Origin of the sequence: Aeromonas sp. 102P (assembly GCF_051920345.1) — a bacterium.
GTDB lineage: Bacteria > Pseudomonadota > Gammaproteobacteria > Enterobacterales > Aeromonadaceae > Aeromonas > Aeromonas veronii.
This window is the reverse complement of sequence record NZ_JBQBCZ010000001.1, coordinates 1,725,104-1,782,774: the sequence shown is the minus strand read 5'-3', so window position 1 is coordinate 1,782,774 and position 57,671 is coordinate 1,725,104. Positions and strand designations below refer to the sequence as shown.

The window sequence follows — 57,671 nt, the reverse complement described above, 5'->3', positions numbered from 1 at the left end:
AGTGACACGCGGGAGACGACATAGCCAGCCATGCTGGCTATTTATTGCTCGACAATTAGCACGATCGTACTTTATGCTGCCAGCGCCAACGAGGAGAGAGTGATGAGCAAGGGGCGCCTGACCCGGGAAAACATTTTGCAGACTGCCTTTGAGCAGGCGAGCCAGCAAGGGCTGGAGAGCCTGACCATCGGCTCGCTGGCCAGCGCCTGCGAGATGTCGAAAAGCGGCCTGTTTGCCCACTTTCAATCCCGAGACAATCTGCAGATCGCCGTGCTGGAGTACGCCGCCGAGGTGTTTCGGCTACGGGTGATCCAGCCGGTACGCCAGCAGGAGCACCAGAGCCAGCACGACAAGCTGATCGCCCTGCTGCGCGCCTGGCAGGCGTGGAACCACTGCTTTGCCGGACGCTGCATGTTCCTCGATGCCTGGACCTCGGTGCAGGATAGCCATGAGCAAGAGAGCCCCGTGCAACAAGCCGCCCGGCAACTGGTGCGCTTCTGGCTCGACTATCTGGCCCGTCAGGTAGTGCAGGGTCAGGCCGCAGGCGAGTGGCGACGGGAGATGGATCCCTGGCGCGCCGTTTACCGCCTCTATGGCCTCTATCTGGCGGATCAGGTGTTCAACGATCTCGAACTGTGTCAGGATCCGGCCCGCCACTTCTGGCCCGAAGTGGACGCTCTGCTGAGCAGCTGGCGCTGATGTTTTGGCATCCGTTCAACACGAATTTTTAAAAACCGACAAAAAAGCACGACCGTTCGCACATAAAAACCACAGGATGACCATGAGCAGCAAGATCTACTTCAACACCCGCCGCTTCAGCCCGAGCAAATGGCTGCTGGGGATCGGCACCCGGTTGCACCACAGACTCGCCCCCAGTCATGCCAAGCGCACCGCCAGCAAGTTGCTGCTCACCCCCCAGCGCAACCAGCGGGATGGCAGCGAACCTGCCGGTCTGGTGAAGCAGGCCGTCCATACAAGCGAAGGGGTATTGATGAGCTATCGGCTCGGTCAGGGACCACTGTGGCTGCTGATGCACGGCTGGTCCGGCAGCGCCAGCCAGTTCTATCCGCTGATGAGCCATATCGCCGCGCAGGGGTTCACCGCCATTGCCTACGATCATCCGGCCCACGGCCAGAGCGCGGGCAACACTGGCCACCTACCCCGTTTCGTGCGCGCCTTCGACGAGCTGGCGACCAAGCTGGCCAACGAAGCAGGCCCGCTGCACGGGGTCATCGCCCACAGCATGGGAGGCGCCGTCACCCTCTCCAGCCGTCAGGCGGGTATCGATACCCTGCCGCTGCTGTTGATTTCGCCGGTGCTCGACTATGTGCCCCAGCTCTACGGCATGGTGGCGCGCTCCGGCTACTCCATCCGGTTGTTCGATGCGGTGGTCAAGGAGATTGAGCAGGAGTACCAGCACCCCTTGAGCACGGTTGATCCGCTGGGCCGACTCGCCAGTCGCAGCGGCGCGGCGATGATAGTACACGACGAGGAGGACAGATTTGCCCCGCACGGCGATTCCTTGCGGGCCAGTCAGGATGGTCATACCCGGCTGGTGAGCACCCGGGGTCTGGGCCACGGTCGCATCCTCGCCAGCGCCCCGGTATTCGCCGCCTTCGATCAGCTGGCGCGGCCGGAAAATCCTCACCGCGCCCTTTGACATGGGGCCATGAAAAAAACGGGCAAGCGCCCGTTTTTATATTTGATACAGCGCCTTATAGTTAACTTGTCAGTGGGAACATTCTTGTCAGAACACGATAAGGCGCCAGCATATGGCCAGACCCAATACAGCGTTGTTGCTCACCGGTGGTGGTGCTCGCGCCGCCTATCAGGTCGGCGCCCTCAAGGCGATTGCGGAGCTCTACCCGCGCAATCTCGGCATCCCTTTTCCCATCCTCTGTGGCACCTCGGCGGGGGCCATCAATGTCACCGCGCTCGCCTGCTACGCCTCCTGCTTCCATCTGGGGGTGCGCAAGCTGGAGTGGGTCTGGCGCCGCTTCGAGACTCACCACATCTTCGATTTTCACCCGGGGCGCCTGCTGTGGCGGTTGATGTATGAAGGGTCGGCAGGGCTGATCAATCCCCACACCAACCACGCCTTTCACCTCTTTGACAACGCGCCGCTGCACCGCCTGCTGGATCAGCTCATCGACTATCACCGCATCGATGACAACATCCTCTACGGCAGTCTGGAGGCGCTGGCCATCACGGCGTCGGATTACGATGACGGCCTATCCACCACCTTCTTTCAGGGTCGGGCCGACCACCATCCTTGGGAGCGGGCCAGACGGCGCGGGGTGCGCACCGTGCTTACATCTGAGCACCTGCTCGCCTCCTCGGCGCTCCCCTTCGTCTTTCCAGCCACCCGGATCGGCGAGAAGTTCTACGGCGACGGATCCATCCACCAGCTGAGCCCGCTCAGCCCCGCCATCCATCTGGGGGCGGAGCGGATCCTGCTGATCACGCTAGATCCGCCTGAGCACTCGGCGCCGACCCATCATCACGGCCATCTCACCAGTTCCAATATCGCCAGCCATCTGCTCGATACGGTCTTTACCGATACCCTCAACTCCGATCTGGAGCGGCTATGGCGCATCAACCAGACTCTGGATCTTATCCCTGAGCGGGAGCGCAATCGCCTCAAGCTGAAGCGGGTGGAGACCTGCGTGCTAAAACCGAGTCAGGATCTCGACACAATCGCACTGGCCTACCTGCGCAAACTGCCGCTAAAGTTGCGCCGGCTATTGCGGGTGCTGGGTGTGAAGGGGGATGAGACCAGCAGTCTGGCCAGCTTTTTGATGTTCTATCCGGGTTATTGTCAGCAGCTGATCAAGCTGGGCTATCAGGACACCCTGAGGGAGCGGGAACGGGTCGTCGCCTTCCTCGATATCGAAGGGCTGCCAAAAGAGCGGGAGTAAAGGGCGCGGCCGATGAGTGCGAGGGGACTCAGCGCCCCTCCAGCAAACGCTGCTCCGCCTGCTCCATCGCCACCACGGTACCAAACAGGATCAGCCGATCGCCAGCCGCCAGCACCAGCTCGGGTCTGGGCTCCAGACTCTGATCCCCGCGCTGCACCTCCTTGATCCGCACCTCATCAAGCGGCAGCTCGCGCACTTCACGGCCTACCGCCCACGCCTGATCGTGCAGCAACAGGGGATGGAGGCGTTCAAGCAGCTGATCTGCCTCCAGATTGCTGGCACTCTGATCCCCCCAGTAGAAGCCGTGCAGGAAGCGATACTGGCTGCTGCGCTCCAGCTCCATCCGACGGATCACCCGGCCAATTGGGATATCGCAATTGAGCAGCAGGTGGGAGACCAGCATCAGGGCCCCCTCCTGGGATTCGGGGATCACCTCAAACGCCCCCGCCTGCTTGTACTGCTCCAGAAAGCTGTCATCGCGGGTACGCACCAGCACCTTGAGATCCCCCGCCAATTCGCGGATCAGTGCCAGCATCGCCTCCACCCGCTTGCGATCATCGAAGGTGATGATCACCAGCCGTGCCCGCAACAACCCGGCGGCCAGCAGAATATCGCGGCGGCTGGCATCGCCGAAGGCCACCTGCTCCCCCGCCAGCTTGGCCTCGCTCACCCGCTCCGGGTCAAGATCGAGGGCCAGAAAGGGGATCTCCTCGATCTTGAGAAAGCGGGCACAGGTCTGCCCGGCCCGGCCAAAGCCGGCGATGATGACATGCTGGTTTTTGCTCAGGCCCGACTGAGCGACTTCGGAGCGGGTCAGCAGCGCCGGGTCGGTCAGGCTACGGGCCAGCGAATGGGCCTGGGTCACCAGCCAGGGGGTCATGGCGATGGAGATGATGCCGATGCCGATAAGCAGGGAGACCAGTTGCTGATCCAGCAAGCCGTGGTGGAGCGCCAGCGCCAGCAGCACGAAGCCGAACTCCCCCACCTGACTCAGCATGATGCCGGCGGCCATGCTGTCACGCTTGCGCTCCCCCATCAGCCGCCCGGCCAGCAGTACCAGCAGGGATTTGCACAGCACCAGCAGCACCACGCAGATCAGCACCTGCCACCAAGCCCGCGCCACCAGCTCCCACTCCATGGCCATGCCGATGGTGATAAAGAAGAGACCCATCAGCACGTCGCGAAAGGGCTTGATGTCCACCTCAAGCTGATGACGGTAGTGGGACTCCCCCAGCATCATCCCCGCCAGAAACGCCCCCAGCGCCATCGACAGCCCCAGCGAATGGGTCATGTAGGCGGCCAGCAGCGCCACCAGCAGGGCGCTCAGCACAAAAAGCTCGTCGGAGCGGGCCCGCGCCACCTCGTGAAACAGCAGCGGCAGCAACCACTTACCGACCGCCAGCAGAGTGAAGAGGGCAAACAGCCCCTTGAGGGTGGCCCAGGCGATCTCGGCGGCCAGGGCGCTCCCTTGCACTTCCGGCTGGGCGAGGATCGGGATCATCACCAGCAGGGGCACCACCGCCAGATCCTGAAACAGCAGCACGCTCACCCCCAGCTGGGCGCGGCGGGTGTGGAGCTGCTTCTGCTCGCCGAGCTGCTTGATCACCACAGCCGTGGAGGAGAGTGCCAACGTTCCCGCCACCACCAGCGACTGGGCCAGACCCAGCCCCCACCACCAGCCGATGGCGAAGAAGAGCAGTGACGTGAGCAGCACCTGCAACATCCCCACCCCCAGCACCAACCGACGCATCGCCAGTAATTTCGGCAGGGAGAACTCCAGCCCCAGCGAGAACATCAGAAAGACGATCCCCAGCTCGGCAATGGTCTGCATGATCGACTGGCCGGTGATCACCGCCAGCCCGTGGGGGCCGAGCAAGACGCCGGCAATCAGGTAGGCGAGGATGACCGGCAAGCCGAGGCGCCGGAAAGTTGCCACCAGCAGGACGGCGGCGAACAGCAGGATCAACAGATCGGTGTACAAATTTTCCTCTCCTTTTATCGACTTAAGCTTAGTCAGCCGATCTGGCGGGCAGGAAAGATATATTGGGCATGCCAATTGCAGGGAGGAGACAGTAGTCAGGTGTTACAGGTGGAAGACCATGGAAAATACGTCGTCACTTAATGGCTTTAGCCATGGCATCGAGCAGTGGGTTCGCCAGATGGAGCGGCTCACGCCGTTGCCCAGCGTTGAACGCAACCAGTTGCTCGAGCAGTTGTTGGGGCAGAGCGATCTCGGCGGTCTGCTGACAACTTTTGCCGATCGTGCGGCAAGAATTGTCAGGATCCACGGTCTCTACCTCGATTGTGGCCAGCCCCATGTGCTGATCCAGCACCCGCCGCTGGCCACCCTCAACCTGCACAACTATCCGTTCGAGCTGCGCGGCCAGCACGGCCAGCTGCTCGGCCAACTTCACTACGAGCTGGAACATCCGCTGAGCGGCAGTCAGCAACGGGCACTGATGCAATACCATCAGCTGCTCTGCCTGCTGCTCCCCCTCTATCTGCGGCTGGAAAAACTGGATCAGCTGGTCCGGCTCGATCACCTGACCGGCCTTGGCAACCGCTCCTACTTTGACGAGGCCATCGGCCGCGCCATCGAGCAGCACAGCCGAGAGCCCCACGGTCTGGTGCTGGTGCTGCTGGATCTCGATCGCTTCAAGCAGATCAATGACACCTGGGGCCATCCGGTGGGGGATCTGGTGCTGAGCCGCTTCGCCCAGCTGCTCAAGGGGTGTATCCGCAGCACGGATCAAGCCTTCCGGCTCGGGGGAGATGAATTTGCCCTGCTGCTGCAACCGGCCGAACCCGAGGCGTGGCGCCCGGTCTGGCTGCGACTGCAGCATATGTTGATGACCAACAAGGAGCTCAGCACCTTCTCGGTCGGATGCAGCCTTGGCGCCGCCAGCTGGCAATCCGGGGTCGATGTGCCGAGCCTCTACGAGGCGGCCGACAGTCACCTCTACGCCCGCAAAAAAGCCGGCAAGGCCAGCCCTAACGAATAATCCCGAACTCTTCTTTGCTCCGGCACATGCGCGCCATGTGACCGGAGCTTCTTTTTTTGGGGCTAATCCCCCCTCACACCGAGATCACCTCAGGCAAGATCCTGCTCGGGCAAAACCGGAGCTGCACCGCCCCCCTGCCAGTGACAGACCAGCCCGGCCCCCTGCGCCATAAAACCGTCGCAGACAAAGAGCCCCACCACCGCCGCTACCTGCTCGCCATAGTAGAGGATGGGGATGCGCCCCCGCTGCCACGAAGGCACGCCATACTCCTGCAGCAGCTTCTTCATCCGCCGACTGCCGCTTCGCCCCACCGGTTTGAGGGGGATCCCGGGCGCCACCTGAAAACGCACCGAGAGAGGCTCATCCGCTCGGGGGGAACGCAGCCGATCCTCGCCGTGCTCCGCAATGCGCACCACCAGCTCACCCAACCCGTCCGGCAGGGTCAGCGGCTCACCCACGGTCAACGGCAATACCTGATGGCAAGGTTGCAGATCAGGGCTCACCAGATAGAGCCGCTCCTGAAAACGGCGGCAGCTCTGGCGCCCCCAGTTGAGCTGGGGATTGGCATCGCCGCGCGCCAGCGCTACCTCCTGCCAGAGCCGGGCAAGCTGCTCACGGGATGGCATCTCCCCCCCTGACGGCGGATCCAGTAGCGCAGCAGGTTGTTGCGCCGGGTGGGTGAAAGGGCGTGCAGCGGGCCGATATGGAGCGCCTCCCCCTCGCCCGCCAGCTGCCAGTCACTCTCTGCCAGTTCATCCAGCAGCGCCTCCTGCTCGGCGCACAGAGCCATGCTGCGCGCCGCGGTCTGGGCCATGGCGGGCCAGCGCGCCTTGAGCTGGGGGATAAGCGTCTGGCGCAAAAAGTTGCGGTCATAACTCACGTCCTGATTGCTCTCATCCTCCACCCAGCCAAAGGGGAGGCTCGCCGCCGCCTCGGCCAGCTCGGCACGACTCATATCGAGCAGCGGCCGCAGCAGCAGACCGCCAGCAAAGGGCTGGCTTGGCAGGATCCCCGCCAGTCCACGCAGACCGGCGCCGCGCTTGAGGGCCAGCAGCAGGGTCTCCAGCTGATCGTCCTGATGGTGGGCGGTGAGCAGCCACTCCCCCTCCCGCATCCTAGCTGTCAGTCGCTGGTAACGGGCGGTGCGGGCCTGCGCCTCCAGACTCTCGCCATTGCCGCGGATCAGGGTCACCCGCTCGACCAGCAGCTCCACCGCCAATTGCTGACACACAGCTTCACAATGAGCGACCCACTCATCGGCATGGGGACTGAGGCCGTGGTGCACGTGCAGGGCGCGAAGCGGCAGGCTGTGCTGGCGGGCATACTGCGCCGCCAGCACCAGCAGCAGGGTGGAGTCGAGGCCGCCACTGAAGGCCACCAGCAGACCGGTGGAACCTTCCGGCGCTGGCATAGTCAGACAAAAGCGAGAATAAAGATGAGAAATCATAGGCTTCCCCAAAACGGACCGGCCGATCTTAGCAGAGTCGGGCTTATCAAGCTGCAACCCTGCTGCTAGAGTGAGGCTCGCCCGCCCTCTCCACCAGGCTGACCGCAAGGCGGTCGCACAACCGGTTGGAGCAAGGAAGATGGGCAGGGAAGCAAACAACCCGAATTGGAATCAAACAAGATGAACAATAAGAAAAGCTTACTGGCTGGCCTGATTGGACTGGCCCTGCTGGCTGGCTGCAGTCAGGCACCGCAAGACGCCCCCAAACACTCCGGGCTGGCGCTGGCCAATATGGACACCCAGGTCAAACCCGGCGATGACTTCTTCCGCTACGTCAATGGCAAGTGGCTCGCCACCGCCAAGATCCCCGACGATCGTCCCGCCGATGGCGCCTTCTACATGCTGCGGGACAAATCCCTCGCCGATGTACGGGTGCTGGTCGAGGAGCTGGCCAAGCAGGAGGCAGCCACCGACACGCCGACCCAGCAGATCCGCGATCTCTACGCCAGCTATCTGGATCAGGCAGGCCGTGACGCCAAGGGGCTCACCCCGCTGGCACCGGCGCTGGCCGATATCGACCGGATCGGTGATCAGGCTGCGCTGGCCCGCGCCTTTGCCCAGTCGGGCCGCATGGGCGGCGGCGCACCGTTCGGCATCTGGATCGACGCCGATGCCAAGTCCCCCGACCGCTATGCGGTCTACCTCTATCAAGGTGGACTGGGGCTGCCGGATCGGGACTACTACCTCAAGCAGGATCCCGACAGCCAGGCCCTGCGCCAGAAGTACCAGCAGCACATCGCCGCCATGCTGAGCCGCCTCGGAGAGTCTGACCCGAGCGGCAAGGCCAAGCGGATTCTGGCCCTCGAAACCCGGCTCGCCACCATCCAGTGGGACAACGTCGCGCTGCGGGATCGGGAGAAGAACTACAACAAGCGCCCCGTCAGCGAACTGGCACGGCTCGCCCCCCATCTCGACTGGCAGGCTTATCTCAATGCCGCGGGCATCGCTGGCCAGCCGGAGCTCATCATCGGTCAGCCGACCTATCTGAGCGCGCTGGATCAGGTGATGGCCCAGACCCCCATCGCCGACTGGCAGGCCTACCTCAAGTGGCAACTGCTGACCGACTACGCCCCCTATCTCGACAGCGAGACCGACCGCGCCAACTTTGCCTTCTACGGCACCACATTGAGCGGCACGCCCAAGCAGCGCGCCAGCTGGGAGCGGGCACTCGGGGTGCTGAACGATCATCTGGGTGAAGCAGTCGGCCAGCTCTATGTGGCCCGCTACTTCCCGCCAGCAGCAAAGGAGCGGATGGAGCAGCTGGTTGAGAACCTGCGCACCGCCTACGGTCAGAGCATCAAGGAGCTCGACTGGATGTCGCCCGAGACCAAGGCGCAGGCACTCGAGAAGCTGGCCAAGTTCCGCCCCAAGATCGGCTACCCCGACAAGTGGAAGGATTACAGCGCCATCACCATCAAACCGGATGATCTGGTGGGCAACCTGCAACGCTCGCAAGCCTTTGAATACGCAGACAGTCTGGCGCGCCTCGGCAAGCCGGTGGACCGGGACGAGTGGCACATGTCGCCGCAGACGGTGAACGCCTACTACAACCCGAGCAACAACGAGATCGTCTTCCCGGCGGCCATTTTGCAGCCCCCCTTCTTCGACATGACGGCGGATGATGCGGTCAACTACGGCGCCATCGGCGGGGTCATTGGCCACGAGATGGGCCACGGTTTTGATGATCAGGGGGCCAAATCCGACGGTGACGGCATGATGCGCGACTGGTGGACACCGCAAGATCTCAAGGAGTTCCGCTTCCGCACCAGCCGTCTGGTGGCCCAGTACAACCGCTTCGAGCCCATCAACGGCCAGTTCGTCAACGGCCAGTTCACTCTGGGTGAGAACATCGGCGATCTGGCGGTCTCACCATCGCCCACAAAGCCTACGAGCTGTCACTGGATGGCAAGGAGGCGCCGGTGCTGGATGGCTTCACCGGCGAACAGCGCTTCTTCCTCGGTTGGGCACAGGTGTGGAAGGGGATGTATCGCCCCGAGCTGATGCAGATGCTGCTGCGCTCCGACCCCCACTCGCCCCCCGAGTACCGGGTCAACGGCGTGGTGCCGAACATTCCCGCCTTCTACGAGGCATTCAACATCCAGCCGGGTGACAAGCTCTATCTGCCGCCCCAGAAGCGGGTGAAGATCTGGTAACAGCATCACGGCGGGCTCCCCGGGAGCCCGCACTCAAGAGACAGCAAGAGGTTGCAAGATGAACAGAGCATTGATGATGGCAGGGCTGCTGACCCTGCCGCTGGCGGCACAAGCCGAAGAGGGATTTAGCAAGCAACTGACCCTCCCCTCCGGGCAGGTGATCCGGGTGGCGCAGGGGGTGGGTGAGCCCGCCTCCATCGGCAGCTATGACGTGCGGCTCTATTCGGGCCAGAACGCCAAATTTCCACTGGATGAGTTTCAGGATGGCAAGGTGATGGCCCGCAACGGCTTTATCAGGGAGCTGAAACTGGTCGACTTGAATGGCGACAAGCAGCCCGAGCTGGTGGTCATCATCGAGAGCGCCGGTAGCGGCAGCTATCAGGATGCCGATGCCTACACCGTCAGCCCGCAAGGGGAGCTGGAGATCTTTAATCAGGTCAAGGAGCTGGAGCCCAAAGAGGATGTGGTCAAGGCGCTCAAAAGCCCGCAAGACTAAGCCCTCTCCCGACATCTGTGTCTAGTCCTGAAATAGGTTTACACATTTTCAACTAGCATTTCTCTACTCAGAACCCCCTATGTGCCGCATCGGGGGTTCTGTATTTCAACGCATGATGCGGCCGCTCCTCGTTGTAAATATCCACCGCTTCACGCACCATTTCCCGCGCTTGCGTCAAATCCTGCGGGCTTTGCAACAATAACTCTCCTTTCAAAATCCCGTTCACCCGCTCCGCCAACGCATTCTGGTAACAGTCATACCCATCCGTCATCGAGCATTTCACCCCGTACCGTTCATGTAGTGACTGATACAGCCCAGAGCAATACTGCACGCCGCGGTCTGAGTGATGGATAAGTTCACCGCTGCCACGCCGTTGCTTCAGCGCTTTCTTGAACGCCATCGCAACCGACTCCGCGTGCATTCCTTCGTGCACGTGATGGCCCACTATCTTGCGTGAGTAGGCATCCGTCACCAGGCTCAGGTACAGCGGCCCGCTCCTGGCGGGCAGATAGGTGATGTCAGCGACCCAGACCTGCTCCGGGGCCACCGGTGTGACCTGCTCTGACCCCGCCTTGAGCAAGTTGGGATGACGGTAGAAACGGTGAAAACTGTGGGTGGTCTTGTGATACGCCCGTCTGGGTGGCACCAGCAGGCGGTGCTCGGCCAATATCTGAAACAGCCTGTCACGCCCGACCTTGAGCCCGCCATCATCCTGACCCTGGAGCAGATAATGCAGCTTGCGAGTGCCGACCCGCGGTTGTCGCAGTCGAACCTGACGCACAAAGCGCACCACCTGTAGCCCTTGTGCATGGCGCTCGTCGGCAACCCGATTGCGCTTGTAGTAAGCCTGCCGGCTTATCCCCAGAAACAGGCAAGCCCTGACAATGGTCAGCCTCTCGACTTGCCGCTGCGAGAGGACTTGCCGGGTCGCTTTTTTACGATGGAGACGCCGTAGTCATTCTTCAGTACATCGACGACGGCCTCAAAGAACTGAGCCTTCTGACTCATCAGCGCCAGCTGCTGCTCGAGTTCCTTGATGCGCTGTTCGGGCGTCTGGTTGTCGGGGTCAGGCATGGTGATGCTCCTGCCGGCACGTACAGAAGCCCCCTGGCTCCAATCTTGCCGACCATGTTTACGCAACCATACCAGAACGGTGGAGCGGCCCTGAATGCCATAACGCACCTGAGCCTGTTTATAGGTGAGCTCGCCTTTTTCAATCTGCTCGACCAGCGCCAGTTTAAAAGTCAGCGAGTAATCGCGCTGTGTCCGTTTCACACCTTGTCCCATCGGGCTCTCCATTTATTGGGGGGAAAGGTGTAAACCATATTCAGGACGGGACACTGACATATAAAAAGCCCTGATGATCAGGGCTTTGTTGTTTCTGCTGTTGGCGCAAACAGCTCAGAGGCGGGTCGCCCGGATGGAGACCTGCGGCAGCGCCATCTCATGCTGGGCCGCCACCAGTTGCAGCTCGTAGGCCCCCGCCAGCCAGGTGCGAGCCAGCACGGCATCCACGCTGGCGTTGGTAAGTTCGAACGCAGCTACCGGGGTACAACCGGCCAGCAGATTGGCCAGCATGGTGGCGCTCAGCAGATCCCCCACCCCGATGGGGTGGCGAGCAAAAGGGTAGAGCGGGCGGGAGAGATGAAAGGTTCCCTCCTCGCACACCAGCAACATCTCGAAGCGGTCCATGGCAAAGCCGGCCTTGCCCAGATGCTTGACCATCACCAGCTTGACCCCTTGCGCGCGCAGTTGCTGGCACGCCTCGATGGCCTCCGGCACATTGCGGATATCGCGGCCGGTGAGCTGTTCCAGCTCCAGCAGATTGGGGGCCAACATATCGGCGCAGGCCAGTGCCCGGTTTTTCAGAAAATCGGCGACGCCGGGTGCCACTATGCACCCCTTGTCGGGATGACCCATCACGGGGTCACAAAAATAGAGGGCGGCCGGATTGAGCGCCTTGAGCCGGGCCACCGCCGCCAGGATCTCCTCCCCCTGTTCGGCCGAGCCGAGGTAGCCGCTCAAGATCGCATCGCACTCGGCCAGCACGCCGATCTCCGCCAGGCCGTTTACCAGCTGACGGATATGGCCGCCGGGCATCACCATCCCCTGCCAGCCTTCGCGGTATTGGGTGTGGTTGGAGAACTGCACCGTGTTCATCGGCCACACCTCGATCCCGAGGCGACGCATGGGAAAAACGGCGGCGCTGTTGCCGGCACAGCCAAAGACTACGTGGGATTGAATGGAGAGCACTCGCTTCATGGTTGGCGACTCACGCAATAAGAACAGGAATTCCGGAGGGAAAAACGGGCCTTGCGGCCCGTTGTTGTCACTTTCGACTGTTGTCACTGTCGATTAACGCAGCACCTTGACGGTGTAGCTGCCATCGGCCTGACGATAGAGGCCGTGGATATCGGTCTCGAAGCCCGGGTAGTGGGCACCGATCTCGCACAGCATCTCGAGGAACTCGAGCACCGGCAGAGAATCCTGGGTCACCATCTCGCCCGGCAGTACCAACGGAACTCCCGGCGGGTACGGCAGGATCATGTTGGCGCTGATGCGGTCAACCATGTCACGCAACGGCACCTCTTCCAGATTGCCCGCCAGCTCTTGCTGCCATGCAGCATGCGGGGTCATCTTCATCTCCGGCAGCACGTCGAACGCCTTGAACATCAGCTCCGGCAGACGGTATTTGCAGGTCAGATCGTGGATGCTCTGGGCCAGCTCCTGAATGCGCATCCCTTCGTAGAAGCTCGGATCTTCACGATAGAGGCTCGGCAGGATGTTCTTGATGGTCAGGTTCAGGTCATAACCACGCTTGAACTCGGTCAGGGCGCGCAGCAGTTGCATCGCCTTGGACTGATCGATACCGATGGAGAAGAGGAACAGCATGTTGTAAGGGCCGGTCTTCTCGACCACGATGCCGCGCTCGTCCAGGAACTTGGAGACCAGAGAGGCAGGGATGCCCTTCTCCAGCAGCTGGCCGTCACGGCCCATACCCGGAGTCAGCAGGGTAACCTTGATCGGATCCAGGTACATGTGGTTGTCATCGATGTCCTTGAAGCCGTGCCAGTCATCTTTCGGATCCAGCTTCCAGCACTCGACGGTGTCGATGTTGTCCGGCTGCCATACGTCGAAGAACCAGCCTTCGCTCTGATCACGCAGACGCTTGATCTCTTTGCGGAAGGAGATGGCGCGATCGATGGAGTCCTTGATCAGACGCTTGCCGGTGTTGCCACGCATCATGGCAGCAGAGATCTCGGTCGATGCCACGATGCCGTATTGCGGCGAGGTGGAGGTGTGCATCATGAAGGCTTCGTTGAAGGTCTCTTCCTCCACGTCACCCTTGATGTGGATCATCGAGGCCTGGGAGAAGGCTGCCAGCAGCTTGTGGGTGGACTGGGTTTCGTAGAACACCTTGCCCGGCATCGCTTCGCCGCTCATGCCGCACTTGCCTTCATAGATCGGGCTGAAGTTGGTGTAAGGCACCCAGGCACTGTCGAAGTGGATGTAAGGGGTATCCAGACTCTCCTTGATGAAGCCGGTGTTGTAGAGCAGGCCATCATAGGTGGAGTTGGTGACGACGGCGTAACGGGGAGCCTGGGCACCCGGTGTCGCGGCAACCTTGGCAGCGATGGTGTCGCGGCTGAATTCGCTCTGCGGGATACCGCCCAGAATGCCGTAGGCGTTGCGGGTCGGACGGAAGTAGATCGGCGTCACGTCGTTCATCATCATCAGGTGAGTGAGCGACTTGTGGCAGTTGCGGTCAACCAGCACAGTGCTGCCCGCCGGTGCGGAGAACATGCCGACGATCTTGTTGGCGGTGGAGGTGCCGTTGGTAACGATGTAGGAGCGATCGGCGTTGAAAGTACGGGCGATGTACTCTTCGGCTTCCTTGTGCGGACCGGAGTGATCCAGCAGGGACCCCAGCTCCGGCATGGAGATGGAGACATCAGCCTTGAACGCGTTCGGGCCGTAGAAGTCGTAGAAGATGCTGCCGGCCGGGCTCATCTGGAAGGCGGTACCGCCCATGTGACCCGGAGTACAGAAGGTGTATTTACCCTCTTCCACGTACTTGAACAGTGCCTTGGTGAACGGCGGCAGGATCGCGTCCTGATACTCCTGAGTGGCCTGACCCATCTTGAGGGCGATGTCATCGGCCATGCCGAGACGGTACTCGAAGAAGTGGACGTTCAGACGCAGGTCGGTCAGGTGAATGTCCAGGGTGGACTGGTCGTTAGCGAAGGCGAAGATCGGCAGCTTCTCGTTGCGATCGTGGATCTCCTTGCACAGACCCAGGGAGTATTTGTCCCAGTCGAAGATGGCGCCGCAAACGCGGGGGTTCTTCTCAATCAGTTTCAGCAGGTCGGCGACGTCGACCGGATAAACAACCTCGAAACCCTTGCGCTCGAGGGAGGCTTGCAGCTGGCGAATGGGCTCTTCTTTAAAGAAAACGCCCAGGTGGTTGAGGATGGCAATGATATTCATCTTGATGCTCCACACGTAAAGGGGCGCTCTCCATCAGGGATGGTGAGTGAAGAGCGCTCGGAAGATAAAAGGGGGAATTAGTTGCTGGGTTGCTCGTTGAGCAGGGCGTCGTGCTGACGCAGACCCTGTTTTTTGGCGTAGAACATCAGGATGATGAGCGACACCACGAAGGTAGCGGTGAGGTTGGAACCCTTGGCACCCATCAGGGCCACCAGACAGAAGACACAGGCCACACCGGAGAAGATCATCGCGCCGATGCTGCGGGAGGTCATGCCCTCGAAGCGGATCAGGTTAATGCTGGAGTAGAAGTAGGGCAGCATGGTCAGCAGCACTGCATCTGTGGTCAGCACGTTGAAGAGATCGGCAGCGTGGGCGGACTGGGAGGTGAAGGCGGTCAGGCCAACCATCAGGGCAGTCATCTTGAGGGAGCCCAGGATCAGACCCTTCTTGGCCACACCGTTCTTGTCCACTTCGCCATAGATTTTCGGGAAGTTGCCGTCGTTGGCGGCACGCTTGCCCGCCTCGCCCACCAGCATCATCCAGGAACCGAGCGAGGTGAAGCAGGCCAGAGCGGTGAAGGCAGAGACGAACGGTGCAGACCAGCTACCGAAGATGGCGGAAGAGGCCATGGCAAACGGGGCGCCGGAGGCAGCCACTTCACCGGCCGGGAACATGCCGCTGATCACCTGGGTAGAGAGGATGTAGATAATACCGGCGATACCGGTACCCAGCATGGTAGCGAGCGGTACGGTACGCTTGGGGTTCTTCACCATGCCGGAAGAGACGGCGGCAGATTCAACACCGACGAAGGACCAGAGGCAGATCAGCACGGCGCTGATGACCGCATGCAGGTCGCTGCCGCTGGTGGTGTTCCAGTTCTGGCTGTAGACGGTGGCATCAAAATGACCCCAACCCATCACCGCAGTACCGACAACCGGCAGCAGGATCAGCACCAGACCCAGGGTACAGAGTCGGCTAACCCAGCTACCGCCAAGCAGGTTGACGAAGGTGAAGATCCAGACGGCAGCGATGGTGGCAGCGGCGGCCGGAATTGGGCTATTGAGAATGGGGAAGAAGACCGAGAGGTAGGAGACACCGGTAATGGCGATGGCCAAGTTACCGATCCAGTTGGCGTGGTAATAAAGCACACCGGTCTGGAAACCGAACACCGGAGAGATCTCGCCAGCGTAAGCAATGGGGCCACCCTCTTGCGGGTTCTTGGTAGCAAGGCGGGCGAAGACAAAGGCGAGGCCCATGGCGCCTACCAGACAGATTGCCCAGCTAAAGACAGAGATGGAGCCGATGGTGGCCAGTGCCGAAGGCAGCAGCGCGATGCCACTCCCCATCATGTTGCCGGCCACCACACCTGTACAGGCGATAAGGCCAATCTTCTTGCTCGTATCTAGGGACATAAGATCTCCGGTTCTATAAAAGGTCGGGTCGTCACATACACATTTGGCGGAACGCCCCGCCAAAGAATGGGCACAGACTAGGCCTCTCATCCCCGGAAAACATAAAGACCAGCTAACGGATAAAAATATGAGCCAACTTTTTTCGCCGCCTCGTCGATTTCGATAAAAACCATTTAAAAACAGTTAATTGACATCCGCCCACACAGCCATCTTGATAAAACCTTGATATCCTTTCGCCCCGTTTTTGCCCCTTGATAACCCCCTTATCTCGCCGTCTTGATATTTTTGGCCAGATAAACCCGGGATAAAGCAGCTCCCATTGCGCCCCCTGCCCTTGCGGCCATTTGGAAGCCCTGCGGATCATCACCCTGAGTGGCCGCTCACCTCCTGTTCGCCCCTCCGCTCGGCTCATCACAATCCAAACTCAGAGGTAAAGCGCAACGGCGATAACCGGTAAGCAATGAAAATGGGTCGAGACAGACAGCTTATCCCGCCACCAACAATGAGCAGATGTCACAAGCTGCGTGCGCGGCGTAAAGCCGAGCAAACTCGAGTGCAGCGAATGCCGCGTGCAAGGCAAAGGCAAGTGGGGATAGTGGGGAGCTGCGGGGGATAAATCATGACGCACCAGAGCGACTATCCCCGGTGGCAAACAAGCAGGATTGAAACAAGCAGAAACAGCACAGGCCGCCCGAAGGCAGCCTGTGGATGGGGTCGGCAACCGCACCGACCGGGGGAAAGCCAAACTGCGGTGTTAAAAGAGCTTCACCTTGCTCTGACCCAGCGCATTGAACAGAGCCGGGGTGAGGCTCTCCATATTGCTGTAAAAACCGAGCTGCTGGCAGAGCAGATAGGTCTGCTCGGTCGCCTCCATCAGGAAGGCCTGACTGTAGGCATCACCCGCCGCCTCGGGACGACCGTCCAGCTCCGCCAGCTTGCCCTGCAGTATGTAGTAGAGCACCGAGCGGCCGCGACTCGCCGCCTTCTCCAGCAAATAGTTGGCCTGCTGTTGCTGGCCGTTGAGGATCGCCTGCAGGGTCAACGCCTCCCACACCCGGGCTGGCAGGGCGCCGCTGTTTTGCACCACGCTGGCGAGATGGGTGCCAATCCCCTGCAGTCGCTCGCTCTCGGATTTGCCCGCCAGGGTGGCCAGCGCCTCGCCAGCCAGATAGCGCTCCGCCAACAGCAGCGGCTGATCCGGATGGGCAATCAGCGCCTGCTCCAGTAGATCGATGCCCCGCTTGAGGGCGACCGGATCCCGGCTGTTGATGTAGTACTGCGCCTCCATCATCGCCATCAGGGAGGCATCATCGGTCGGCCAGCCCATTCCCGGCTCGGCATCGGGCTGGTCGAGGGCACGCAGCAGATCCTGGCTGCTCGCCTGCAACACGCCGTGCACACTGTGGCGACTGAGCTGGTACTGATGGCTGAACAGCACCCGGTTGGTGTTGATATTGCGATACTCCAGATCGAGATAGGTGCCACGGGGCTGGCGGGTGACCCGCACGCTCAGCTCCTTGCCGGGCATGATGCCCCCCATCAGAGTGGTGGCGCCGTACTGCACCCGCAGCGGCGTCGCCACCGCCACCTCCCCCATCAGGGCGCGGGTAATGCCATCGGCGAGGCGCACGTTCTCGTTGTTGTCATCCATGCCGGAGTGGAAGCGGAACACCAGCAGATTGGGATCCAGCATGGCATGCACTTGGGGGCTGGTGTGCTGGTAGCTGAGCATGCTGACAATGGCGATCAGCACGATGGCAACGAAGATATCGAAACTCACCATCTTCCAGCGGCTGCGGGCATCCTTGGCATGGGTGGAGATGGCGCGGGTCAGGGGCCCGGCGGGAAAAGGGGCGACATTGGGCTGTGCATCATCATCCTGAAGAGCCGCAGGCGGGCTCAGATCGGAGAGAGTCGGGTTGTCGGAGAGAGCGGTATTGACCGCGGGCGCGGGCTGCTCGTCCGCCATCACCACGGAAACCACCTGCAGCGGTCGCACCGGTGCCACCAGCTTGTAGCCGCGCTTGGGCACGGTGACGATATAGTCGGTCGCATCGGTGCGACCATCTTTGAGGATCTTGCGCAGTTCGAAGATGGACTGGGTCACAACCTGATCGGTCACCTCGGCGCCATCCCACACCTCGTTGATCAGGGCATCGCGGCCAAACACGGTGCCGGCATTGTGGGCCAGAAACCGCAACAGATTGACCAGTCTGGGTTCGAGGTAGACCTCGCGGTCGGGGCGACACAACATGTTGTCGTCAACGCTCAGGGTCCAGTCGTGGATCTCAAAAACCGATTCGCTCATGATTCACTCGCTGCAGATGGTGACAATGCACGATGAGAGAGACGCAAAACCCGGGCTGACTGAACGGAACAAGGCGCTATCACCACAGGTGACAGATAAAAAGAGAACCGAAGCAATCACATCTCTGAGAGTCAGTCTGGCCAAGCCATCCTGTTTACGTCTGAAGGGCATCCTTGCGGGCATTCCGACCACCGGGATCGGAAGAGATCACTTTAAGCAAAACGGGAGCTGGATCCCACTTTTTTTGGCTATAAATCGCCGTTGAGTTGATCCGACACCGCACTTTTCGGCAAATAGCGTGCCAACTAGTATTCATATGAACATCCCATATGCCGGAATCAAAAAGCCCTGAACATCAGGGCTTTCTCATTTCTTCGACCATCGGGGAGACGTTACTTCGCTACCGGAAGCACATTCTGCTGACGACTGCGGCGCAGATGACGCCGCCACAACGAGAAGCAGCCGTAGCCAAGACTCAGCACCACCGCATAGAGCACCTGAGTGGCGAGCGCCACCAGCACCAGAGCGCAGAGCAGCACGCTTATCCCTGCCAGCCCCTTGCCCACCCCGCCGAGCAGACGCCAGCCCGCCGCCATGCAGAGCAGGTAGACCAGCACGAAATTGCCGTTGGCGTAGCGGATCAGCTCATCGAGCGGCAGTCGCAGCCAGATGATTAGGGTGATGCAGATCAGACAGATGGCGAGCACCAGACCGAGCGCCCGCAGCGGCGCGCCGCGCGCGGTGAGCACAGCCAGCGAGGGGGGCAACTTGCCTTCCCGCGCCATGCTCCAGATCAGCCGGGCAAAGCCCTGAATGTAGATATTGATGCTGGCAAAGCAGGAGAGATAACCGAGCACCGCCACCAGCCACTTGGCGGTGGGGCCGAACAGCAGCGCCAGCAGGGAGGGGATAGCGGTGGCGTTTTTCGCCTCATCGCCGTAGAGGCCATATTTGAGCACCACCAGCGAGTGTACCCAGTAGATGAGCCCCGCCAGCAGTACCCCGCCGAGCAGGGCAATGGGGTAGTCCCGCTCCGGTCGCTTGAACTCCTCCCCCATGTGGGCGAAGGCTTCCAGCCCGACAAAACACCAGAACATCACCGCCAGCGCGGTAGCCATAGGGGGCCACTCGTCCGCGCTCGGTAGCGGCCGGGCCGCATCGCGCCAGCTCACCTCCCCCTTGAACCAGATAAGCAGGGTCAGCCCCAAAATGGCGAGCGCAATCAGCAGTTGCAGATTGCCGGAGGAGCGCGCCCCGCGCAGCCCCAGCAGGAATACCCCGAGCAGGGTGAGCAGCTGGATGGCCCAGAGGGTCCACTCCCCCATCTCGAACAGGGCATGCCAGAAGCCGGCGGCAATCATCAGGGCGGCAGGCAGCCCCACCGGCAGCACAGCCAGAAACAGGAAGGCGGAGAAGCGCTCGGCGCCGTTGCCAAAGGCGAGGCCGATCAGATGCGGCGCACCGCCCGCATGGGGATAGCGGCGGCCGAGGCGAGCGAAGGTAAAGGCGATGGGCAGCACCAGCGCAATCAGCAGCAACCAGGCCCAGAGCGAGGCCCCGCCCGCCAGCGAGGCGGCGGTCGCCGGTACCACGAAGATCCCGGTGCCGAGCAGCGAAGTGGCGAGCAGCCCCATCCCCTGCCAGAGCCCGAGATCCTTTTTCAACCCAGACATATCCTTTTGTCCCGACTAGAAAAACATCCCGCCATGTTAGGCCTCCACCGCCCCTTTGTTAAGCACGATGGTTAAGCGCGGTGGCGAGAATATGCAGCCTTTTATTCAGGCTCGGGCCCAGCTTGCAGGGATTCGGCCAGAAAATCCCCCAGCAGGGTGATCTTGAGCACCTGCCGCCGCGCCGCCGGATAGATGAAATAGAGGGTTTTGGCCGGGCTCTGATAGCGACCAAGCAGCGGCAGCAAACGCCCCGAAGCGATATGCTCACGCACCTGTTCGGCCGGCTGCAAGGTGATGCCAGCCCCCGAGAGCGCAGCCGTCAACAAGGCTGGCCAGTGATTGATGCGCAGGCGCGAGGCGACCCGTACCTCCTCGCTCTGACCATCCTCACCAACAAACTGCCAGCGCTCGTGTTCGCCCCAGTTGCCGTGCAGACACTGGTGGCGAGCGAGATCGGCCGGATGACGGGGTACGCCGTGGCGATTGAGGTAGTCGGGGGCCGCGCAGAGGCGGTAGTGCTGGGTCAGCAGCGGACGGGCGATCAGCGCCTCATCCTGCGGGCGCAGGGTGCGGATGGCGGCATCGAACCCCTCCTCCACCAGATCGACCCAGCGGGGGGTGAGCTGCAGATCCAGATCCAGCTTGGGGTAGCGGTCGAGAAAAGCGGGCAGCAGCGGCACCAGCCGGTGGTGGCCAAAGCTGAGGGGGGCGGCGATGCGCAGCCGTCCGGCCGGCTCGGCCAGCAGATTCTGGGTGAGCGACTCGGTCAGCGCCATCTCCTCCTGTACCCGCTGGCAGCGAGCCAAAAACAGCTGGCCCAGCTCGGTGAGAGTCTGCTGGCGGGTGGTCTTGTGAAACAGCTTGCCCCCCAGCCACAGCTCCAGTCCCAGCACATGCTTGCCCACCATCTGGGCGCTGATCCCCTCTTCGCTCGCCACCGCGCTGTAGGAGCCAAGATCCACCACCCGGGTGAAGATACGCATGCTGGTCAATCGGTCCACAACAGCTCCTTTGTTCGTTCCTGAGTAACACGACCCGCTACCGAGCCCTGATTCACAACCAAAAGTTTAGTAAGAAATGGATTTTAGCCAATTTATTCAACTTTTGGTTACCAATACAGTGATGCCATCCCTCCCCCACAGGATAAATTCTCATGAAAAGCACCTATCTGGCCGCCCTGCTGGTCGGTCTGCTGGCTACCGGTGTCAGTCAGGCTGCCGAGAGCAGCTTTATCAGCAACCACGACCATGCCCCAGCCTCAGCAACTCAAGCCCGGCCCGATATCTTTCGGGTCAGCCTGCTCGGCACCGGCACTCCGGTGCCCCAGATCAGCCGGGGCGGCTACAGCACTCTGATCGAGGCGGGCAACCAGAAGCTGGTGTTCGATTTTGGCCGCAACTCCGCCACTCGCCTGTGGCAGCTGCATATCCCCATCGGCCGGGTCAACGCCTTCTTCCTCACCCACTTTCACTCCGACCACACCAACGGGCTGGCGGATCTCTGGCTGACCGGCTGGCTGCAACAGGCCTATGGCCAGCGCCACGCGCCGATGGAACTCTACGGCCCCAAAGGCACCACAGCTCTCGCCCGTGGCTTGCAGCAGGCCTACGCCACCGACATCGCCACCCGGGTCAAGGATGAGGGAACGCCGCTGGATGGGGTGGAGATCAACAGCCACGAGGTCACCGCCGGGGTGGTCTACGACCAGGACGGGGTCAAGGTGACTGCCTTTGACAACGACCACGGGGTCAACATCAAGCCATCATTCGGCTATCGCATCGACTACCACGGCCACAGCGTGGTGCTCTCCGGCGATACCCGCTACAGCCCCGAAGTAGTGAAGCAGGCCAAAGGGGCCGATCTGCTGGTGCACTGCGTCTCCATGACCTCTGCCGAGCAGATGAAGGCCAACCCCGGCTACAAGGCGATCGCCGGTCACCTCGCCTCCCCTGAGCAGGCGGCCCGGGTAATGAACGAAGCCAAACCGGCGCTGACCGTGTTCAGCCATATCGGCCTCAACGGCAAGATCAGGGTCAAAGATCTGGCGCAGGATCTACGCGCCCGCTACTCGGGCCCCTTTGTCATCGGCAACGACCTGATGCAGATTGATCTGCCCACCACGGCCTCCGGCAAGGGCTATGCCCTCTGGCAGTCGGAGAATATCGACAATAAATAGCTGGCACGGATGCCGGTCAGCCATGGCCGGCATCCGCAATCGACACCGGGGGCTATCTTTAAGGGGTGTTTGACCACAAGGAGTTATCTCTATGAGCCTGAAATGGAAGCACCTCGCCCTGGCCACTCTTCCCTTGTTCGGCATGACGGCCGCGCAGGCGGCGGTGTTGACCAGCCTTGAATGGCCCCCTTACACCAGCGCCAGCCTCCCTGAGCAGGGCAAGAGCAGTCAGGTGGTGACCGCAGCCTTTGCCCTGGCTGGCGACCCGCTGACCATCAAGTTCTATCCCTGGCAGCGGGCCGTGGACGAGGCAACCAACAACCCCGAGGTACTGGGTTATTTCCCCGAGTATCTCGACCCCAAGAGCAGTTGCCTCTTCTCCGACCCCATAGGTAACGGCCCCCTCGGCTTTGCCCAGCGAGCCGATCAGCCGGTCACCTGGCAGAGCCTTGATGACCTCAAGGGCAAGAAAATTGGTGTCGTCACCGGCTATGTGAATACCACCGAGTTCGACGAAAAAGTGGCCAGCAAGGCGCTCTCGGCTGACGCCACCAGCTCGGACAGCCTGAACCTGCTCAAGCTCGGCAACGGTCGGCTCGATCTGGCGGTTATCGACCAGAATGTGATGACCTATCTGCTGGAGAGCGATCCCCAACTCAAGGACGTTGCCGCCAACCTCGGCTTCAACGGCAAGATCCTCGAGGACAAGTCCCTCCACGTCTGCTTTACCAACTCCGCCAAGGGGAAAGAGGCACGGGACAAATTCAACAAGGCGCTGGCCAGTGACGAGGTGAAGAAGCTGATGAAGTAGCGATACCGCATCCGCTCAGCGCCCCAAACACCCATAAAAAAAGCCGCCTCTTGCGAGGCGGCTTCTTCATTCAACTTGGTAACCGGAGTTATCAGGCAATCAGCTTGTAGATGATACCGGACATGGCGATCAGGCCGATGATGGTCACGAAGCCGTTGCTGATGTTGCCAGCGTATTTGCGCATGGCCGGAACCTTGGTGATGGCGTACATCGGCATCAGGAACAGCAGCATTGCAATGATCGGGCCGCCCAGGTCTTCAATCATGCCGAGGATGCTCGGGTTGATGGTGGCGATGGCCCAGGTGGTCAGGATCATGAACACGGCAGTGACTTTGTTCAGTTGCTTGGTGTCAACGTTCTTGCCCTTCTCGCGCAGCGCCTTGGCCATCAGGCCGTTCATGCCTTCTTGCGCACCCAGGTAGTGACCCAGGAAGGATTTGCTGATGGCAACCATGGCGATCAGCGGAGCCACAGTACCGATAACCGGGTTATCGAAGTGGTTGGCCAGGTAGGACAGGATGGAGATGTTCTGTTCTTTGGCAGCAGCCAGGTCAGCCGGGGAGAGGCTCAGTACGCAGCTGAATACGAAGAACATAACGGTCATTACCATCATGACGTGGGCGCCCAGCAGGATGTTGCTGCACTTCTTCTCGGCACCTTCACCGTAACGACCTTTGTTGTCCACCGCGAAGGAGGAGATGATCGGGGAGTGGTTGAAGGAGAACACCATTACCGGGATAGCCAGCCACAGGGTCTTGATGAAGTCACCGTTGAAGGCGTCGGACAGGGCCGGAGCTTCAGTGATGATGGCACCGTTCCAGTGCGGGATCAGGTAGAACGCCAGACCCATCAGGGTGAGCACGAACGGGAATACCAGCACGCTCATCGCCTTGACGATAACCTGGCCGCCCAGGCGAACAACCGCCATCAGACCGAGGATAAGGGCCAGTGACAGAACGGCACGGGGAGGTGCAGACATGCCCAGCTGGTGAACAATCACGCTCTCGACGGTGTTGGTGATGGCGACTGAATACATCAGCACGATCGGGTAGATGGCAAAGAAGTAGAGCAGGGTGATGAATTTGCCTGCGGTCTTGCCGAAGTGCTCTTCTACTACTTCAGTGATGTCGCCATCACGGGTAGAGCCAGACAGCACGAAGCGGGTCAGACCACGGTGAGCAAAGAAAGTCAGCGGCAGCGCCAGGATCAACATGGCAACCAGCGGCCACAGGCCACCGACACCGGCGTTGATTGGCAGGAAGAGCACACCGGCACCGATCGCGGTACCGTACAGACCCAGCATCCAGACCACATCGGCCTTGTTGACGCCGCGGGAGGTGTTGCTGGCTAAACGACCATCAGCTGCAATATTCATGTCAGACATACGTTGTTCCTGTCATCTAGGAAAATGGGATTCTTGTTTGGTCGGGCCTTGGCCCGGTTCCATCTCCCTGGAACGCCTGCTGTCCGTCCTTGATATTAACCTCTCGCCCCCCGGCAACCTGGCCATCACTCCTTGTGACAACAGGATTGCAACAAACAACAGTGCGAGATTTTGACCCTGAGGGTCGGCGCCCGTCTCACTTAACAACCGATTAACGTGCGCCACTCTTGATGGGCTGACTTTAATTAAATGCCCTTATTAATCACAGCGTTTTTTTGAATTAATCAACCAAAGTTTGATTTTGGTCGCCTTTCGGACGACCAAGATCACACTCAAAGCGCCTTATTGTGAGTTTTTTTTAACAATTCAACTTAGTTTCACTGGAATCAATGGCCTGCGAGCAGCTACATATTTGCAACAAGCCACCCGTTTAGCGCGGATTGTGTGCAGCACGGCCTTGGCGTACCCTTGTGACTCACGCCTTTTTGTTGATTGATGATGACCATTACCCGTACCGATCTCGCCGAACTGGCAGTGTTTGCCGCCGTCGCCCGTCACCGCAGTTTCAGCAAGGCCGCCCTCGAACTCGGGGTCTCCGCCTCCGCCCTCAGCCATAGCCTGAAGGGGCTGGAAGCCCGTCTGGGGGTGCGGCTGCTCAACCGCAGCACCCGCGCCGTGGTGCCGACCGAAGCGGGCCAGCGGCTGCTCAAGCAGCTGCTCCCCACCCTCAATACCCTGGAAGAGGCGCTTTGCGAGCTGGCCCGCAACAGCGATGAACCGGTGGGAAGGCTCAAGCTCTGCGCCCCCCGCGGCGCCATCGACAGTCTGCTGGCACCTGTGCTGATCGACTATCTGGCCCGTTATCCGCGGATGCAGGTGGAGGTAGTGGAGCAGGAGCTGATGCCCCGGCTGATTGAAGATGGCTACGATGCCGCGCTCTTTTATGGGGATCTGCTGCCCAAGGAGATGATCGGCATCCCCCTCGGCCCGCCCCAGCGCTATCTTGTGGTGGGCTCCCCGGCCTATCTGGCGGAGCACGGCGCGCCGGAGCACCCGAGCGAGCTGAGCCGCCACGCCTGCATCGGCTATCGCCTCACTCCGCACCATCACTATCGCTGGGCCTTTGCCGCCGACGGCACCATGCTGGAGATTGAAGTGACCGGGCCGCTCACCACCAGCACCCCGGCCCTCTATCTGGGCGCCGCCGAGGCGGGGCTGGGGCTCGCCTACTGTCTGGAAGAGGAGGTAAGCCAAAAGGTCGCGGAAGGGAAACTGCTCACCGTGCTGGAGCCCTGGTGCCCTACCTTTGCCGGCTTTTACCTCTTCTATCCCAGTCGGCATCAACTGGGCAGCGGCCTGCGCATCCTGATCGACATGCTCAAGGCGCACTACCAAAACCCCGGATTAGTGAGTAATACTCAGCAATTCATCAAGTGAAACCCTGATTATCACCAAATAAGTATTAATCTAGACTAGCTGTTCGATAATCGAACTCCCCGAGAGAACAGATATGTCTGCCTATTTAACACTGCGGCAACGGGCCATGACCCGTCGCTTCTGGGCTTACGCCCTCCCCTCCATTCTTGCCATGCTGGTCTCGGGGGCCTACTACCTCATCGACGGCATCTTCGTCGGCCACTATGTCGGCGCCGCTGGCCTCGCCGGGATCAACCTGGTCTATCCGGTCATCATGGTGCTGATCGGTCTGGCCGCCATGATCAGCATGGGGGCGGCCACCGCCATCTCCTTCCAGCAAGGGGCGAAAAACGACAAGCTGGCCCGTCAGGCGCTGGTCAACGCCCTCTGGCTGCTGGCCGGTCTCGGGGTAGTTGCGCCGGTGCTGCTCTATTACACCCACACCGATATCCTGCTGGGGCTGGGGATTGAACAGGGCACCGAGACCTGGAAACAGGCGAGTGACTACCTCACCTGGATTGGCGGCGGTACCCTGCTGCTGGCCAGCAATCTGGCGGTTCCCTATCTGCTGCGCAACGATGGCCGCCCGAAACTGGCCATGGTGCTGGTGAGCAGCGGCGCCGTGCTCAATATCATCCTCAACTACATCATGGTGGGTCGGTTGGGGCTGGGACTGATCGGTACTGCGCAAGCCACCCTGATGGCAGAGGGTGCGGTGAGCCTGATCGGTCTTGGCTACTTCTTTACCCCCTGGGCGCGGCTTCGCCTCAGCTGGCGGGATCTGGTGCCCAACCTCCCCGCCATGCCGCACCTGCTCTTTACCGGTCTGCCGAGCCTGATTGCCCAGTTCAACCTCGGGCTGCTCTTGATGCTGCACAACAGCCAGCTGATGGTGTATGGCAATGTGAAGGATCTGGCGGGTTTTACCGTAGCCGGTTACACCGAAGCGGTCTTTATCGTCATTCTGCAGGGGCTGGCGTTTGGCATTCAGCCGCTCATCAGCAAGGCAGCGGGGGCCAAGCGCCATCGCAACCTCAAGTACCTGATGGAGATGGGGCTCAAGTTCACCTTTATCTACGGCATGCTGGTGTGGCTCACCATCCAGCTGCTGCCGGGACAGGTCGCCATGCTCTATACCGGCGACAAGGATCCCGAGCTGCTGGCCGCCGCCATCAGCAGTCTGACCCTCAACCTCGGCGCCATTCCGCTGGAGGGGATCATCATGTTCGGCATCGTGCTGCTGCAATCCATGGCGCGTACCCGTCAGGCGCTGGTCATCTCCATCGCCAAAACCGTGTTGCTGCTGCCACTCATCTTCCTGCTGCCGCAACTGTGGGGTCGTGATGGGGTGTTGATGGCCCAGCCCGCGACCGTGCTGCTGCTCACCCTGCCGCTCTGCTGGCTGCTGTGGCGCGAGTGGCTGCGCCTGAAGATGGCCTGCGCACCAAAAGCCAAACAGCGCCCACAACCGGCCCGCGCACGCGCCGCCGTCCAGCTGGCCCGTTAAGGCCACCCATCCCGCGTAGCAATAAAAAACCGGCATCCCCTGATGCCGGTTTTTGCTATATGGATGGGTCTGCCTGCTCTTACACAGGGATTCAGGCCAGCACTGCTGCCCACACTTATGCCAATACTTCTGGCCTGAGCTGGGCCATCAGCCCCGGGTTGTCGGAGTAATCCACCGGGATCGCCACCACAGCAGGCCCCTCCACCGCCAGCGCAGCCCGCAGGGTGGCACGCAGCTCGTCGGCCGAACGCACCGCGAAACCGGCCGCCCCGAACGATTCGGCATAGCGTTTGAAGTCGATGGGGCCAAAAGAGACGCCGGAGGTGCGGCAATACTTCTGCTGCTCCTGCATCGCGACCATGTTGTAGCCGTTATCGACCCAGATGATGTGGACGATATTGCTCTTGAGCCGCACCGCCGTCTCCAGCTCCATGCTCGACTGCATAAAGCTGCCATCCCCCGATACCGAAATCACCTTCTCACCCGGCCTCACCAGCGCCGCGCCGATAGCCCACGGCAGGGCGACCCCCATGGTCTGCTGACCGTTGGAGATCAGGACCTGACGAGCACGGAAGCTGTAGAGGTAACGGGCAATCCAGATATGGAAGCTGCCCATATCGACACAGAGGGTCATGTCATCGCGCACCAGATCCTGCAACTCACGGACGATACGCAAGGGGTGAACCGGATTGCCGTGCAGCTCATCGGCCCGCATTGCCAGTCGCAGTCGCTGCTGGCGCACCCCTTGCAGCAACCGATCCACCTCGGGGGGACGGATTTTCGGATTGCCCATGATGCGGGTCAGCTGCAACAGGTTGGCCCGGATCGACCCCACCAGCTCGGCGGTCGGGCAGTAGCTGCTGTCGATATCGGCAGGCAGCACGTCGATATGGAGGATGCGCCGCTCCCGATCGCCATTCCACAGCACGGGGTCGTACTCGATGGGGCTGTAGCCGATGCAGATCACCAGATCGGCCCCCGCCAGCAGCTGATCCCCCGGCTGGTTGTTGAAGAGCCCGACCCGTCCGGCAAAGTCATCGAAGTGGCAGCTGTCCACCACCCCGGCAGCCTGATAGGTACCGGTCACCGGCAGCCGCGCCTTGTCGAGGAAGGCGCGCACTGCCTCGGCATTTTCCGGCCGGCTCGCCATCAGGCCGAGCAGCACCACCGGATTCTCGGCGTTGCGCAGCAGGGTCAATGCCTGCTCCATATTCTGCTCATCGGCGCAGCCCGGCTCCGGCACCTCGCGGGGCACCAGCACATTGCCCTGCACCGGCTTGTTGATGATGTCCATCGGCAGGCTGACAAACGCCGCCCCCGGCCGTCCCAGCTCGGCGGCGCGAAAGGCGTTGGCCATCACTTCCGAGATTGCCGCCCCGCTGTTGACCTGGGCACTGAACTTGGTGACCGGACGGCAGAGGTTGACCGTATCCATGCTCTGATGAGTGAGCTTGAGGCCGTCGGCACGGCGCACCGCACCGCCCAGCGCCACCATGGGGTCCCCTTCCGAGGTGGCAGTCGCCAGCCCGGTAATAAGGTTGGAGCAACCGGGGCCCGAGGTGACCAGCGCCACCCCCGCCTTGCCGGTAAGGCGCCCCACGGCGGCCGCCATAAAGGCGGCGTTGGCCTCGTGGCGCACCACTATGGTCTCGATGGGGGAGTCCTCCAGCGCATCGAACACCCGGTCAATCTTGGCACCGGGAATACCGAACACCTGCTTGACCCCTTGCGCCTCCAGATGACGAACCACCAGCTCGGCACCGCACTTCCACTGTCTGTTTTCCATGATATTGCTCCTTGTCTATCAGCCTTCGGCTGCCTGAATGGCGCGATCGAGATCGGCGGGGTTGAGGTCGGCCTGCCGGAAAGCGGGATCCGATGGCAGGGCCAGATTGAGGTGACGCACCACAGAAAGTCGCAGGGTGCCGTGGGCCATGGTGTAGTCAAGCAGATGACCGCCCCCCTTGCGATCGGCGGTGATCATATGTTCGTGAAAGCCCGCCACATTGACCCCCTGCACGAACGGCGGGCAGCGAAATCCCACCAGAGTCCCCGCCACCGCGGCAAAGCGGAACAGCGGCTGCTGTTCGATGGCCTCCAGCATGGGGCGATAGGGCGGCTCCTGACGCGGCACGGTACGTACCTTGGCCGTTTCAAACTGGCCGTCGAGGCGCAGGGCGACAAAGACGTTGTCGGATCCCACCAGCCGATCCACCCACTGATGGATCTCGTCACGGCTGAGGGGGTGATCGAAGCGACGCTCCAGGCAGGGACGAAAATGGGTCATCACCGCGAAAGGGGTCTTCTGATCGGCGCGGGCAGGACGGGCAGAGCCATCGGAACGTAACTGGTGGATCTGCCGCTCGAAGGCAATCAGCTCGCCATCAAGGTGGTTGAAGGTGCCGAGGCCAAAATCACCGTGGCGCAGCAGCTCGCTCATGGTGGTCTCCCCTTCGTACACCCCGGCCAGCAGGGCGCTCATCAGGGAGCTCTGGTAGATCTCCCCCCCTCATGCTGCCTGCGCCAACGGGAAAACTGTTGGCTCACCTCCAGGGCACAGCTGCACCCGGCACTGTCAGATGTTGCAATATGTTCCATTCGAATTTCACCTCTGGCGTGAATCCTGTTAGCGTTCGGACCCAATAGTGACTTGGTTCACATTTCAACACCAATACACAGACCCCATGACTTTGAGACTCAATTGATATGGAACTTCGTACTCTTCGTTACTTTATGGCTGTGGTTGAAAAGCAGAATTTCACCCGGGCCGCCGAATCACTGAATATGTCCCAGCCGCCGCTGAGTCAGCAGATCCGCAAGCTGGAGGAGACACTGGGGACGCCACTGCTGCGTCGTTTGACCCGCAGTATCGAGTTGACAGAAGCGGGCGCCAGTCTCTATCGGGATGCCAACGAGATCCTGGAGCTGGCGGATGCAGCAAAGCAGAAGGTCAAACGGATTGCACGGGGTGAGCAGGGGGCGCTGCGTATCGGGTTTGCGGGCTCAACCGTGCTTCACCCCGCAGTGCTGCGGCTGCTGCACGACTACAGGGAGCACTACCCGGAGGTCGCATTGACCCCGCAGGAGGGAAGCATGCCAGCACTGGTGGAGGCCGTACGCACGGATCGGCTGGATGCCGCCATCCTGCGTTTGCCCTGCAGCAACAGCGAGGGCCTTGCCCATCATCTGATCGAGCGGGAGCCACTGCTGATCGCCCTGCCAGCCAACCATCCGCTGGCCAAGCCGGGCCCCTTGCCACTGACCAGCCTGAAGGACGAGAGTTTTATTCTGTTTCCCCACGCCATCGGGCCCGGGCTCTATGACGGCATCGTGGGCCTCTGTCGGGAGGCGGGGTTCGAACCGATACTGGGGCCCGAATGCCCGCAGGTGATCTCCACCGTCGGCATGGTGCAGGCGGGCTTTGGCGTGACCCTGGTGCCAAGCTCGGTGGCGGCGCTGCGCCCGCTCGGGGTCAGCTATCACCCCATTGCAGGCAACGGCATGATGACCAGCATCAGCCTGGCAACCCGCCCCCACCCCGGCAGTGCCGTGCTCAGACACTTTGTGGCCCAGATACGACAAGGCCTCCAGAAGGAGGCCTTGGTCAACAAGCTTGAGCCGGCCTGATGGCGGGCTTGCCTGATGTGACTGCTTATTTGACAGTGCTGCTTATTTGACCGTCACTCGGGCAAACTTGCGCTTGCCGACCTGATAGACGGCGGTACCGGCACCTATGAGTGCCTTGCCATCTTCCAGCTTCTCGCCATCCACCTTGACCGCGCCCTGCTTGATCATCCGCAGCGCTTCAGAGGTAGTGGCCACCAGATCGGCCTCTTTGAGCAGGTTGGCAATGGCCAGCCCGTCGCCTTCCAGCGCCAGTTCGACTTCCGGCATCTCGTCCGGAATGGCGTTCTTGGAGAAGCGCTGGGTGAAATCTTCGTGGGCCGCTTCTGCCGCCGCTGCATCGTGATAGCGGGCAATGATCTCTTTGGCCAGCCAGATCTTCACATCACGCGGGTTGAGGGTGCCAGCCGCGATGCCAGCCTTGAACTCTGTAATTTCAGCCAGCGGACGGAAGGAGAGCAGCTCGTAGTAGTTCCACATCAGATCGTCGGTGATGGACATGATCTTGCCAAACATCTCGCCCGGCGCATCGTGCACACCGATGTAGTTGTTGGCAGACTTGGACATCTTCTTGACGCCGTCCAGGCCCACCAGCAGCGGCATCATCAGCACGCACTGGGTGGCCATGCCAGCATCTTTTTGCAGCTCGCGGCCCATCAGCAGGTTGAACTTCTGATCGGTACCGCCGAGCTCGACATCCGCCTTCAGCGCAACCGAGTCATAGCCTTGCAGCAGCGGATAGAGGAATTCGTGAATAGCGATGGATTGGCCGCCGGTGTAACGCTTTTTGAAGTCGTCACGCTCCATCATGCGGGCCACCGTCTGTTTGGCTGCCAGCTTGATCATACCGGTCGCGCCCAGTTCGCTCAGCCAGGTCGAGTTGTACTCGATGCGGGTCTTCTTGGGATCGAGGATCTTGAACGCCTGCTCGGCATAGGTGAGGGCGTTGTGCTTGATCGCCTCTTCGGAGAGCGGCGGGCGGGTGCTGTTCTTGCCGGAGGGATCCCCCACCATGGCAGTGAAATCGCCAATCAGCAGGATGATCTCATGGCCCAGATCCTGGAAGGTCTTCAGCTTGTTGAGGATCACGGTATGACCCAGGTGAATGTCGGGAGCGGTCGGGTCCATACCCAACTTGATGCGCAGCGGGCGCCCCTCCTTCAACTTGGCAACCAGTTCCTCTTCAACCAGAATTTCTTCCGCTCCGCGCTTGATCTCGGCTAGCGCCACCTCGAGCTGGGACATTTTTTGACTCTCCATCACGATTCCACAGGGCCAAACATATTACTGGAATGGCGGGCCAATTGGAAAGGCTGTAAAATCCGCCCATTCTGCCCGACTTCATCTGCATCTCATGGTTATTTGGCACGCCTTCAACGCACTCCCTCACTGGCACCGCAAGATGGTACTTATCCTCAGCATCATGATCATGATGTTGGCGGCCTGGCCAAGCGAACAAGCCGTTGCAACCCGGGTTGATGACAACGGCAACGAGATTGCCCTGCGCACAACTACTGGCGGCAGCGAGCTGGACGATGACCTGGCCACCGATGCAGTGGCGCCCGCGCTCTCGCCCGAAACCCCACCCAAGCCGCGCTATATTACCAAACAGGTGAAGGTGCGCCGGGGCGACAACATGGGGGTGATCTTCCAGCGCATTGGCCTGAGCAGCACCGATCTGCACCTGATCGATCAGCTTGAGGGCAGCGACCCCCTGCGCATGCTGCAACCGGGACAGGAGCTCACCTTCAAGCTCACCGAGAACGGCGAGCTGCACAGCCTCTACTACCCCCACAGTCTGGAGCAGGCGCTCAAGGTGAGCCGCAAAGATGAGCTGTTTGTCGCCCGCAACGTCAAGATCGCCCTCGACACCCGCGAACAGGTGAGCAAAGGCGAGATCCGCTCCAGCTTCTGGGGCGCCGCTGTGGAGGCGGGCATGACTGAAGATCAGATCATGGACTTGGCCACCATCTTCGGCTGGGACATCGACTTTGCCCAGGATCTGCAGCCAGGAGACAGCTTCCGGGTGGTCTATGAGGACAAGTTCCGCGATGACGAGCGGGTTGCCTCCGGCGATATTCTGGCCGCCGAGTTCGTCAACCAGGGCACCGCCTACCGCGCCGTGCTCAATGACGATGGCAACTACTACACCCCGGAAGGCAAGGCGATGCGCAAGAGCTTTTTGCGGGCACCGGTCAACTTCAAATACATCAGCTCCAACTTTAACCCGCGTCGCCTCCATCCGGTCACCGGCAAGATCCGCCCCCATAACGGCATCGATTATGTGGCACCTGTGGGTACCCCCATCATGGCGGCGGGCTCAGGCAGTGTGGTCGCCGCCGGTTACAACCAGTTCAACGGCAACTACGTCTTTATCAAGCATGCTGGCAACTATGTGACCAAATACCTGCACCTCTCCAAGCGCACCGTCAACAAGGGGCAGCGGGTGAAGCAGGGGCAGACTATCGGCACCCTGGGTGGCACCGGCCGTGTCACCGGCCCTCACCTGCATTATGAATTTGTGGTGGGCGGCATTCACAAAAACCCGCGCACTCTCACGCTGCCGCAGGCAGAAACCCTGACTGGCCGCGAGCTGGCCAACTTCAAAAAACTGGCGATGCCGCAACTGGCCAAGCTCGATAGCCCGGAGCTGCAACTGGCCCAGAACAAACGCGAGAGCCGCGGCAACTAAGCCTTCCGGGCTGGCGGTGCAGCAGCGCCATCAGCCCTTTTTTATTTTGCCTGCGCATGGCTCTGCGCCATGTTGCATCGGTGTCGGGAAGCGAACTATCCCGGCCAGCAAGTGAGGAGTCGCCATGATTGAGCGCTATATCGGATTGATGTCTGGCACCAGCATGGATGGCATAGATGCCGTATTGGTGGTGATCGACGGGGATGCACTGCGGGTCGAAGCGGCCCTCAGCCACCCCTGGCCCACTGCCCACGAGCTGCATACCCTCTGCACCCCGAGCGACAACGAGATCGATCGCATGGGGGTGGCCGACAATCTGGTGGCACGCGAATTTGCCGCTGCCACCCACGCGCTGCTGGCCAAGGCGGGCCTCACGCCCGCCGATATTCGAGCCATCGGCAGCCACGGCCAGACCATCCGCCATCGCCCCCAGCTCGGGTTTACCCTGCAGATCGGCAACGCCGCCCTGCTGGCCGCCCTGACCGGCATCGACGTTATCGCCGATTTTCGCACCATGGATATGGCCCTCGGCGGTCAGGGGGCGCCGCTGGTGCCCGCTTTCCATCAGGCGCTCTTTGCCAAGCCTGGCGCCCTGCGGGTGGTACTGAACCTCGGCGGCATCGCCAATATCTCGGTGCTGCCGGGTCACGCCAACGGGGTCTATGGCTTCGATACCGGCCCGGCCAACACCCTGCTAGACGGCTGGTATCGCCGCCATCACCCCAAGGGGGCCGGTTACGATGCTGGCGGCAAGTGGGCAGCCAGCGGCCAGCTCATTCCCGAACTGCTGGAAAAGCTCTTGGCTCACCCCTACTTTGCCGCCCCCGCCCCCAAGAGCACCGGGCGGGAGATGTTCACCCTAGCGTGGCTCGATGGCGAGCTGGCAGGCACTTCATACGCCCCCGTGGATGTGCAGCGCACCCTGCAGGCCCTCACCTGCCACAGCATCGCTCGCCAGCTGCCCGCGCTGGCAGACCCGCACACCCGGCCCGAGCTCTATGTCTGTGGCGGCGGCGCCCATAACAGCCCACTGCTGGCGGAGCTGGCCAGTCTGCTGCCTGCATGGCGCATCGCCAACACTGCCGAGCTGGGGCTTGCCCCCGACTGGGTGGAAGGCGCGGCCTTTGCCTGGCTGGCCATGTGCTTTGTTCACCGCAAGCCGGGCAACCTGCCCGCCGTCACCGGCGCCAGCCGTCCGGCCGTGCTGGGTGCGCTTTATCCCGCCTGAGGGATGACAACGGGGCTGCGTATCAGTGTGCCCCTTTGAACAGACGCACAACCTGTTGTCGGATCGGCGCAAACAGCGGCGGTTTAGGCGGTTCCAGATTGATTTGGCCTCGTCCGGCGCGGGTCTCGCAACGCAGCAGACTCTGGATGTAGTGGTGATGGGAGCGATGGATCAGCTGTGAAGCCTGATATGCCCACTGTCTGGGCACACCCCACAGAGTGCTGGCAATCGCACCGACGATGCAGAAGAACGCGGGCTCCTGCATTCCCATCCGGCTGGCGTTCTCCAACGCCTCCTTGAGGGAGTGGGAGTGGGCAATACAGGTCATGACATTGACCATGAAGGCGTCGTAATCATCCTCCCCACCCTTGCCAACGCGCGCCGTCAGGGTCGCTGCAGGGTGATAACCGAACTGATGGCCGATATTTTCCAACACCGCATTTCGCTGGCGGATCACCTTGCCATAAAACATCAGCATCACCATGCAGTCGATCGCCTTGCACAGTGCCTCGTAGTGGGAATGGCTCTTCTTGGGACGCGGCGCCGTGGCGAGGGCCAGCTCTTCAGAGATAGCCAGCAGTCCCACAGGCACGGCGGTGCTGACAAACGAGAAATCAATCGACAGCTCCAGCCCCTCCTCCCCTTCCATGCGGGCCACAATCACATGTTCGCCAAACAGCCGACGCTGGCGCTCGATAAAGGCGCCAAAGACCAGATCACGAAACTGCTTTTGCGGATAAGGGGTATCGAGCAGGCTCTCGATGGTCATGATGGCGGCGGATACCCGGCCGCGCAGTCGATAATCGGCAGGAATGGGAAAGCTCTTTCCCAGGCGAGGAGGTAACCGCTGCCCAGATGTTTGACAATACATATCGCCCAGAACGAAACCCAGCATAAATCCTCCACAGTCAGGTAATGATGATCGCGATGCGATCTCGCTTGCCAATCCTGGGCAATGGCCTGCCGGTGCATCGATGCACTCCGTCAGGGCTCCTTGATTACCTTATTAATCATACGATTAATAGCGAGTGGAAAAAGCGACCAGACTCGCAATCACGCCACTAATTAACAGTTTCATCAGGAAACCATAAAACGCGGTCGATAAATCCATTTTTTGACGCATTCTCCTTTAAAAACAGCACATTGAACTTTATGCCTGCGAAATCACCTGAACTGTTCCCGGGCTCTGAAAACCATCCCAATCATCACAACCAGCCACAGATAAGAGGGAGATCAGACATACTCGCTAAAAAGTGGAAAAAGCGATGACGAGGGGCAACCCCACCCATCGGGGGATGCAACCAGGGTGAAGATAAGCGGATTGCCACCACATCCCCTCATCCAACGCCAGCTCTCATCCAGCACCACTGCTCCCGAAAACCGTCACGCCAACGCCATGCTCCCCACTCCTGTGCAGCAGGAGCAGATCCGCCGTGCAAATTCATGGCATAGAATGTTATGGCGCTAATAACAGATCCAGGCTGCCAGCAAGGCGTCATCGAGTATGCCGGAATAATCGTTAACAGAGAGGAATGCAAAAGCCGTGAATTATATTCCAGAGGTATCTTTAATAAGGTGGATATGCATATTCACGGGGATTTTCATAGCCCCTTAAAAGAACTGAAAAAAGATATCCATGCACCATAATATGCATTATTTGCACATCGGCGCATAATATTAACCCTTTATTCACACGCAAATATCCCAAAGAGGAGAGGAGCAAACCCAGTCAGGGCAAGGCTGTCCGCCGGTTCGGCATCATTTGTGCACAAATTGGCTACGATTTCGGGTGAATTGAATAGCAATATGATTAAATTTGCGCCCATTGAGCCATCTCATAGAAATGCAATCAGCGGTTTGCAACCCCTGATAGCCACTCATAGAATCGCAGCGTCTGAAATATCTACCCTGTTCTCTTCTCCCTTATTCCTCTCAGTAATTGAGTGGATCACAAATAATAACCGGGGATACCGCCGCTGGCGCAGTGGCCGTGGCGCACAACAAGATGGGGTAAACCTGTACCTGAATGAACAACAAATATTAAAAAGAGGCATATCTATGAGTGGCACCATCATCAAGTCAGCAAGAAATACCCCCCATGCACCCCAGGATCTGGGCCCCAGCACCCAAACGGTGGCGTTTTCTCATTACAACAATATCTCCGCCCAGCTGCCGGTCGATCCCGCCACCGGCAAGATGGTGAGTGGCGATGTCACCGCGCAGGCCAGACAGTGCCTGAGCAACCTCAAGGCGATCATCGAGAGCATCGGCCATGTGATGGACGATATGGTGAAAGCGACCATCTTCCTGAAAGAGATGGCGGATCTTGAGGCGGTCAACGCCGTCTATCGCGAATTCTTCCCGGGCTATCTGCCGACCCGCACCACCCTTGCCGTCGCCGCCCTGCCGCTGGGCGCGCTGGTGCAGATCGATGCCATCATCTCCAACGGCGAAGGCACCTTCCCGCAAGATCCTTGCCCGCTGATTAAACTGGCCCGCAACAGTGACAAGGCGCCGCACAATCCGCTCTCCACCCATACCGTGGCCTTCTCCCACTACAACAATATCGGCGCGCAGCTGCCGGTCGATGCCGCCTCGGGCCAACTGGTCGCCGGTGGCATCAAGGAGCAGGCGGGCCAGTGCCTGCGCAATATCAAGGCGGTGCTGGAGAGCATCGACGTGCCGTTTGACGATATCGTCAAGGTCACCGTCTATCTGACCGATCTGGCCGATCTGGAAGCCGTCAACGAGGTCTACACCACCTTCTTCCCCGACTCCGCCATTGCCCGCGCCGTCGCCTATCTGCCTGCCCGCTCGGTAGTCAGTGCCGCCGCCCTGCCCATGGGGGCGCTAGTGCAGATGGATGCGGTCATCTCCCACGGTGACGGCACCCCGCCGCAGCTAGTGGAAGACAGACACAATCTGGTGATCCGCCCGCGCAATACCGGCAAGGCACCGCGCAGCCCGCTGCAAACCCAGACCGTCGCCTTCTCCCACTACAACCATCTATCTGCACTGCTGCCAATTGACCCCGCCACCGGCAAGATCCTGGCCGGTTGCGTGCGCGAGCAGACCGCCCAGTGCCTGAGCCATATCAAGGCGATTGTGGAGAGCATCGGCCATGTGATGGACGATATCGTCAAGGTCAATATCCAGCTCGCCGATATCGCCGATCTGGCCGAGGTGGATGCCATCTATACCAAATACTTCCCGGATTATCTGCCTGCCCGCACCGTAATCGGGGTCAGTGAGCTGCCCGCTGGCGCCTTGGTGCAAATTGATGCGGTAATGTCCAACGCCGAAAGCACCCCGCCGCAGGTGTGAGGATTACGATAAATAAAAAGAGACCGGCTATATGCCGGTCTCTTTTTAGGTAACACAAAGGGATAAATTTTATGTGAACGACTTAAAGAGCGTGAAGTTCCGATGACACTTCGTGTAACGAACCTGATGCACTCGATGGCTGCTAAAGATAGTGCTTAAGTTCTACCTCACGACTCTTGAACAACTGATAATCAATGATCGTGCGCCCTTTGGCTGCAGTAAACCACTGCACACCCACTTCATCTGAGTATCTAAACTCCAATCTGAATTCATATTTTTTACTAATCGCAAAACCAATAAGTGCACCAATCAAAAACGTGACTATCGGCAGCAACGTCGTTACCACCTGACCATTCTCATCTGTCGGAATAATGATAAACAAGATGCTGGATGTAATGGCGCCTATGATTGCCATATTGAGTAGTTTATCTTTCAAAGAGAGCGTCCGGACTTGTACATCGGATATTTTATCCAGGTCATAACTGTCTTTGTTGACCCACAACTTTTTTGCTGATGGATCGATTGAAATAGAACAAGACATGGGAAAACTCCATCCTGATTACATATAAAATGATACTTTTGTAATTAAAACGCCCCTGTCGCAAACGGGGCCAGCAACAAAGAAAGTACCATATGAAGCCACACATAACAGTAAATACAAAAGAAAAGACGATCGCGATCAACCTATCACGCTGACATCACACCTTGTCAGCACCACGGCTGTCGCTCAGATGTACCAAATTCCATAAAAAACGCCCCCCATCTTGCGATGGAGGGCGTTTTATTTTCCGGCTATTGGGCCAGAGTGGCCCAATGGTCAGCTATTACAGGGACTCTGCGGTCGCAACCACGTTTTCCACGGTAAAGCCGAATTCCTTGAACAGCAGCTCGGCCGGTGCGGACTCACCGAAGGTGGTCATACCGATGATCTTGCCGCCGAAACCGACGTACTTGTACCAGTAGTCAGCGATACCCGCTTCGATGGCCACGCGCTTGGTGACAGAAGACGGCAGGACGGACTCTTTGTACTCGGCAGACTGGGCGTCGAACACGTCGGTAGACGGCAGAGAGACCACGCGCACGGCACGGCCCTTGGCAGTCAGCTGCTCATAGGCGGCAACGGCCAGTTCCACTTCGGAACCGGTGGCGATCAGGATCAGCTCCGGCGTACCGGCGCAATCCTTCAGCACGTAGCCACCCTTGGCGGTGTCGGCCAGCTGCTGGGCGGTACGGTCCATCTGGGCCAGGTTCTGACGAGAGAAGATCAGAGAGGTCGGGCCGTCGGTACGCTCGATGGCGTGTTTCCAGGCGATGGCAGATTCAACCTGGTCACACGGACGCCAGGTGCTCATGTTCGGAGTCAGACGCAGGGAGGCGATCTGCTCAACCGGCTGGTGAGTCGGGCCATCCTCACCCAGACCGATGGAGTCGTGGGTGTAAACGAAGATGGCGCGCTGCTTCATCAGGGCGGCCATGCGCAGGGCGTTGCGGGCGTACTCCATAAACATCAGGAAGGTAGCGCCGTAGGGGATGAAACCACCGTGCAGAGCGATACCGTTCATGATGGCGGACATGCCGAACTCGCGTACACCGTAGTGGATGTAGTTGCCGGAGGCATCGTCGTTGGTCAGGGACTTGGAGCCGGACCACATGGTCAGGTTGGACGGAGCCAGGTCGGCAGAGCCGCCCATGAACTCCGGCAGCAGCTTGCCGAACGCTTCCAGAGAGTTCTGGGACGCTTTACGGGTCGCAATCTTGGCCGGGTTGGCTTGCAGGGTTTCGATGATCTTGGCGGATTCAGCAGCCCAGTTGGCCGGCAGTTCGCCAGCGGTGCGGCGCTTGAATTCGGCAGCCAGAGTCGGGTGAGCGGCTTCATAGGCGGCGAACTTGGCAGCCCAGTCGGCTTCCAGTGCAGCACCCTTCTCCTGAGCGTTCCACTCGGCAGCGATATCGGCCGGGATAACGAACGGCGCGTGGTCCCACTTCAGGAAGGCACGAGCAGCGGCGATCTCGTCGTTGCCCAGCGGTGAGCCGTGGCAGTCGTGAGAACCGGATTTGTTCGGGGAGCCGTAACCGATGATGGTGCGGCAGCAGATCAGAGTCGGCTTGCCGGTCTCGGCCTTGGCGGCTTCGATGGCGGCATTGATATCTTCCGGGCTGTGACCGTCAACAGCCGGGATAACGTGCCAGCCGTAGGCTTCGAAACGCTTGACGGTGTCGTCGGTGAACCAACCTTCTACGTGACCGTCGATGGAGATACCGTTGTCATCCCAGAACGCGATCAGTTTGCCCAGTTGCAGGGTACCTGCCAGGGAGCACGCTTCGTGGGAGATACCTTCCATCAGGCAGCCGTCGCCCATAAAGGCGTAAGTGTAGTGGTCAACGATGTCGTGGCCCGGCTGGTTGAACTGCTCAGCCATGGCTTTTTCGGCGATCGCCATACCCACGGCGTTGGTGATGCCCTGACCCAGCGGGCCAGTGGTGGTTTCAACGCCCGGTGCATAGCCGTACTCCGGGTGACCCGGGGTGCGAGAGTGCAGTTGGCGGAAGTTTTTCAGATCGTCGATGGAGAGGTCATAACCGGAGAGGTGCAGCAGGGAGTACAGCAGCATGGAGCCGTGGCCGTTGGAGAGAATGAAACGGTCGCGGTCGGCCCACTTGGGGTTGTTCGGGTTATGTCTGAGGTGGCTACGCCACAGCACTTCGGCGATATCCGCCATTCCCATGGGGGCGCCCGGGTGACCGGAGTTGGCTTTTTGAACGGCATCCATACTCAATGCACGAATGGCATTGGCAAGCTCTTTACGAGAAGGCATCTGAATCTCCTGCGATTGCTTCATTTGATGGCCAAGATTAAGGCGCGTTATTGTCCCAGCAGGGCGCGCGGCGTGCAAATATTATCTGGATGAATAAAGTGGCTTTGGGAGGACAATCGCTTTTCTTGCCCTCTATTGACCAAAGCAACCAGAGAAAAACGTTTGACTTCCATCCCTTTCGGGATAGGAGAGCACCGCTTGTGACCCATTGGACACTGCGCGACAAAATAGTGCTGGCAATCGGGGGGGGCGCTAATTAAAATAGACGTCCAGATGTAGATACCTCTACACCATCCTATTCATCCGGTTATTGCTGTGGCGATAACCCAGACAAGCTGAGACTCATATCATGGCAAAGCTGTTTACTTCCGAGTCGGTCTCCGAAGGCCATCCCGACAAGATTGCGGACCAGATCTCCGATGCGGTACTGGACGCCATCCTCAAGCAAGATACCAAGGCACGCGTTGCCTGCGAGACCCTGGTCAAGACCGGTATGGTCATGGTGGCCGGCGAAGTAACCACCTCTGCCTGGGTTGATATCGAAGAGATCGTGCGTGATACCGTACGTGAAATCGGCTACACCCACTCCGACATGGGCTTCGATGCTGACTCCTGCGCCGTGCTGAACGCCATCGGCAAGCAGTCCCCGGATATCAACCAGGGCGTTGACCGCAGCGATCCGCTGGAGCAGGGCGCTGGCGACCAGGGCCTGATGTTCGGCTACGCCACCAACGAAACCGACGTGCTGATGCCGGCCCCCATCACCTACTCTCACCTGCTGGTGAAGCGTCAGGCTGAAGTGCGCAAGAACGGCACCCTGCCGTGGCTGCGTCCGGATGCCAAGAGCCAGCTGACCTTCGCCTACGACGACGCAGGCAAGATCATCGGTGTCGATGCAGTTGTTCTGTCTACCCAACACGCCGAATCCATCAGCCACAAGGATCTGGTTGAGGCGGTACGCGAAGAGATCATCAAGCCTGTGCTGCCGGCCGAGTGGGTCAACAAAGACACCAAATACTTCATCAACCCGACCGGCCGTTTCGTTATCGGCGGCCCGATGGGTGACTGCGGTCTGACCGGTCGCAAGATCATCGTCGACACCTACGGCGGCATGGCTCGTCACGGTGGTGGCGCCTTCTCCGGTAAGGATCCGTCCAAGGTTGACCGCTCCGCTGCTTACGCCGCCCGTTACGTTGCCAAAAACATCGTTGCCGCCGGTCTGGCCGATCGCTGTGAAATCCAGATCTCCTACGCCATCGGCGTGGCCGAGCCGACCTCCATCAGCGTCGAAACCTTCGGTACTGCCAAGGTCGCCGAGGAGCTGCTGGTCAAGCTGGTACGCGAGCACTTCGAACTGCGCCCGTATGGTCTGATCGAAATGCTGGATCTGAAGCGCCCGATCTATCAGGCCACTGCCGCCTACGGTCACTTCGGTCGCGACGAGTTCCCGTGGGAGCAGACCGACAAGGCCGAACTGCTGCGTTCTGCCGCTGGCCTGTAAGGCTCGCTGTTGTGATAAAAGGGGAGCCTGGCTCCCCTTTTGCTTATCAGCTATCTGACGAGATGTTGATGTCTGCCACCCCTGCCCAGCTTGTCGCCCTGCTGCAACAACGCGTAGAAGCCTGCTTTGTGCAGGCCGAGGCGCGCCTTGGCCGCACCTTCCCCCGCCCGCGGATCTACTGCAATATGCGGGGCCGGGCGGCGGGATCGGCGCGGCTGCAAACCTGGGAGCTACGCTTCAATCCCGCCCTCTATCAGGCCAACCAGCAGGCGTTTCTGGATGAGGTGGTGCCCCACGAGGTGGCCCATCTGCTGGTTTACGCCCTGTGGGGTGAAGGGCGCGGCAAAAACAGGGTCTTGCCCCACGGCCGCCAGTGGCAATCGGTGATGCGGGAGGTATTCGGCCTTGAGCCCAGAACCACCCACAGCTTCGATCTGGCGGTTTTGGCCCAGCGCACCGTGCCCTATCGCTGCCTCTGCCAGCAGCATCAACTGTCGATACGCCGCCACAACAAGGTGGTGCGTGGCGAAGCCCGCTATCACTGTCGTCGCTGCAAGCAGCCGCTGGAGCGGGAACGGCCGGAGCCAGAGCAGTAAGCCAGCTTGTGTCGCGCCCCTGTGGTAGGGTGCCCGCCATCGTTCGTCAATCACCCCGTTTGCAAGGAATCCCATGCGTTTCATCTCCTCCCTCGCCCTGACCCTGCTGGCCGGTTTGCCGCTGCTCAGCGCCCCCCTGCACGCCCAGACCTTTCGCGAAGCCAAGCAGGATCTGGTGAAGCTCTATCGCAGCCAGCCTGCGGTCACCACCTTCTACTGCGGCTGCGACATCGACTATCAGGGCAAATCGATGCGCCCGGATCTCGCCAGTTGCGGCTATGAGCCGCGCAAGCAGGCCAAGCGCGCTGCCCGCATCGAGTGGGAACACGTGGTCCCCGCCTGGGAGTTCGGCCACCAGCTGCAGTGCTGGCAGGATGGCGGTCGCAAGAACTGCGAAAAAGCGAGCCCCGAGTTCAACAAGATGGAGGGGGACATGCACAACCTCTTCCCCGCCATCGGCGAGGTGAATGGCGATCGAGCCAACTACCGCTTCTCCGACTGGAACGGCAAGCCGGATCAGTACGGCCAGTGCCAGATGCTGGTGGATTTCAAGGATCGTCGGGTGCAGCCGCCCAAGGGGCCGGTACGGGGTCAGATCGCCCGCGCCTACCTCTACATGAGCCAGCAGTATGGGCTGCGTCTGGCAGCGCAACAGCGTAAACTGTTCGAAGCCTGGGATCGCCAATACCCGGCAGAGGGCTGGGAGTGCGAGCGCAACCGCCGCATCGGCAAGCTGCAGGGCAATACCAATCCCTTTATTGAAAAGCAGTGCCAATAACCCCATTTGACCTGGGAGGGGGATTGCCCCTCCTAATCATGAAGCCCTTCCCCACTGCCGCGTGAGCCTTGCTCGCCGCCTCGCAGCAGGATATGAAGGGTTTCCAAGCAAGAGACTGACAAGCAGCCATGCGCATTCCACGTATCTATGAACCGGCCACCCTGCAAGTTGGCCAGACCATCGCCCTGTCGGAAGACGGCGCCAACCATATCGGCCGGGTACTGCGCATGCAGCCGGGCCAGCAGCTCGAGCTGTTCAATGGCGATGGCAATCAATATCCCGCCACCATCGCCAACGTCGGCAAGAAGTCGGTAGACGTGACCATCGACAGTTGTGACGCCCAATCGGTGGAGTCACCGCTGGCCATTCATCTGGGTCAGGTGATCAGCCGTGGCGACAAGATGGACTTCACCATCCAGAAATCGGTGGAGCTGGGCGTCACCTGCATCACCCCGCTCTTCTCCGAGCGCTGCGGCGTCAAGCTGCCGGCCGATCGGCTGGAGAAGAAGCGCGAGCAGTGGCAGAAGGTGGTGATCAGCGCCTGCGAACAGTGCGGCCGCAACGTGGTGCCAGAAGTGCGCATGCCGATGGAGCTGGACGCCTGGCTGGCGGAAGAGACCAAAGAGCTCAAGCTCAACCTGCACCCGCGCGCCGAGTACAGCATCAACACCCTGCCCGTTCCCGAGCACGGTGTGCGCCTGCTGATTGGCCCGGAAGGGGGCTTGTCGAGCGACGAGATCGCCCGTACCGTGCAGGAAGATTTCAAAGAGATGCTGCTGGGGCCGCGGGTGCTGCGTACCGAAACTGCCGCCCTGACGGCGATTACTGCGCTGCAGTGCCGCTTTGGCGATCTCGCTTGATACTATCGGCCGCATCAATCAGCCCCATGGCTGCATCGACGCAGCCGCAAGCGGCCGATTACGCTGCGCTAATCGACCCTACAACCCTATCGAGCCATTAAAAAGGAACAGCGGATGACCATTAAACTCGGCATCGTGATGGACCCCATCTCGGCCATCAACATCAAGAAAGATTCCAGCTTTGCCATGCTCGAAGAGGCGCAAAAGCGCGGCTATGAGCTCTTCTATCTGGAGATGAAGGATCTCTACATGGAAGCCGGTCGTGCCCTTGGTACCATGCGCCCGCTGACCGTCAAATATGACTATGCCGACTGGTACACCCTGGGCGAGGTGGTGGATCAGCCCCTCTCCAACCTCGATGTGATCCTGATGCGCAAGGATCCGCCGTTCGACACCGAATTTATCTATGCCACCTACATGCTGGAGCGAGCCGAGGATGAGGGTTGCCTTATCGTCAACAAGCCGCAGAGCCTGCGCGACGCCAACGAGAAGCTCTACACCGCCTGGTTTGCCGAGCATACCCCGACCACGCTGGTGACACGCCGCGCCGACAAGCTGCGCGCCTTCCACGCGAAGCATAAGGACGTGATCCTCAAGCCGCTGGACGGCATGGGCGGCGCCTCCATCTTCCGCATGAAGGAAGATGACGCCAACGTCGGCGTGATTATCGAAACCCTGACCGCCCACGGCAGCCAGTACTGCATGGCGCAGACCTATCTGCCCGCCATCAAGGATGGCGACAAGCGGGTGCTGGTGGTGGACGGTGAACCGGTACCCTACTGCCTCGCCCGCATTCCGGCGCAAGGTGAGACCCGTGGCAATCTGGCAGCCGGTGGCCGTGGTGAAGCGCGCCCCCTGAGCGAAGCCGACTGGGCCATCGCCCGTGCGGTGGGCCCGACGTTGAAAGAGAAGGGCCTCATCTTCGTCGGTCTCGACATCATCGGCGATCGGCTGACCGAGATTAACGTCACCAGCCCGACCTGCATTCGCGAGATTGAAGCCGCCTTCGATGTGCACATCACCGGCATGTTGATGGATGCCATCGAGCGTCGGCTGGGCAAATAATCGCCAGGCAGGCTAAACCGGCCTGTTCAGGGGTAACCCGCCCCCGACAAGCCCCAAAACAGAGAGGGTGGCCCAGCGCCACCCTCTCTGTTTCAAGGCGATCCGGAAAGGGGCGGGATCTCGCCCAGCCCAAAAAGCGGTTTTTCCCATGGGGATCAACTGCCATAATTGACCTCAAATACCTTTGCACTATTTGGCCTCTATGCAAACACTGCAAAATCACTTCCTGCTTGCCATGCCAAGCCTGACGGATCCCTACTTCGAGCGCTCGCTGGTCTATCTGTGCGAGCACAACGAAGAGGGCGCCATGGGACTGGTCGTCAACATTCCGGTCGAGATGTCGCTGGAAACCATGCTGACCCAGCTCCAGCTCAATCCGCCCAACAACCCGGAACTCAAGCAGCCGGTGCTGCAAGGGGGGCCGGTTCACGCCGATCGCGGCTTCGTGCTGCACAGCTTCCGACCCGGCTTCAACTCCACCCTGCAGGTGGGGGATGAGATGATGGTGACCACCTCCAAGGATATTCTGGAAACTCTGGGTACAAGCGAGGCCCCTGCCCATTGGCTGGTGGCCCTTGGCTATGCCGGCTGGAGCGCCGGGCAGCTGGAGCAGGAGCTGGTGGATGGCGCCTGGCTGGTGATCCCCCCCAATCCGGCTCTGGTGTTCAAGACCCCCATTCACAAACGTTGGCAGCAAGCTGCCGCCAGCATAGGGGTGAACCCGGTTCACCTCTCCAGCGATATCGGCCACAGCTGATCGGCTGGCCCGCTCCGCTCTCTATTTCGAGGATTTATCAGTTATGTCATCACGCAGCATCATGGGCTTTGACTATGGCACCAAGAGCATTGGCGTCGCCATCGGTCAGGAGCTGACTGGCACAGCCCAGCCTCTGCGCGCCCTCAAGGCCAACGACGGCATCCCCAACTGGGACGAGATTGAGAAGCTGCTCAAGGAGTGGCAACCGGACCTGCTGGTGGTCGGCCTGCCGCTGAACATGGATGGCACCGATCAGGAGATCACGGTACGGGCCCGCAAATTCGGCAACCGGCTGCATGGCCGTTTCGGCAAGCCGGTGGAGTTCAAGGATGAACGACTCACCACCACAGATGCCCGCGCCCGCCTGTTTGAGCGAGGCGGCTATCGCGCACTGGAAAAAGGCAGTGTGGACGGGGTATCAGCGCAGCTGATCGTCGAAGCCTGGATGGAAGAGCAGTACAACTAGACCATCAACAGCAAGGCAAGGGTCGCCGCCCTTGCCTTGTCTCGCATTATCCCCTCATTACGCCTGTGATTGTCCCGCCACCAGCCCTTCGGCTTCGGTCGGCGTCGCATTCATCATCCGGTTGAGCCAGGGCACCATCAGCCCCATCACCACCGCAATCAGCAGGGTCGCCATCCCGATCTTGCCAAACACGCCGGTGTAAATAGGCAAAGTTTGCAGCGGATCCGTCATTCCTTGCGGCACGGCGGTAAAGGTCGCCACATAGCCCCCCAGCAGGGACGCCATCGCCTGAGTCAGGAACCACATTCCGAGAATGAAGCCCATCAGCCGTTGCGGCACCAGCGCAGCCACCATCGCCAGCCCCAGCGCACTGATCATCAGCTCGCCCAGACTCTGGAACAGGTAGATAAGCACCATAAACCAGGGGGAGGTAAGCCCCTGCTCATCGGCAAACCACCAGCCGGATGCCGCCGCCGTCAGAAAGCCCAGCGAGCAGAAGAACATCCCGAGAGTGAACTTGAGCGGCATGGTGAGATCTCGCCCCTTGCTGCCCATTCGGGTATAGATCATCGCGAGTACCGGGCTACCCACCACCACCCAGAATGGGTTGAGCGCCTGGAAGCTGATTGGGTTGACGCTCATGCCCAGCATCTCGTGGTGCATGTTGTTGATGGCAAAGAAGTTCAGAGAAGTCGGCATCTGGGCGTAAAGCACATAGAAGAGCACCGCCTCCAGCATCAGCACGAAGGCCACATACATCTTGTTGCGGCCCACAGTGTCGAGCCTGAACGCCTCGCGAAAGAAGAAGATCACCACGGCGATGGTTACCGTCATCAGCACCATGTTGGCGATCACCACGTGGTGCATCAACCAGGCGCAAAAGAAGACCATGGCTACCGAGCCCAATATAACCAGCAGCAGCTTGCTGTAATTCAGTGGCAGGTGATCCGGCGCTGAGCCAATATCCTTGACCATATTGCGGCAGGCAAAGAAAGTAAGCAGCGCAATAACCAGCCCTACCCCGCACAGGTTATAAGTCACGGTATAGCCGTAGTGATCGGCAATTACCGGCGCGAGCGAGAGGGAAATAAGGGAGCCGATATTGATCGACATATAGAACAGGGTAAACGCCCCATCCAGCCGCGGATCTTTTGGCTGGTAGCATTTTGACAGCAGGCTTGCCGGATTGGCCTTGAACAGGCAGTTACCGACTGCAATGGTGCCCAGCGCATAGAAAATCAGGTCGGGATTGTAGATCGACAGGCCGGTCATAAAATAACCGATCACCAACACGATAGCCCCGAGCACCATGGTGCGCTTGGTGCCGAGCACATGGTCGCCGACATAGCCACCGACCGAGATCAGACCATATACCAGCGCCGAGAAAGCACCGAAGGTAATAAAGGATTGCTCTTGGGAAAAACCCAGTTGTTGCACAAAGAAAACCGCCAATATCCCCTGCACGCCGTAATAACCGAAGCGCTCCCAGAGTTCGACGAAAAATATCATAAAGAAGGGTTTGGGTTGTTGTAACAACCCGGTCGGTGCTGTTGCTGGACACATATCAACCTGCCTTTGCTGAGATTTATTTTTATTAATCTGGTGGTGGCTACCGCACTATTTTTTGCCCCGCCATTGCCATAACGGGGAGCACAGTCAGCCTGCCAATCTGGCTATTTTCGGGTGCACGGGTCCCGTTCGATGAAAGGTGTTTTTCATCTAGCCGGTTTCAATTACGGGTTATCGGGGGATGGTGAGTGGCGTCCCCCAGTACAGTTACCGGCTCCGGGTTCTACCTTTGCTGCATCCCTTCACTCAAGCCGGTTTATCAACCTTGATGCTTATTCCCCTCTGCTCCGTCACTCATGGCTGGTGGCCAGATAGCCGGGGCATGACACGGCCACAGACGACCTGTGGGGCTGGCTCATTCCGCGCTCTACTGGCTATAACACTACACAGGCGCTATCTAACCCCACCATTCCAAGGGGTGTCATGCTATATCACTGCAAATATAGGAACTTAATGGTCGATCACACTTTAAAATTGACCATTGGTGAAGTTTTCTAATGAAACCACATGAATTTTTTTCGTGAAAAGAGCTTCACTCGAGACGTGCAACCAACGCCAATCTGTGCATAAAGAGAGTTGAATGGCACACAGCTTGAACCCGAACTCGGCACTTAAGTCGTGCCAAAGCCCACTCATCCGGGCGATACGACAACAAAAAGCCGGAGCAGATGGCTCCGGCTGATAGATGTGCACCGTCACGCTCACATTAGCGTGGCGATTCGTCGTTGTAGAGTCGCCGGATCTCGTTGCGCAGCCACATCACCTTGGCATCCTGATTGTGCCGTTTGTGCCACAGCAGGATGAAGGCGATCTCCAGCTGGGCGTAGAGCTTCTCGGGGAGCGGCAGCGGCATGGCGAGCAGATTGCCGTGATGCCGACTGGCATAACCACCGCAGTAGGACGGGCCACCGCAATCAGTTCGTGGCTCGACTGGGAGGCAATATGCAGCGCCTGCTCGAAGCTGGAGACCATGATGGGCACCTCCCGCTTCAGCCCCTCGTCCTCCAGCAGGCTGTCGAGGGCCCAGGTATCGTTCGCTTCCCACACCATGCTGATCTGGGGGCAGGCCAAAAAATTCTCCAGCGACCACTTCTGCTCGAGCAAGGGGTGATCCTTGCGCAGGAACACCACCGGGCGATCGGTGAACAGCACCTCATGATCGATGTAATAAGGCAAGCGGTTGACCTTGGCCAGGGAGCGGCCATGGGTCTCGCGGGCGCAGAAGCCGAGATCTGCATCGCCGTTGACGATGTCGTTGAGGGAGTGGTGATCCCACCCCAGCATCCTGACCACCGAGTTGGGGTACTTCTGGTAGATGGTCATGGGCAGATCGCTCAGGAAGCTGATGTAGAAGGGGGACTCCATCACCAGCGTGAAGCGGGCACCGTCTGGGATCGCCTCGCTATTGAGCGAGGTGATGCTGTCGGTGAGCTGGAACCAGACCTTCAGGTCCTCCTCCAGGGTCAGGGAGAGGTTGGTGGGCTGCAACCCCTGCCGCACCCGCACAAACAGGGGGTCGTCAAACCACTCCCGCAATTTGGCCAGAGACTTGCTCACCGCCGACGGAGTGACACAGAGCTTTTTGGCCGCCCCTGCCACACTGCGCTCCTGCATCAGGTACTTGAACACCACCAGCAGGTTCAAATCGAGTTCACCCAGATTGCGCATATTCCCTCTCATCTTCCATCAGCCCTGCGACCGCGCTTCACGAAGCGCGAGCCATGGTAACAGCCCTTTGACAGCCAGGTAACTGAGCAATGCCAGCAGCAGGGCGCAGATCAGCATCTCGGACGGAGTAAAGCCAAGTTGACCCAGCAGCCAGATATAGAGGCCGGAGAGGCTGATCTGCATGATGCAGAGCACCGCGCTGGCAAAGGCCACGTTATGCTGACAACCATCGAGCGCCTCCCCCATCGCCACCCCGAAGCCACAGGAGAAGCCGACACAGACCAGCGCAAACCCCGGCAGCAGCAGATGGATATCGCCCCCCGTCTGCCAGCTGCCGATCAGTGAGCACGCCGCCAGCAGATAGGAGAGATGAGACACCGCCAGCACCTTCTGTTTGCCCAGCCAGCGCAACAGCAACGGCGTCAGGAAGGAGGTGGACATACTCACGCCAGCCATCACCATCATCACGATGGAGTACTGCTCGGTAGTGAAGCCAAACTCCTTCATCAGGATCAGCGGCGAGACGCTGACATAGACCAGAATGGCGGTCACGCTGGCACTGGTCAGCAGGGAGAGCAGCATAAAGCGCGGCGAGCGCAGCAGGGCAAAAGGCAGCGCCGCGCCACTGCCCGGTTGGCGGGCTGGACGGGTTTCCTTGAGCAGCAGCAGGTTGACCAGACCGCTGATGGCCGCCACCAGCGCCATCGCCATGAAGATCCCGCGCCAGTCAAAATGGGACAGGATGAGGTAACCGAGCACCGGCGCCAACACCGGGATCACGCAGATCACCCCGTTGATCATCGAGAGCGCCATCGCCAGCCGCTCCTGACTCAGCACGTCCCGCAGCACGGTAAAGGTCATGATATAGAGCGCTCCAGCCCCGACCCCCTGCCAGAAACGGCCGAAATAGAACTGGTTGATCCCCTCGGCATGGCCCGCCACCAGCGAGGCGATGACAAAAATCAGCGCCCCCCCGAGCACCACCCAGCGCCGCCCGTAGCGATCGGCAATCATCCCGCCCAGCAGCACGGTGGCCGCCATACCGAACAGATAGATAGAGAAGGCGGTGTGGATCTGCGCCTCGCTCGCCTGCAGGGCATCGGCAATCTGGGGCACAGCGACCAGATAGAGATCGATCCCGACCGGATAGAGGATGATCATCAGAAAAGTGCACAACAGGAATACAGGCATGGATGCTCCATAACAGATTGGCGTGCCGATGCCTGCCAGATCACAGCGACAGGCGAACAGTGGCGGGGCCAAGGTGGTGACAAAGCTAGCAACGCAGCGCGTCGCAATGGGGCAACTATATGGGCGCCCAGCGCCCTCACCTAGTGAAGAGATGGCGATCGGTACATTCCAATCAGGAAATATTCTATTAAGTTGCGTGCCTAAGCGGCCATATTGAATCGACCAGAGGCCGTAATAAACCGGGTCACCTCCCGCTCATAGCCATCCCTGCGCTGCACTTTTACCGCCCGTCTGTTATCCGCCTTCGCCCTTGCGGGCGTATAAGCTGTAGGTGCGACGCAATACAGGGAATGTGTATGAAGGGAATGAAGAGAGAAGAGCAGATTGCCGGGCTGCTGGCAGCACTGGAGCAAGTCATTCTGGGCAAGCCGCTGCAACTGAAAATCGCGCTGGTGACCCTGCTGGCGCGCGGTCATCTACTGATCGAGGATCTGCCCGGCATGGGCAAGACCACCCTGGCCCACGCGCTGGCACAGGTACTGGGGCTGGCATGCAGGCGGATGCAGTTCACCGCCGATCTGCTCCCCGCCGACCTGCTGGGGTTGCAGATCTTTGACCCCCAGCAGCAAACATTTCGCTTTCACCCCGGCCCCATCTTCACCCAGGTACTGCTGGCGGACGAGATCAACCGTGCCAGCCCCAAGGTGCAGAGCGCCCTGCTGGAGGCGATGGCCGAGGGCAAGGTGAGCATCGAGGGCCACACGCACCCACTCCCCGATCCATTTTTCGTCATCGCCACCCAGAACCCGGCGGATCAGGCGGGCACCTATCCACTGCCAGAGTCCCAACTCGACCGCTTCGCCGTGCGACTCTCGCTGGGTTTTCCGCCGCGAGAGGCGGAGCGCCAGTTGCTGCGGGGCAGCCAGCCGACGGACCCTTTGCCCGCCATGCTGAATGCCGCCGAGCTGACTGCCCTGCAAGCGGAAGGTGATGCTATCCATGTTTCCGATGCCACCCTCGACTACCTGCTGGCGCTGGTGCACCAGAGCCGCTTTGATGGGGATCTGCCACAGCCCCTCTCCCCCCGGGCAGCCCAGACCTTGCTGACGGTGAGCCGGGCCTGGGCGCTGGTAGCCGGGCGGCGCTTTGTCACGGTGGAGGATGTACAGGCAGTCTTCCCCTATGTGGCCGAGCATCGGCTGCGGGGCAGCTTTGGCGTGCAACACGGCGAAGCATGTCCCCTGAGCCAGCGATTGCTGGCCAGAGTCGATCCGGACAATCCCTGATGAGCAAATTGCTAAACCGTTGGCAGCAGTGGCGAGCCCGCTGGCAACGACGCTGGCTCGACCGCCGCATTCCCCCGGCCAGCCAGATCACGCTGGGTACCCGCAGCCTCTTTATCCTCCCCACCCGCATGGGGCTGCTCTATCTGCTGGTGCTGCTCGCCATCTATCTGCTCGGCACCAACTACCAGAACAATCTGGTGCTGCTGGTGGCCTACTGTCTCGGCAGCCTGTTTATGGCCGCCATGTGGCTCACCCACCGCAACTTGCTGGGGCTGGCGCTGTTGGGGGGCCCGCCAGTGCTGGGGGAAGCGGGTAGCCTGCTTCCTATCCGTATCTTGGTGCAGAGCCCGCGCCCGGTGCAGGCACTTCACTTTAGCCTCAACGAAGGCGCCCTCTGGCTGGCACAGACCGACGCTGTGCCCAGCACAATTATCCTGCCAGTATCGGGCTCTCGCCGCGGGGCACTGCCCCTTGGTCGATTGCGGGTCGAGAGCCGCTACCCCCTCGGTCTGTTTCGCTGCTGGTCCCTGCTGGACTTGCAGCTGGAGGGCTGGCTCTCCCCCAAACCGGCGTTCGGAGCGTTAAGAGGGGAGCATGCGACCCAAAGCGAGGGTTATCAGGGCCAACCTGCTCCAGCCACTCTCGGTGACTTTGATACCCTGCGGACACATCAGGCCGGTGAACCACTGAGCCGGGTCGCCTGGAAGCAACTTGCTCAGGGGCGCGGCCTGCTGACCAAACAGTTCCATGAACCACAGCAGGATGACACTCACCTCACATTGCAGCGGGTCGCAGGCGGGGATCTGGAGCAGCGGCTGTCGGTGCTGGCCTGGTGGTGCGCCGATTACGGCAAGCGGGGCATCCCCTTTACCCTGACACTGGTAAACCAGACGCTTGGGCCCGATAGCGGCGCCGCCTTTGTGCAGCGCTGCCTGCTGGCACTGGCCCGATTCGATGCCACACCACCGAAGAGCACGCCCGATGCGGCTCGATAACCGCCGCCTATTGCCACTCATCGCCCTGCAACAGTTGCTGCTGGTCGCGGCGCTCTGGCCCCAGTTGCAGCTCTGGGTGGTGGCGGTAAGCGCCGCTACCCTTGGCGTCCGGGCCATGATGCTGTGGCGCGGCTGGCCGCCCCTGCCTGCCCGCTGGTTGGCGCTGCTGGCCATCACTACTGTGCTGTTGCTGGGACTACAGTGGCGTGGCTTGGGCACCCTGCCCGCCCTGATCAATCTGCTCTGGCTCGGCTATAGCCTGAAGATGATCGAGGTTCGGCGCGAGCGGGATATCGAGCAGGTGCTGCTGCTCGCCTTCTTTCTGATCGCGCTGGCGCTGGTGCAGCGACAGAGCATCGGCTGGACGGTCGGAATGACAGTGGCGCTCTGGCTGGCAGTAACCACGCTGGTGGCCGCCATCGCCCCCGAACAGAAACGGCCTTGGCGCAGTGCGGGTGGTACCCTGCTGCTGGCGCTTCCTTTGCTCATCACTCTGTTTTTGCTGCTGCCAAGGCTGCCGCCCCTCTGGCAGATGCCCACCACCAGTCGCGCCCTGTCGGGGCTCTCGGAAGAGCTGGCCCCCGGCGATATCAGCGAACTGGTCAACTCCTCGGAACTGGCGTTTCGGGTCACTTTTGCCAATGGCCCGCCCCCGGCCCGCGAGCGCTACTTTCCGGTGATGCGCCAAGAAGTTTTCGATGGCCAGCGCTGGTTGCTGAGCCCCGAGGTCAAAGCATGGCAGCAGACAGTGCCGGTGCAGACCGGGCTGACCCTTCTGGCATCTTCTTCTCAGACTAAGACTCAACTGGCAGATAGCCCGTTGCCAGCCGGGAGCTACGAGGTGATCGCCGAGCCCCAGCGCCACCGCTGGGCCTTTGCCCTGAGTGAACCGCGTCTGCTGGCGGGCCCTGTGCTGCTTACCCCTCTCGACACCCTCTATCGTCAGGGGAGCGGCGAGGTGGCGATCCGCTATCGCATTGGCCGCGGCGAAGCGCTGCCCGAGGACGACAGCCAAGCCCCCCAGCGCAACCTGCAACTGCCAGCCGGAGGCAACCCGAGAGCGCGCGCCCATGGCCAAGGGCTGGCCGCACGCCATCCGGATCGCGCAGTGCTGGTCGCCGCCCTGCTCGCGCAGTTTCGCAGCCAATCCTATTACTACACCCTGACCCCGCCACGACTTGGCCGTGACGGGGTGGATGGATTTCTGTTCGATACCAAGCAGGGCTTTTGCGGCCACTACGCCATGGCGACCGCTTTCGTGCTGCGCGCCGCCGGTATTCCGGCACGGCTGGTCACCGGTTATCTCGGCGGCGAGTGGAATCCCACGGGCAACTATCTGGCGGTACACCAGTTCGATGCTCACGCCTGGGTGGAGTATCTCGATGAAGGGGGAACATGGCGGCGAATCGACCCCACGGCGGCAGTGGCACCGGAGCGCATTGAAGGCGGCGTGAGGGAGGCGCTGAGCGACGAGTTTACCGCCGCCGACCCGCTTGCTTTGCAGCGTTATCGCAACTGGGCTCTGCTCAATCAACTGCGCTGGTGGGGCAACAATATCGACTACCAGTGGAGTCGCTGGGTGATTGGTTACGATGCGGGCCAGCTCTGGCAGCAAATCAGTCTGCGCTGGCCTGCACTGGCGGGGCACACACCCTGGTTGATCCTCGCCAGCCTGATGCTGGTCGCCCTGCTGGTGAGCATGCCCCTGCTGTTGCCCGCCCGCCTGCCGCCAGAGCGGCGCATCTGGCAGCCCCTGCTCAAACGGGGCAAACGCAGCGGCTACCCACCCCAGCCAGCCGAGAGCATGGGGGCATGGTGCGAGCGGCTGGCACGGCTGCGTCCCGACCTTGCCCACTCCCTGCTAAAGAGTGCGTGGCTCTATCGACTCTGGCGTTATGCCCCCCTCAGCGAACGGCAACAAGGGCGCTGCTGGCACCAGTTGCGACGGCGTATCAGGCAACTCGTTCGGCGCTGGGATCAACAGCCAACGAGTGCACCATAAAAGAAGGGGGGAGCCACCGGCTCCCCCTTCAGGTTTTAATCAAGAGGTTTGACTCACCGCTTGTTATTTTTTGGTCGAATTGTCCCAAATTCCCTCTTCCAGCTGGGAGCGGATCTCGGGGTATTTGTTGGCATCGAAGGTGGGCACCTTGCCCAGCCGGAGCTGGTCGTTGTAATCCTTCGCCAGCTTGATGGCAACGCTGGAGAGCAGCAGGATCGCCACCAGGTTGACGATGGCCATCAGCCCCATGGAGACATCCGCCATCGCCCACACGATCGGCAACTCACCCACGGCGCCGAACATCACCATCCCCAGTACGAACACCCGGAACAGCATCAGGCCGCCCTTGTGGTTGTGCTCGAGGAACACCAGATTGGTCTCGGCATAGGAGTAGTTCGCCACGATAGAGGTGAAGGCAAAGAAGAAGATGGCCGCCGCGATAAAGATGTTGCCACCGCTGCCAATCTGGGAGGAGAGCGCCCGCTGGGTCAGCTCGACACCGGTCACCCCGGAACCCGGCTCGAACTGACCGGACATCAGGATGATGGCGGCGGTACAGCTGCAGATGACGATAGTGTCCATAAAGACCCCCAGCATCTGCACATAACCCTGGGAGGCCGGGTGCGGCGGATAGGGAGTGGCAGTCGCCGCAGCGTTGGGCGCAGAGCCCATCCCCGCTTCGTTGGAGAAGAGACCGCGCTTGATACCGTTGATCATCGCCTGGGAGATGGCATAACCGAGCGCACCCGAGCCTGCCTGCTCAATCCCGAAGGCGGACTTGATGATCAGCATGAAGACATGGGGCAACTCGGTGATGTTCATCGCCACGATCACCAGCGCCAGCAGGATGTAGGCCAGTGCCATAAAGGGCACCACCAGCTCGGCAAAACGCGCGATGCCACGAATGCCACCGAAGATAATCAGGCCGGAGAGCGCCACCAGCGCCAGACCGCTGACCCAGTCAGGAATGCCAAACGCCACCTTCATCGCCAAACTGATGGAGTTGGCCTGCACCGCGTTGAACACCAGACCAAACGCCAGGATCAGGCAGAGCGAGAAGACCACCCCCATCCAGCGCATGCCAAGGCCTTTCTCCATGTAGTAGGCCGGGCCACCACGGTAGTTGCCATCCTCATCCTTGACCTTATAGAGCTGGGCCAGGGTGCTTTCGACGAAGGCGGTCGCCATGCCGATAAAGGCAATCAGCCACATCCAGAAGATGGCACCGGGGCCACCCAGATAGATAGCGACAGCCACACCGGCCAGGTTGCCGGTGCCGACTCGGGCGGCAAGGCTGGTACAGAGTGCCTGGAAGGAGGAGATGCCTGCGTTGTCCGATTTACGGCTGTTTTTCAGCACGGAAAACATGTGGCCAAAGTGACGGATCTGGATAAAACCCAGGCGGAAGGTGAAAAAGATCCCGACCCCGATGAGCAGGTAGATGAGCACGGCTCCCCACATCAGGTCGTTTAGCATCGCAATCAAGGTGTCCATAATTCTCTCGTTGTTATTCACATCCATGGCCAGTCTGCGCTGACCGTTTTCTGTCTGTCGTTTAATTAGCGTTTCGCTAAAGGGGCGGAATCTAGCACAGCGGGAGAGCCCGGAATAGTGATCCCGGTCACGCGAGACACAAAAAACGAACGGTAAAAGCCCATAAAGCTCCATTTAAATCGCAAACTTTCAACAAACTCAATAATTCAATCAGACAGGCCACCATTAAGCCCCATAAGAGAACCATTTTGATATATCCCTGATGAGCTATGCGAAAACGCAAACGCTTGCATGAAATGGCTTTCAAATGGCGACATTTCGCCAAACGTTTTCGCTGTAATTAAATTTCAAGTACGTAGCGAGATAATTTATGTGATCGATGACACAAATATGGATATTGGCTAAAAAAGTTCAGCTGAAAGCAAATCGGAGCGAGGTCGGAAGGAAATGTAAAAAACCTTACTAATCATATAGTTTCAAGCCATAAAACGGGATAACTCAACAGCCT

General features: G+C 60.2%; 40 protein-coding genes and 4 pseudogenes. 24 read left to right on the top strand and 20 right to left on the bottom strand.

Annotated features, from left to right (window positions below; all coding sequences use genetic code 11):
• Positions 1-102 precede the first annotated feature (102 nt).
• From ACTG1K_RS08590 to ACTG1K_RS08580, 3 genes are all read left to right on the top strand, one after another.
• Positions 103-699 carry a TetR/AcrR family transcriptional regulator gene (locus ACTG1K_RS08590; protein ID WP_420938799.1) on the top strand — a complete coding sequence of 199 codons (597 nt, stop codon included), beginning with the start codon at positions 103-105 and terminating at the stop codon, positions 697-699.
• Positions 700-781: 82 nt separating this feature from the next.
• Positions 782-1,660, top strand: coding sequence for an alpha/beta hydrolase (locus tag ACTG1K_RS08585; RefSeq protein WP_425854157.1), 879 nt, complete (start codon positions 782-784; stop codon positions 1,658-1,660).
• Positions 1,661-1,772: 112 nt separating this feature from the next.
• Positions 1,773-2,918: a patatin-like phospholipase family protein gene (locus ACTG1K_RS08580; RefSeq protein WP_124929983.1), complete on the top strand. Its 1,146-nt coding sequence runs from the start codon at positions 1,773-1,775 to the stop codon at positions 2,916-2,918.
• A gap of 28 nt (positions 2,919-2,946) precedes the next feature.
• Here the strand turns inward: ACTG1K_RS08580 and ACTG1K_RS08575 are convergent, their stop codons facing one another.
• Positions 2,947-4,899 (bottom strand): monovalent cation:proton antiporter family protein, encoded by a 1,953-nt coding sequence (locus tag ACTG1K_RS08575; RefSeq protein ID WP_005338473.1) that lies wholly within the window; start codon positions 4,897-4,899, stop codon positions 2,947-2,949.
• A 118-nt stretch (positions 4,900-5,017) separates the two neighbouring features.
• Here ACTG1K_RS08575 and ACTG1K_RS08570 point away from each other — a divergent pair, with 118 nt between their 5' ends.
• A complete protein-coding gene (locus tag ACTG1K_RS08570; protein ID WP_257687148.1) occupies positions 5,018-5,920 on the top strand; it encodes a GGDEF domain-containing protein in 903 nt (300 codons plus the stop codon).
• A gap of 89 nt (positions 5,921-6,009) precedes the next feature.
• Here ACTG1K_RS08570 and tilS read toward each other — a convergent pair.
• Positions 6,010-7,367: pseudogene (gene tilS, locus ACTG1K_RS08565) on the bottom strand (tRNA lysidine(34) synthetase TilS).
• A 180-nt stretch (positions 7,368-7,547) separates the two neighbouring features.
• Between tilS and ACTG1K_RS08560 the strand changes: the two are divergent.
• Positions 7,548-9,580: pseudogene (locus tag ACTG1K_RS08560) on the top strand (M13 family metallopeptidase).
• Positions 9,581-9,638: 58 nt separating this feature from the next.
• Complete coding sequence (locus ACTG1K_RS08555; RefSeq protein ID WP_257687151.1) at positions 9,639-10,076, top strand: PliI family lysozyme inhibitor of I-type lysozyme; 438 nt, start codon at positions 9,639-9,641, stop codon at positions 10,074-10,076.
• Positions 10,077-10,143: 67 nt separating this feature from the next.
• Here ACTG1K_RS08555 and ACTG1K_RS08550 read toward each other — a convergent pair.
• The 7 genes from ACTG1K_RS08550 to ACTG1K_RS08520 form a co-directional block, all read right to left on the bottom strand.
• Positions 10,144-11,363 (bottom strand): IS3 family transposase gene (locus tag ACTG1K_RS08550; RefSeq protein ID WP_440005094.1). Its coding sequence is split into 2 segments (ribosomal slippage): positions 10,144-11,015 and positions 11,015-11,363, totalling 1,221 coding nucleotides; the frame shifts between segments, so codons are not numbered across the junction.
• Between the two features lie 114 nt (positions 11,364-11,477).
• The gene (pdxY, locus tag ACTG1K_RS08545; protein WP_213390046.1) at positions 11,478-12,338 is read right to left on the bottom strand and encodes a pyridoxal kinase PdxY; all 861 of its coding nucleotides are present in this window, start codon (positions 12,336-12,338) and stop codon (positions 11,478-11,480) included.
• Between the two features lie 93 nt (positions 12,339-12,431).
• Positions 12,432-14,564, bottom strand: coding sequence for a lysine decarboxylase CadA (locus ACTG1K_RS08540; protein WP_042079860.1), 2,133 nt, complete (start codon positions 14,562-14,564; stop codon positions 12,432-12,434).
• 77 nt (positions 14,565-14,641) lie between these two features.
• Complete coding sequence (cadB, locus tag ACTG1K_RS08535) at positions 14,642-15,976, bottom strand: cadaverine/lysine antiporter (protein ID WP_440005093.1); 1,335 nt, start codon at positions 15,974-15,976, stop codon at positions 14,642-14,644.
• Between the two features lie 754 nt (positions 15,977-16,730).
• Positions 16,731-18,284, bottom strand: a complete 1,554-nt coding sequence (gene cadC / locus ACTG1K_RS08530) for a lysine decarboxylation/transport transcriptional activator CadC (RefSeq protein WP_204477588.1) — start codon at positions 18,282-18,284, stop codon at positions 16,731-16,733.
• A 392-nt stretch (positions 18,285-18,676) separates the two neighbouring features.
• Positions 18,677-19,957: an L-methionine/branched-chain amino acid transporter gene (gene yjeH, locus ACTG1K_RS08525; protein ID WP_440005092.1), complete on the bottom strand. Its 1,281-nt coding sequence runs from the start codon at positions 19,955-19,957 to the stop codon at positions 18,677-18,679.
• 101 nt (positions 19,958-20,058) lie between these two features.
• Positions 20,059-20,958, bottom strand: coding sequence for a LysR family transcriptional regulator (locus tag ACTG1K_RS08520; RefSeq protein ID WP_440005091.1), 900 nt, complete (start codon positions 20,956-20,958; stop codon positions 20,059-20,061).
• Positions 20,959-21,110: 152 nt separating this feature from the next.
• Between ACTG1K_RS08520 and ACTG1K_RS08515 the strand changes: the two genes are divergently transcribed.
• Entirely contained in the window at positions 21,111-22,133 is a 1,023-nt protein-coding gene (locus tag ACTG1K_RS08515) for an MBL fold metallo-hydrolase (RefSeq protein WP_440005090.1), read from the top strand.
• Between the two features lie 91 nt (positions 22,134-22,224).
• The gene (locus ACTG1K_RS08510) at positions 22,225-22,944 is read left to right on the top strand and encodes a substrate-binding periplasmic protein (protein ID WP_440005089.1); all 720 of its coding nucleotides are present in this window, start codon (positions 22,225-22,227) and stop codon (positions 22,942-22,944) included.
• A gap of 91 nt (positions 22,945-23,035) precedes the next feature.
• Here ACTG1K_RS08510 and ACTG1K_RS08505 read toward each other — a convergent pair whose 3' ends face one another.
• Positions 23,036-24,328 carry an HAAAP family serine/threonine permease gene (locus tag ACTG1K_RS08505; RefSeq protein WP_005338498.1) on the bottom strand — a complete coding sequence of 431 codons (1,293 nt, stop codon included), beginning with the start codon at positions 24,326-24,328 and terminating at the stop codon, positions 23,036-23,038.
• 498 nt (positions 24,329-24,826) lie between these two features.
• On the opposite strand from ACTG1K_RS08505, the gene ACTG1K_RS08500 reads away from it, so the two are divergent.
• Together ACTG1K_RS08500 and ACTG1K_RS08495 are read left to right on the top strand one after the other, a co-directional pair.
• Positions 24,827-25,765, top strand: a complete 939-nt coding sequence (locus ACTG1K_RS08500; protein ID WP_058057374.1) for a LysR family transcriptional regulator — start codon at positions 24,827-24,829, stop codon at positions 25,763-25,765.
• Between the two features lie 73 nt (positions 25,766-25,838).
• The gene (locus tag ACTG1K_RS08495) at positions 25,839-27,251 is read left to right on the top strand and encodes an MATE family efflux transporter (RefSeq protein ID WP_139464143.1); all 1,413 of its coding nucleotides are present in this window, start codon (positions 25,839-25,841) and stop codon (positions 27,249-27,251) included.
• A 115-nt stretch (positions 27,252-27,366) separates the two neighbouring features.
• Here ACTG1K_RS08495 and alsS read toward each other — a convergent pair whose 3' ends face one another.
• Positions 27,367-29,037: an acetolactate synthase AlsS gene (gene alsS, locus ACTG1K_RS08490; RefSeq protein WP_439979667.1), complete on the bottom strand. Its 1,671-nt coding sequence runs from the start codon at positions 29,035-29,037 to the stop codon at positions 27,367-27,369.
• Positions 29,038-29,055: 18 nt separating this feature from the next.
• Positions 29,056-29,849: pseudogene (gene budA, locus ACTG1K_RS08485) on the bottom strand (acetolactate decarboxylase).
• A gap of 108 nt (positions 29,850-29,957) precedes the next feature.
• Here budA and ACTG1K_RS08480 point away from each other — a divergent pair.
• Positions 29,958-30,878 (top strand): LysR family transcriptional regulator, encoded by a 921-nt coding sequence (locus ACTG1K_RS08480; protein WP_440005088.1) that lies wholly within the window; start codon positions 29,958-29,960, stop codon positions 30,876-30,878.
• Positions 30,879-30,920: 42 nt separating this feature from the next.
• On the opposite strand, the gene tyrS is transcribed toward ACTG1K_RS08480, so the two are convergent.
• A complete protein-coding gene (gene tyrS, locus ACTG1K_RS08475; RefSeq protein ID WP_440005087.1) occupies positions 30,921-32,120 on the bottom strand; it encodes a tyrosine--tRNA ligase in 1,200 nt (399 codons plus the stop codon).
• 109 nt (positions 32,121-32,229) lie between these two features.
• On the opposite strand from tyrS, the gene ACTG1K_RS08470 reads away from it, so the two are divergent.
• On the top strand, positions 32,230-33,567 hold the full coding sequence (locus tag ACTG1K_RS08470) for a peptidoglycan DD-metalloendopeptidase family protein (RefSeq protein ID WP_440005086.1): 1,338 nt from the start codon (positions 32,230-32,232) through the stop codon (positions 33,565-33,567).
• A gap of 124 nt (positions 33,568-33,691) precedes the next feature.
• The gene (locus tag ACTG1K_RS08465) at positions 33,692-34,795 is read left to right on the top strand and encodes an anhydro-N-acetylmuramic acid kinase (protein WP_440005085.1); all 1,104 of its coding nucleotides are present in this window, start codon (positions 33,692-33,694) and stop codon (positions 34,793-34,795) included.
• Positions 34,796-34,817: 22 nt separating this feature from the next.
• On the opposite strand, the gene ACTG1K_RS08460 is transcribed toward ACTG1K_RS08465, so the two are convergent.
• The gene (locus ACTG1K_RS08460; protein WP_440005084.1) at positions 34,818-35,690 is read right to left on the bottom strand and encodes a hypothetical protein; all 873 of its coding nucleotides are present in this window, start codon (positions 35,688-35,690) and stop codon (positions 34,818-34,820) included.
• A 1,163-nt stretch (positions 35,691-36,853) separates the two neighbouring features.
• Between ACTG1K_RS08460 and ACTG1K_RS08455 the strand changes: the two genes are divergently transcribed.
• Positions 36,854-38,119, top strand: coding sequence for a RidA family protein (locus ACTG1K_RS08455; RefSeq protein WP_440005083.1), 1,266 nt, complete (start codon positions 36,854-36,856; stop codon positions 38,117-38,119).
• A 142-nt stretch (positions 38,120-38,261) separates the two neighbouring features.
• Here ACTG1K_RS08455 and ACTG1K_RS08450 read toward each other — a convergent pair whose 3' ends face one another.
• Both ACTG1K_RS08450 and tkt read right to left on the bottom strand, forming a co-directional pair.
• Entirely contained in the window at positions 38,262-38,660 is a 399-nt protein-coding gene (locus ACTG1K_RS08450) for a hypothetical protein (protein WP_440005082.1), read from the bottom strand.
• A gap of 283 nt (positions 38,661-38,943) precedes the next feature.
• Positions 38,944-40,935 carry a transketolase gene (gene tkt, locus ACTG1K_RS08445; RefSeq protein WP_440005081.1) on the bottom strand — a complete coding sequence of 664 codons (1,992 nt, stop codon included), beginning with the start codon at positions 40,933-40,935 and terminating at the stop codon, positions 38,944-38,946.
• A 349-nt stretch (positions 40,936-41,284) separates the two neighbouring features.
• On the opposite strand from tkt, the gene metK reads away from it, so the two are divergent.
• From metK to ruvX, 7 genes are all read left to right on the top strand, one after another.
• Positions 41,285-42,436, top strand: coding sequence for a methionine adenosyltransferase (gene metK, locus ACTG1K_RS08440; RefSeq protein ID WP_005338519.1), 1,152 nt, complete (start codon positions 41,285-41,287; stop codon positions 42,434-42,436).
• 68 nt (positions 42,437-42,504) lie between these two features.
• On the top strand, positions 42,505-43,032 hold the full coding sequence (locus ACTG1K_RS08435; protein ID WP_139443203.1) for a SprT family zinc-dependent metalloprotease: 528 nt from the start codon (positions 42,505-42,507) through the stop codon (positions 43,030-43,032).
• Between the two features lie 73 nt (positions 43,033-43,105).
• Positions 43,106-43,810 (top strand): endonuclease, encoded by a 705-nt coding sequence (locus tag ACTG1K_RS08430; RefSeq protein WP_139493634.1) that lies wholly within the window; start codon positions 43,106-43,108, stop codon positions 43,808-43,810.
• 128 nt (positions 43,811-43,938) lie between these two features.
• Positions 43,939-44,670, top strand: coding sequence for a 16S rRNA (uracil(1498)-N(3))-methyltransferase (rsmE, locus tag ACTG1K_RS08425; protein ID WP_058058894.1), 732 nt, complete (start codon positions 43,939-43,941; stop codon positions 44,668-44,670).
• A 114-nt stretch (positions 44,671-44,784) separates the two neighbouring features.
• Positions 44,785-45,735, top strand: a complete 951-nt coding sequence (gene gshB / locus ACTG1K_RS08420; RefSeq protein ID WP_440005080.1) for a glutathione synthase — start codon at positions 44,785-44,787, stop codon at positions 45,733-45,735.
• Between the two features lie 202 nt (positions 45,736-45,937).
• The gene (locus ACTG1K_RS08415; protein ID WP_005349793.1) at positions 45,938-46,492 is read left to right on the top strand and encodes a YqgE/AlgH family protein; all 555 of its coding nucleotides are present in this window, start codon (positions 45,938-45,940) and stop codon (positions 46,490-46,492) included.
• A gap of 43 nt (positions 46,493-46,535) precedes the next feature.
• Positions 46,536-46,958 carry a Holliday junction resolvase RuvX gene (ruvX, locus tag ACTG1K_RS08410; protein ID WP_005343821.1) on the top strand — a complete coding sequence of 141 codons (423 nt, stop codon included), beginning with the start codon at positions 46,536-46,538 and terminating at the stop codon, positions 46,956-46,958.
• A 57-nt stretch (positions 46,959-47,015) separates the two neighbouring features.
• On the opposite strand, the gene dtpB is transcribed toward ruvX, so the two are convergent.
• From dtpB to ACTG1K_RS08395, 3 genes and pseudogenes are all read right to left on the bottom strand, one after another.
• Positions 47,016-48,521: a dipeptide/tripeptide permease DtpB gene (gene dtpB, locus ACTG1K_RS08405; protein WP_440005079.1), complete on the bottom strand. Its 1,506-nt coding sequence runs from the start codon at positions 48,519-48,521 to the stop codon at positions 47,016-47,018.
• Positions 48,522-49,233: 712 nt separating this feature from the next.
• Positions 49,234-50,195, bottom strand: a pseudogene (yidZ, locus tag ACTG1K_RS08400) (HTH-type transcriptional regulator YidZ).
• An 18-nt stretch (positions 50,196-50,213) separates the two neighbouring features.
• Positions 50,214-51,386, bottom strand: coding sequence for an MFS transporter (locus ACTG1K_RS08395; RefSeq protein ID WP_019445231.1), 1,173 nt, complete (start codon positions 51,384-51,386; stop codon positions 50,214-50,216).
• A gap of 356 nt (positions 51,387-51,742) precedes the next feature.
• Between ACTG1K_RS08395 and ACTG1K_RS08390 the strand changes: the two genes are divergently transcribed.
• From ACTG1K_RS08390 to ACTG1K_RS08380, 3 genes are read left to right on the top strand one after another with little or no spacing between them, the layout of a single operon-like run.
• The gene (locus ACTG1K_RS08390) at positions 51,743-52,672 is read left to right on the top strand and encodes an AAA family ATPase (protein WP_425854126.1); all 930 of its coding nucleotides are present in this window, start codon (positions 51,743-51,745) and stop codon (positions 52,670-52,672) included.
• Positions 52,672-53,667, top strand: coding sequence for a DUF58 domain-containing protein (locus ACTG1K_RS08385; RefSeq protein WP_440005078.1), 996 nt, complete (start codon positions 52,672-52,674; stop codon positions 53,665-53,667). Before ACTG1K_RS08390 ends, ACTG1K_RS08385 begins: the two co-directional genes overlap by 1 nt.
• Positions 53,654-55,669 carry a transglutaminase family protein gene (locus tag ACTG1K_RS08380; protein ID WP_257123520.1) on the top strand — a complete coding sequence of 672 codons (2,016 nt, stop codon included), beginning with the start codon at positions 53,654-53,656 and terminating at the stop codon, positions 55,667-55,669. Before ACTG1K_RS08385 ends, ACTG1K_RS08380 begins: the two co-directional genes overlap by 14 nt.
• 63 nt (positions 55,670-55,732) lie before the next feature.
• On the opposite strand, the gene ACTG1K_RS08375 is transcribed toward ACTG1K_RS08380, so the two are convergent.
• A complete protein-coding gene (locus ACTG1K_RS08375) occupies positions 55,733-57,163 on the bottom strand; it encodes an alanine/glycine:cation symporter family protein (RefSeq protein ID WP_257123521.1) in 1,431 nt (476 codons plus the stop codon).
• Positions 57,164-57,671 lie beyond the last annotated feature (508 nt).

Excerpts from the sequence above, each read along its gene's own strand:
- ACTG1K_RS08590 (WP_420938799.1), top strand. The coding sequence starts at position 103 with ATGAGCAAGGGGCGCCTGACCCGGGAAAACATTTTGCAGACTGCCTTT.
- ACTG1K_RS08585 (WP_425854157.1), top strand. The coding sequence starts at position 782 with ATGAGCAGCAAGATCTACTTCAACACCCGCCGCTTCAGCCCGAGCAAA.
- ACTG1K_RS08580 (WP_124929983.1), top strand. The coding sequence starts at position 1,773 with ATGGCCAGACCCAATACAGCGTTGTTGCTCACCGGTGGTGGTGCTCGC.
- ACTG1K_RS08570 (WP_257687148.1), top strand. The coding sequence starts at position 5,018 with ATGGAAAATACGTCGTCACTTAATGGCTTTAGCCATGGCATCGAGCAG.
- ACTG1K_RS08555 (WP_257687151.1), top strand. The coding sequence starts at position 9,639 with ATGAACAGAGCATTGATGATGGCAGGGCTGCTGACCCTGCCGCTGGCG.
- pdxY (WP_213390046.1), bottom strand. The coding sequence starts at position 12,338 with ATGAAGCGAGTGCTCTCCATTCAATCCCACGTAGTCTTTGGCTGTGCC.
- ACTG1K_RS08540 (WP_042079860.1), bottom strand. The coding sequence starts at position 14,564 with ATGAATATCATTGCCATCCTCAACCACCTGGGCGTTTTCTTTAAAGAA.
- cadB (WP_440005093.1), bottom strand. The coding sequence starts at position 15,976 with ATGTCCCTAGATACGAGCAAGAAGATTGGCCTTATCGCCTGTACAGGT.
- cadC (WP_204477588.1), bottom strand. The coding sequence starts at position 18,284 with ATGAGCGAATCGGTTTTTGAGATCCACGACTGGACCCTGAGCGTTGAC.
- yjeH (WP_440005092.1), bottom strand. The coding sequence starts at position 19,957 with ATGTCTGGGTTGAAAAAGGATCTCGGGCTCTGGCAGGGGATGGGGCTG.
- ACTG1K_RS08515 (WP_440005090.1), top strand. The coding sequence starts at position 21,111 with ATGAAAAGCACCTATCTGGCCGCCCTGCTGGTCGGTCTGCTGGCTACC.
- ACTG1K_RS08510 (WP_440005089.1), top strand. The coding sequence starts at position 22,225 with ATGAGCCTGAAATGGAAGCACCTCGCCCTGGCCACTCTTCCCTTGTTC.
- ACTG1K_RS08505 (WP_005338498.1), bottom strand. The coding sequence starts at position 24,328 with ATGTCTGACATGAATATTGCAGCTGATGGTCGTTTAGCCAGCAACACC.
- ACTG1K_RS08500 (WP_058057374.1), top strand. The coding sequence starts at position 24,827 with ATGACCATTACCCGTACCGATCTCGCCGAACTGGCAGTGTTTGCCGCC.
- ACTG1K_RS08495 (WP_139464143.1), top strand. The coding sequence starts at position 25,839 with ATGTCTGCCTATTTAACACTGCGGCAACGGGCCATGACCCGTCGCTTC.
- alsS (WP_439979667.1), bottom strand. The coding sequence starts at position 29,037 with ATGGAAAACAGACAGTGGAAGTGCGGTGCCGAGCTGGTGGTTCGTCAT.
- ACTG1K_RS08480 (WP_440005088.1), top strand. The coding sequence starts at position 29,958 with ATGGAACTTCGTACTCTTCGTTACTTTATGGCTGTGGTTGAAAAGCAG.
- tyrS (WP_440005087.1), bottom strand. The coding sequence starts at position 32,120 with ATGTCCCAGCTCGAGGTGGCGCTAGCCGAGATCAAGCGCGGAGCGGAA.
- ACTG1K_RS08470 (WP_440005086.1), top strand. The coding sequence starts at position 32,230 with ATGGTTATTTGGCACGCCTTCAACGCACTCCCTCACTGGCACCGCAAG.
- ACTG1K_RS08465 (WP_440005085.1), top strand. The coding sequence starts at position 33,692 with ATGATTGAGCGCTATATCGGATTGATGTCTGGCACCAGCATGGATGGC.
- ACTG1K_RS08460 (WP_440005084.1), bottom strand. The coding sequence starts at position 35,690 with ATGCTGGGTTTCGTTCTGGGCGATATGTATTGTCAAACATCTGGGCAG.
- ACTG1K_RS08455 (WP_440005083.1), top strand. The coding sequence starts at position 36,854 with ATGAGTGGCACCATCATCAAGTCAGCAAGAAATACCCCCCATGCACCC.
- ACTG1K_RS08450 (WP_440005082.1), bottom strand. The coding sequence starts at position 38,660 with ATGTCTTGTTCTATTTCAATCGATCCATCAGCAAAAAAGTTGTGGGTC.
- tkt (WP_440005081.1), bottom strand. The coding sequence starts at position 40,935 with ATGCCTTCTCGTAAAGAGCTTGCCAATGCCATTCGTGCATTGAGTATG.
- metK (WP_005338519.1), top strand. The coding sequence starts at position 41,285 with ATGGCAAAGCTGTTTACTTCCGAGTCGGTCTCCGAAGGCCATCCCGAC.
- ACTG1K_RS08435 (WP_139443203.1), top strand. The coding sequence starts at position 42,505 with ATGTCTGCCACCCCTGCCCAGCTTGTCGCCCTGCTGCAACAACGCGTA.
- ACTG1K_RS08430 (WP_139493634.1), top strand. The coding sequence starts at position 43,106 with ATGCGTTTCATCTCCTCCCTCGCCCTGACCCTGCTGGCCGGTTTGCCG.
- rsmE (WP_058058894.1), top strand. The coding sequence starts at position 43,939 with ATGCGCATTCCACGTATCTATGAACCGGCCACCCTGCAAGTTGGCCAG.
- gshB (WP_440005080.1), top strand. The coding sequence starts at position 44,785 with ATGACCATTAAACTCGGCATCGTGATGGACCCCATCTCGGCCATCAAC.
- ACTG1K_RS08415 (WP_005349793.1), top strand. The coding sequence starts at position 45,938 with ATGCAAACACTGCAAAATCACTTCCTGCTTGCCATGCCAAGCCTGACG.
- ruvX (WP_005343821.1), top strand. The coding sequence starts at position 46,536 with ATGTCATCACGCAGCATCATGGGCTTTGACTATGGCACCAAGAGCATT.
- dtpB (WP_440005079.1), bottom strand. The coding sequence starts at position 48,521 with ATGTGTCCAGCAACAGCACCGACCGGGTTGTTACAACAACCCAAACCC.
- ACTG1K_RS08395 (WP_019445231.1), bottom strand. The coding sequence starts at position 51,386 with ATGCCTGTATTCCTGTTGTGCACTTTTCTGATGATCATCCTCTATCCG.
- ACTG1K_RS08390 (WP_425854126.1), top strand. The coding sequence starts at position 51,743 with ATGAAGGGAATGAAGAGAGAAGAGCAGATTGCCGGGCTGCTGGCAGCA.
- ACTG1K_RS08385 (WP_440005078.1), top strand. The coding sequence starts at position 52,672 with ATGAGCAAATTGCTAAACCGTTGGCAGCAGTGGCGAGCCCGCTGGCAA.
- ACTG1K_RS08380 (WP_257123520.1), top strand. The coding sequence starts at position 53,654 with ATGCGGCTCGATAACCGCCGCCTATTGCCACTCATCGCCCTGCAACAG.
- ACTG1K_RS08375 (WP_257123521.1), bottom strand. The coding sequence starts at position 57,163 with ATGGACACCTTGATTGCGATGCTAAACGACCTGATGTGGGGAGCCGTG.